Origin of the sequence: Rhodococcus sp. NPDC076796, assembly GCF_040702765.1 — a bacterium.
GTDB lineage: Bacteria > Actinomycetota > Actinomycetes > Mycobacteriales > Mycobacteriaceae > Rhodococcoides.
Map to the genome: position 1 here is coordinate 346029 of NZ_JBFBMS010000003.1, position 57165 is coordinate 403193.

The following is a 57165-nucleotide window of genomic DNA, read 5'->3' on the forward strand; positions in this document are numbered from 1 at the left end:
CCTTGCCGCGCGAGGATGCGTTCGCGCGGGACGTCGCCGGGTTGCGCGGCGCGGTGGGCTTCTTCGGCGTGGTGACGGTGCGCGCGGTACGGCCGCCACCGGATTTACGGGCGGTGCCGGACGCACGCGAGGAGCCGGATCCGCTGGATCCGGCCCTGGCGGTGGAGGTGCTGGTCTTTCCTGCCATGCCCCCAGGCTAGTCGCAACAGCCCCGTCGAAACCATCCGCAACACCAGTAACAGCGGAGGTGAATGTGTCAGAAGCTCAGATCGAGCGCCTTCACGGCAGCGACATCGTCTGCCGAACCCTCGTACAGCACCTCGATCTGATCACGTCCGAACGCGTAGAGCAGCAGTTCCGACGGCTCCCCCACCACGGTCACGCCGGGGCCCGACCCGCCCTTGAACGTGGCATGTCGGCCATCGGGAGTGCGCACGTGGACCGGCACGGGTGAGGAGCGGTGACCGCCCCGACCCACCAGACGAACCTGCGGCCAGAGCCGGGTCTCCACCGCGGTGGGTAACGCTCGCCGAGTCCAACTCTCGCCTGCCCGGCGCAGGTCCTCGTGATGAACGAACATCTCACCGAGGTTGATCAACGGATCCAGCAGTGCGAACGGCGACCACATGGGCGGTCCGGTCCGTACGTCTTCCACCACGGTCGCGAACGGCTTGTTCGCCACGGATCGCTGGACCCGCTCCGTGTACCCCGCGAGCGGAGAGAGAAATATGCCCGGCGACGCGTCCAGGCGTCGCTCCCGGACGACGAGGTGCGCCGCCAGATCGGCTGCTGTCCACTCACCGCACAGCGTCGGCGCATCGGGACCCACGTCGAGAAGGGTCTGGACCAGTTGAGAACGTTCATCCTGGGCAAGGCTCACGGAGTCCACGGTACGTCCCGAGCGAACCGACGGCATCCCGCCGGCCTCACACTCCCCGATGTTCGATGCAACCGACCCGTCGGTAGCCTCCCAACAGTGCCGGTATCGGAAATTCTCGTCATCCTGCTCGCCGGACTCGGAGCCGGAGCGATCAACGCCGTCGTCGGTTCCGGGACGCTGATCACGTTTCCGACCTTGGTCGCATTCGGCTATCCCCCGGTGGTCGCCACCATGTCCAATGCCGTGGGACTGGTCGCGGGAAGCGTGTCGGGCACGTGGGGCTATCGCCGGGAACTGCGCGGGCAGTGGCATCGCCTGCGGTGGCAATTGCCCGCCTCGTTCTTCGGAGCGCTCGGTGGTGCCTGGCTGCTGCTGCATCTGCCCGAAACCGTGTTCGCCGCAGTGGTTCCGGTGTTGCTCATCGGCGCGCTGATTCTCGTTGTCGCACAACCGCGAATTCAGGCCTGGGCCAAGCGACGATCGGAAGCCGCGGGCAAGGCCGCGAACCACATCAGCCGTACCCGGATGGCACTGGTCACCGGCGGCACCCTGCTGGTCGGCATCTACGGCGGCTATTTCACTGCCGCACAGGGCATTCTGCTCATCGGGGTGATGGGGGCACTGCTCCCCGAAACCATGCAGCGGATGAACGCAGCCAAGAATCTGTTGTCGCTGGTCGTCAATGTCGTTGCAGCAGTGACGTACACGATCTTTCGATTCGACGACATCAGCTGGCAGGCCGCCGGACTGATCGCGGTCGGCTCCCTGATCGGTGGAGCGGTCGGAGCGCGCTACGGCCGCCGGCTCTCGCCGGCGGCCCTGCGTGGTGCCATCGTCGTTCTCGGTCTGATCGGACTCTGGCGACTGCTCGTCTGAACTCTAGGACTGCGGTTGCGGCTTGACCGCGATGATCGTCGGAACGATCATGGGCTTGCGGCGATACTTGTCCGCCACCCACCGACCGACCACACGGCGCACGGCCTGCGCGATGCGATGCGTATCGGACACGCCGTCGGACGCCAGACGCTGCAACTCCGACTCGACGAGTTGACCGGCCTCCTTGAGTGCGGCCGGATCGTCGGAGAATCCTCGACCGGACACCTCGGGTGCGGTCACCGCGCGTCCGGTGGCCGAATCGACGGCAACGCTGATCGCGATGAATCCGCCCTCGCCCAGTACCAGTCGATCGGACAGCGTCGAATCGCCGACGTCACCGACCGAGAGGCCGTCGACGTACACGTGCCCCACGGGCACCTGTCCGACGATCTCGGCGAGACCGTCGACCATGTCGACCACCACGCCGTCCTCCGCCAACACCACACGTTCCTCGGGGACACCCGTCGCCTTGGCCAGCGCCGCGTTGGCCCGCAGGTGACGCCACTCGCCGTGCACCGGCATGGCATTGGTGGGCCGTACTGCGTTGTAGAGGTACAGCAGCTCACCCGCCGAAGCGTGGCCCGAGACGTGAACCTTCGCATTCTGCTGCGTCACGACGGTCGCGCCACGCTTGGCGAGGCCGTTGACCACAGCGAACACCGAGTTCTCGTTGCCGGGGATGAGCGAGGAAGCCAGCACCACGAGATCGTTCGCCTTGACGTTGATCTGGCGATGCTCGCCGCGGGCCATGCGGGACAGCGCCGAGAGCGGCTCGCCCTGCGAACCGGTGGAGATGAGCACCAACCGGTCGTCGGGAAGCGTTGCGGCAGTGTCGACAGTGACCTCGAGGCCGTCGGGCACACGCAGGTAGCCGAGATCCTGAGCGATCTGCATGTTGCGGACCATCGACCGGCCGACGAACGCCACCCGGCGGTTGTACCGCTCGGCGACGTCGATGACCTGCTGGATGCGGTGCACATGACTGGCGAACGAGGCGACGATGACGCGCTGCTTCGCCTTGCCGATGACGGTGTCCAGCACTCCGCCGATCTCACGTTCCGGCGTGACGAATCCGGGCACCTCGGCATTGGTGGAGTCGACCAGAAACAGGTCGACGCCCTCGTCGCCGAGCCGCGAGAAGCCGGCCAGGTCGGTCAGGCGACCATCCAGCGGCAGCTGATCGAGCTTGATGTCACCCGTGTGCAGTACCAGACCTGCATCGGTCCTGATGGCGATGGCAAGCGCATCGGGAATCGAGTGGTTCACCGCGAAGTACTCGCAGTCGAACGGGCCGTGCTGCGTGTGCTGGCCCTCGATGACCTCGACGAGGTTCGGACGCAACCGATGCTCACGGCACTTGGCCGCGACCAGAGCGAGGGTGAACTTGGATCCGACGACGGGGAGGTCAGGACGCAGACGCAGCAGGAACGGCACTGCTCCGATGTGGTCCTCGTGACCGTGCGTCAGGACCACGGCCTCGACGTCGGCCATGCGGTTCTCGATGTGGCGGAAGTCGGGCAGGATCAGGTCGACGCCGGGCTGCTGGTCCTCGGGAAAGAGCACGCCGCAGTCGATGATGAGCATTTTGCCCTGGTGCTCGAACACCGTCATGTTGCGACCGATTTCGCCGATACCACCGAGTGCGACAACTCGCAGGCCCTTGAACGGGGCCTTCGGAGGTGTGCCGAGGCGCTCCGTCGGATCGAATTCACGCCGCTTGTCGGGACGCTGAGTGCGCGCCGAGTTCTGCACCATCGGCTTGCCCTGCCGGGCTCCTGCCGGTTGGCCCTGCTTCGGGGCCGGACGCTCGGAGGGAGGTCCGGCGTTTCGGGTTGCGCGTCCGCGCGATCTGTTCGGTCGTGTCATACAAGAACTCCTGCCGCCCGCAGCTCTGCTGCAAGCAATTCGATGTGGTCGATGCTCGGTGGCACCTGGGGAAGTCGTGGTTCGCCGACATCGAGTCCGATGAGGCGCAGGCCGGCCTTCGATGCGCTGACGCCACCGAGGCGCGCGACCGAACGAATGACCGGGATGAGGCTGACGTTGATGGCCTGTGCGCGTGCGATGTCGCCCATCATGAAGGCGGTGTGCAGCTCACGGAGACGAGCCGGAACGAGGTGGCCGATGACGCTGACGAAACCGGTCGCACCGACCGAGAGCCAGGGCAGGTTCAGCGGGTCGTCGCCGGAGTAGAACTGCAATCCGGTCGACGCAATCAGTTCGGCTCCGGCGTTCAGATCGCCCTTGGCGTCCTTGACCGCGAGGATCCGTGGATGCTCGGCGAGCCGACGCAACGTCTCGGTTTCGATGGGAACGACCGACCGCGGCGGAATGTCGTAGAGCATCACGGGCAGGTCGGTGGCGTTGGCGACCGCGGTGAAGTGCGCGTACAAACCGGCCTGCGGTGGCCGGGAGTAGTAGGGGGTGACGACCAGGAGACCGTGTGCGCCTGCGCGGGCGGCGTCACGAGCGAGTTCGACGCTGTGCGCGGTGTCGTTGCTGCCTGCCCCGGCGATGATGCGAGCTCGATGGCCCACTGCGGCGATCACTGCGCGGAGCAGTTCGAGCTTCTCGTTCTCGGTGGTGGTCGGCGATTCGCCCGTCGTGCCGGCCAGAACCAATCCGTCGTTGCCCTGCTCGACGAGGTGATGTGCCAGCCGAACGCCCGCATCGATATCCAACTTACCGTCCGCTGTGAACGGGGTCACCATGGCGGTGAGCACCGTACCGAACACAGGCGCAACGGAAGGAGTGGCGTCACCGTAGGTCATGGCAGCAGATTACCCGGTGCTTTACCGACTCTCGCGCAGCGGGACTCCCCGCCGACACCGTGCGCGTATACCCGGTCTCCTGCGCCACCGAACCTCGTCGTCAGACCTCGGTCACGAACGGGCTGCGGGCGACTTCCGTGCCGTCCGGCAGCGTCGAGATCTCGAAGTCGCCGAACACGTCCGGAGCCACTCCCACGAGCTTACGCAGACATTCGACGGCAACACGTCGAATCTCCACGTCCGCATGCTCCGAGGCACGCATCGACACGAAATGCCGCCATGCGCGATAGTTTCCGCTCACCACCACCCGCGTCTCGGTCGCATTCGGCAACACCGACCGAGCCGCCTGCCGCGCCTGCTTACCGCGCAACGCGGCGTTGGTGACCGATTCCAGCTTTCCCTCGAGCGCACCGAGCAGTTCGGTGTACGCCGCCCGGCTCGCCTCGGTCGCCGACGCGAACAGCGCCTCGAGCTCGGGATCGCCTTCGACAGCCGGTGGCAGAACCACGTTGGCGTCGTGCTCGGGAACGAATCGCTGCGAGAGCTGCGAGTAGGAGAAGTGCCGGTGCCGAATCAACTCGTGCGTGCACGATCGCGAGATTCCGGTGATGTAGAAACTCACGCTCGCGTGCTCGAGAACCGAGAGGTGTCCGACGTCGAGCAGATGACGCAGATACGACGCATTGGTCGCGGTTCGGGGATTGGGCTTGGACCAGCTCTGATAGCAGGCACGTCCGGCGAACTCGACCAACGCCTGCCCGCCGTCGGCGTCGGTTTCCCAGGGAATGTCGACGGGCGGCACGAACTCGGTTCGGGAGACCAGTTGCACTCTCAGCGCAACCGTCCGCGGCACAGCTCTACCTTCGTTTTCTGCTGACACCGCACAACCCTAAACGCGGTACTGACACCCGGCGAACGATGACGTCACAGTGCTGCCACCTGACGCCACCAGGGCTGCTTGACCGACGTCACCCATGGCGTCACACTGACGTCATGGAACTGGACAAGTACACCGCGTCGCTGCGCACGGATCTACTCGCGGCGGCTGCCCTGGGAGACGAGCACACCCGCCAGACGGCCGAAGCGCTCGGCAAGACGGCGGAGGCTTCGGCCAGATTGATGCTGCTCACGGCGCTGTCGGACTTCGCAGCAGAGGTATCGAACGATCTGGACGGTCATACGGTCACCGTTCGTCTCGACGGAACGCAGGCGCACGCCGATGTTCGACGCGACAGCCCGGTGCCCGGTCTGCACGACGGCGATCCGGCGGAGCCCGTCACCGAGGACTACCCGACCATGGACGACGTGTCCGGTGAGGTCAGACGGGTGACGCTGCGACTGGTCGAACAGATCAAGGAACGCGCCGAGGACGCTGCGAACAACAGCGGGGTGTCGCTCAATTCGTGGTTGTCCCAGGCAGTTCAGGGCGCACTGCGCGATCAGATGCGCAAGGATCGCGGCTGGAACAACTGAGCTCCGGGTTCGAGCGAGCGCTGGGCCCTACTTCTTCTCGCGCCACTCCCGCTCGAACGGCAACCGCCACGCGTGTGGGGCGATGAGTTGATGGATGGCGTTGGGACCCCACGACCCCGGTGCGTACAGACGAACCGGTGGCGGATCGGCGAGCAGCGGCTCGGACACCTTCCACAGCCGCTCGATGCCCTCGGCCGTGGTGAACAGCGTGTGGTCGCCGTACATGGCATCGAGAATGAGCCGCTCGTACGCTTCGAGGACGTCGCCGACCCGCTCGGTTTCCTGGATGGCGAACTGCATGCTGAGTTTGTCCAGGCGCATACCGGGTCCCGGACGCTTGCCGTAGAACGACAGTGACACCTTCGAGGCGTCCGCGAGGTCGAAGGTCAGGTGGTCGGGACCTTGCGCGCCCACACCCGAGCCGGCCGGGAACATGCTCTTCGGTGGTTCCCTGAAGGCGATCGAGATGATCCGTTGTCCCTCTGCAAGGCGTTTTCCGCTGCGCAGGTAGAAGGGCACTCCGGCCCAGCGCCAATTGTCGATCTCGCACTTGAGTGCCACGAAGGTGTCGGTGTCGGAATCGGCAGCCACCCCCTCCTCCGAGCGATATCCCGTGTACTGGCCTCGCACAACGTTTTTCGGATCCAGCGGCATCATGGATCGGAAGACCTTGTTCTTCTCCTCGCTGATGGCGCGGGGTTCGAGCGCCGTCGGCGGTTCCATGGCCATGAATGCCAGCACCTGGAACAGGTGGGTGACCACCATGTCCTTGTACGCGCCGGTGGATTCGTAGAATCCGGCTCGACCGTCGAGGGCGAGCTTTTCCGGGATGTCGATCTGGACGTGATCGATGAAATTACGGTTCCAGATCGGCTCGAACAACCCGTTGGCGAAGCGGAAGGCCAGGATGTTCTGAGCGGGTTCCTTACCGAGAAAATGGTCGATGCGGAAGATCTGATCCTCGTCGAACGTTTCGTGAACCCGAGCATTCAGCGCGATCGCACTCTCGAGGTCGGTGCCGAACGGCTTCTCCATGATGATCCGGGAGCGCTTCACCAGATCGGCCGACGCGAGCGTATCCACCACTGCCAGAGCAGCTCTCGGCGGAACGGACAGGTAGTGCAGCCGTTTCGCGCTTCCTCCGAGTTCGATCTCGGCCTCGGCCACGGCCTCCCCCAGCGCCGCCGGTCCTGCCTTCTGTGACACGTACGTCAGTCGCGAGGCGAAACGACTCCATTGCTCGTCACCCACTTTGCGGCTCGAGTAGGCGTTGATCGATTCGCGAGCGAGAGCGCGGAATTCGTCGGTCGACATCTCTTCGAGCGAGGTTCCGACGACGCGGATGTTCGGCGCGAGATCGGAGAGCGCCAGATGCATCATCCCGGACAGGAGTTTTCGCTTGGCCAGGTCTCCTGTCGCCCCGAACAGGACGACGACCTGGGGTGGGAGTTCCGTGGCAGTGTCCGTCCGGCGTGAAGTCACGGTTCGATAGTGACACCGATCCTGCCCGAGTGCACTTCGGCAGGAGTCGACTCACCGACGGACTCACCGCAATGCGGCGACGAGGTCTCCCCGGTCCCCCACCACCACGCGTTCGAGTTCGAGCCAATCCGCCATCTCCCGCAGTACCTCTCGTAGTCGAGGCGCGATGTCGCGCGCGTCGCGGTCGCCTTCGACGTAGGCCGCGATCACGTGCAGTTCGGACTGAGCTCGCACTGCCTTGAGATCGAGTCGAGCCACCAGGTGACCGTCGAGCAGGAAGGGAAACACGTAGTAGCCGTGAACTCGCTTGTGCTGTGGGGTGTATATCTCGATTCGGTAGTGGAAGTCGAAGATTCGCTGCACCCGCGGCCGATAGAAGATCATCGGATCGAACGGGCACAGCAGTGCGGCCGCGGTGGCCGTTCGGGGCGTTCTGGCCTCGCGGTGCAGGTATGCCGGTGCGTTCCAGCCTCGAACGGTCACCTGTTCGAGTACACCGTCCTCGACGAGTTCGGCGATCGCCGCCTTGGCCTGCTTCTGCGAGAGCCGGTAGTAGTCCCTCAGGTCCGGCTCGGTACCGACTCCCAGTGCCCGAGAGGACTTTTCGATCAGTGCACGTACCGCGTCCGATTCGTCGACACGCCTGTCGAAAACGTCATGCGGGATCACCCGTTCGCTGAGCTCGTACCGGCGCACGAACCCCGTGCGTGCCGGCACGGTCACCACGCCGGCCGCGAACAGCTGTTCGCAGACGACCTTGACATCGCTACGGTCCCACCACGGACCCTTGCGACCGGGAGTGTCCACCTCGAGGTGCTTCTCGATCTCACCCGCGCTGGCCGCGCCGTTGTCGCCGATCACCGCGAGGACGTCGTCGACGAGCGTGGGCTCCCGATCGAGAATGTGGGCAGCTCCGCCCCACCGCCCGTGTCGATACAGCTCCATTCGCCACCGCATCAGCGCCCAGTCCTCCACGGGCAGTAGTGCGGCCTCGTGGGCCCAGTACTCCACCAATCGACGAGGCCGACGCGCAGTATCGGTCCATGCGGCGTCGTCGACGATCGTGCGGTCGTAGGCACCGACGCGGCTGAACACCGGCGCGTAGTGCGCGCGCACCACCACCGACACCGAGTCGATCTGCAGCAACCCGGTGGCGTCGATGGCTGCGTGAACGGCGGCCTTGCTCGCCGGACGAGTACGCGAACGCCTCGACGCCAGCCCCTGGGCGGCCAGGGCGGTGCGACGGGCGGCGGCGGCACTCATCTCCTGCATCGGGCCAGCCTGTCACGGCCCACCGACACATCGACTCAGGTGCTGAACAGATTCGCCGCCTTGAGGATCAATTCGTACAGTCCGTAGGCGAACGGCACGGTAACCCACGCCCATGCGACCACCATCGTGACCTGCTTCTGTCCGCCGCTCATGCCTTTGCTCCCGTGGTTGCTGCGGAACCCGCATGATCGGATTCGTGGTACTTCGACGCGACCGGCTTGATCGCTTCGTTGGCCAGGAAGCCGACCACCAGCAGGGCGATCATCACGTAGAACGCCGGTAGGTATCGGCCGGTGGTGCCGGGCACTCCGGCGTCGGCGATGGCGTTGACGATCAGTGGCCCCAGCACGCCGGCCACCGACCAGGCGGTGAGCAGTCGTCCGTGGATCGCGCCCACCTGATAGGTACCGAAGAGGTCCTTGAGATAGGCCGGAACCGTCGCGAAACCCGCACCGTAGAACGAGAGAATCAGCAGGGCCGAGACCATGAACAAGATTTTGTTGGTGTTGGTGAACAACGCGATGTAGAGGTACAGCAGTGCGCCGACGCCGAGGTACATCCGGTAGATGTTCTTGCGTCCCACCACATCGGATACCGAAGACCAGACGAACCGTCCGATCATGTTGGTCAGCGAGAGAAACGCGACGAAGCCGGCGGCCGCGGCGGCGAGAGATTCGGGCGAGGTCGCGTCGGGAAAGAAGTCCTGATAGATGCCCGATCCACGTTCGAGGATGCCGATTCCGGCAGTGACGTTGAAGCACAACACGACCCACAGCAGCCAGAACTGGGGAGTCTTCACTGCGTTCGCGGCCGAGACGTTGTGCGTCGAGATCATCGACGACGACGCGGGCGGGGTCCACCCGGCCGGCGTCCATCCCTCGGCGGGCACTCTGATCAGCACGACACCGAGGGCCATGAACACCGCGTATCCGACGCCCAGGGTGAGGAACGTCTTGGCGATGGAACCTTCGGTGAAGCCGCCGAAGTTCACCATCAGCTGGCTGGTGAGCGGAGACGCGATGAGTGCGCCACCGCCGAATCCCATGATGGCGATACCGGTGGCCATGCCCGGCCGGTCGGGGAACCACTTCATCAAGGTCGAGACGGGTGAGATGTAGCCGATTCCGAGGCCGATACCGCCGACGAATCCGTAGCCGAAGATCACCAGCCAGAACTGTCCGAGGGCCATGCCGAGCGCGGACAGCAGCAGGCCCGAGACGAAGAAGACCAACGAGACTGCCATGGCCCACCGTGGACCGTTCTTCTCGACGCGGGTCCCGAAGATCGCCGCGGACAGGCCGAGCATCACGATGGCGAGCTGGAACGGAATGGCGGTGACGGTGCCGCTGAACCCGAGTGCGTCGGGCTGCGAGATGGCGTTCTTGAACACGCTCCAGGCGTAGGCGGATCCGATCGCGAGGTGAATCGACAGCGCGGCCGGGGGTATCAGCCAGCGGCTCCACTCGGGTGTCGCGACGATGGCGGAGCGATCGAGAATGCGGAGGGTCATCGAAATCCCTTGGAATAGAAAGTGGTACAAACTTGCACGAGCCCTAGCAGTCAAACACGGGCACCACCTCGGCTGCTCACAATCAAGAATAGTTTCTGTGCCGAACTCACTATTCGGGCCGGGTATCTTCGAGGAAGTGGATATCGAGCGGTGGCGCAGCAGATTGCCGGTGAGACGAGCCTCCGACGGCGAGGTGATCGGGTGGACCGTTGCGCACGACACGAGTGCGCAGGACGAATACGACGACGGCTATCTGGTCGATGCCGTCAATCCCGCCGGAATCGCCGTCGCGCAGTGCGTTCCGATCGAGACTGCGATCGCCCACCTCGAGGATCGCGGTCTGGCATCGCTGTCGGCTCCACATTGGACGAAGGCACCCCTGCCGCTGGAGTCCGAGACCGATCTGACTGCACCGCAGGAAGACTGGCCGTGGCGGCGGGTGCTGATGACGCAACTCGACGACAACCGAGTGTGGATTCGGCCCGCGTATCCGAGTTGGCCGGAGCGCCTGCTCGAGCTTCCGCTACCGATCCCGGCCGACGACATCCTTCGTCCGGACTCCCCCGAGAACTCCGACTGAGGTCAGTAGCGTCCCAGGACGGACCTCATGGCGTCGGCCAGCTGGGTCAGCCCGGGTTCCTCGACGGGGAGATGCCCACACCCGTCGAGCATCACGATCTCGGTGTCGGCCCGAATGCGTTCCAGGAAGCGGATACTGACGCTCGGCGGCGTCCACCGGTCGTCGCCGGGGTGGGTCAGGAGTACCGGCGGACCGTCGTAGTTCTCGGGTCGGGTGTGCGAGTAGCCGAAGAAGCTCGCGAGGAAGCCGATCGGAACACGCACCCCGCCGCCTCTGGGGTCACGTGCGCACACGCCGGACAGCTCCGCGTTCAGGCTCATGTTCGCCATGTCGGCCATCCACCGGACCGGAATACGTACTCTGCCTGCGACAGCGGCGAGCATCCGAAGCAGCTGTGGAGCCGGCCCACCGAGCAGGTCGAATCGCGCCGCCGCCCGGCGAGCGCTCGGATTGGCCGGATCGAGCAGGCAGGTCGCGATCACCCTGTCCACCAGCCCCGTTCGGTGCGCCACCTCGTACGCGAGCATGCCTCCCATGCTTGCGCCCAGCAGTACGAGAGGACGGCCGTCGCGAGACCTCTCGGCGGCCACGAGCTCGCACAGCAGGTCGATCCAGTCGCGGTAGCGAACGGACGCGGGGTCCGAGACGACAGTGTCTCCGTAAAGAGGCAGATCGGGGCACATCACCTCGAAGCCCTCTCGGGCGGCGATGGCGGCGTACGGCCACAACAGACCGGAGTAGCCCCCGGCACCGTGCAAGGCCATGACGCGGACCCTGGACTCGGGCCGCGCAGCGCGGGCGATGTGAACGCGCTGCTCGCCCCACATCCAGTACGTCGACTCGGGCTTCTCCCCTGCTAGCGGCCGATACTGCTCGGGCAGGAACCGGGCATAGCGGTCGACGTCCATCGACACACGGTAGCCGTCAGATCGACAGCCCCGCCGCGACGGTTCCGCCGAGTTCGTAGCAGCGTTCGCGTGCGGGCTTGCCGCTCTCCGCGATGTGCACGGTGCCGAAGACCTTCTCGAGGCCCCACCCCGAGGCGATCTTCTCGATGGCCCGTCCGGCACCCACGGTGTCGTCGTTGCCGTGAACCCAAGCGGCGTAGGGCTTTCCGGCAACGGCACCGAGGCACGGGTAGTACACGATGTCGAAGAAGTGCTTCAGAGCCCCGCTCATGTAGCCGAAATTCGCCGGTGTGCCGAAGAGAAAGCCGTCGGCACCGAGGACATCCGGAACGGTCGCGCCGAGAGCAGGCACACTGCGCACGTCCACGCCGGTGATCTCGGGGTCGTGTGCGCCGTCGAGAACAGCCTCGAGCAGCTCACGAGTGAGCGGGCTCGGGGTGTGATGAACGACCAACAGGGTGCGCGGCATAGAAGGTCAGTTCTCGTTCCGTTCGAGTGCCACGGCGCGCTTCATCGTCTCGCGCGCCCGGCCGCGGTCACCGGCGTAATCGTAGGCACGAGCCAGACGGTACGAGTTGCGCCAGTTGTCCGGGTCCTTCTCCCACTCGGTCTTGATTTGTTGGAACAACTCGTCTGCCGCATCGCGTTCGATCCGTCCCGACGGCCTGCGCGGAAGATCGGCGACGTCGAGTTCGAGGCCTTCCTCATGGATGCGCGACGCCAGCCTCTGATGGTCGAAACCGGCTTTGAGGGTGGCCCAGACGATCCACAACCCGAGTATCGGCAGCAGCAGGACCCCGATCCCCAGCGCGATGCTCGCCACGCCACCGTTCTGAATCAGCGTCACACCGCGCTGGCCGAGCAGGAAGAAGTAGAAGCCGAGGATCAGCACCATCACCGTGATGATGGCGACGACCTTTGTCGTTTTGTTCACTGTCGATCAGCTCACAGGTCCAGCAGCGGGTCGAGGCCGACGGTCAACCCCGGTCGTCCGGCGATCTCGCGGACTCCGAGAAGGACTCCGGGTGCGAAGGACGTTCGATCGAGCGAATCGTGCCGAATGCTCAGCGTCTCCCCCTGCGTGCCGAGCAGAACCTCTTGATGCGCAACGAGTCCCGCGAGCCGGATCGAGTGCACACGCACTCCGTCCACGTCGGCACCACGTGCGCCGTCGAGTTCGGTCGTCGTCGCATCGGGGCTCGGCGGAGTGCCTGCGGCGGCGCGTGCCTCGGCGATCAACGCGGCAGTGCGATAGGCCGTGCCCGACGGCGCATCGGCCTTGTTGGGGTGGTGCAGTTCGATCACCTCGACGGAGTCGAAGAACCGCGCTGCCTGCTGCGCGAATCGCATGGACAGCACCGCGCCGATGGCGAAGTTGGGCGCGATCAGCACACCCGTCTGCGGCGAACCTGCCAACCATTCGTGAACCTGCTCGAGGCGCCGGTCGTCGAATCCGGTGGTGCCGACCACTGCATGGATGCCCTGCTCGATCAGGAACTGCAGGTTGTCCATCACCACGTCGGGATGGGTGAAATCCACTACTACCTGGGCGTTCGCGTCGACGAAGTTCGCCAGCGGATCGCCCTGGTCGACGGTCGCCACGAGCTCGAGATCGTCTGCTGCCTCGACGGCGGCACAGATGGCCTGACCGACCTTGCCGCGTGACCCCAGTACCCCTACTCGAACAGGTGCCGTTGCACTCACGTCGTACCCACACTCGTTTCGTCGTCTTGTCGGTCTACCGACCTCAGAGCCTACTTCTCCACGATCCGCCCCGGCAGCTACGGTCGTCCGGTGACATCCAGCGTCCTGTTCGCCGACCGAGTCGATCTCGTCCGCGGCGGCCGATACCTGCTCAGCGATGCCACGATGCGGGTCGAGGAGGGTGAGCACTGGGTGTTGCTCGGTGCGAACGGCGCGGGCAAATCGACCCTGCTCAGCTTGCTCGGCGCGCTGATTCATCCCACGCACGGTTCCGTGCACGTTCTCGGTCATCGCCTCGGCCGGGTGGACATGCGCGAATTGCGGACGCACATCGGCCACGTCGATCCGCGGTTGAAGATCGAGGCTCCGCTGACGCTGTTCCAGGTCGTGTTGACCGGACTGACCAACACTCCCGACCTGATTCCGAGATGGTCGGCCACCGAGGACCAGATTGCCCGTGCTCACCGGCTGATCGATTCCCTCGGCGTCGCCCATCGCACCGAGGCATCGTGGCACACACTCTCCCAGGGCGAGCGAGGCCGAGCGTTCATCGCCCGCGCCCTACTTCCCGACCCTGCAGTGCTACTGCTCGACGAGCCTGCCACCGGCCTCGATCTCGCTGCCCGCGAACAACTTCTGAGCGCTCTCGACTCGCTGCGGGCCGAGCATCCGAGCCTCGCCAGCATTCTGGTGACCCATCACCTCGAGGAAATCCCTACCTCGACCACCCACGCCCTGCTCATCCGTGACGGAAGAGTGCAGATGCAGGGAGCCGTCGACGCGGTGCTGACCACAGACAATGTCAGTGCGTGCTTCGACCATCCCATCGAGATCTCGAAGCAACGCGGCCGGTGGGTCGCCACCGCGTCCCACCGCTGATGCTCAATCGAAGACGATGACCTGACGGATCGCGTTGCCGTCGGCCAATTCGTCCATGCCGCGGTTGATCTCGTCCAACGTGATTCTCGACGAGATCAGCTTTTCGACGGGAAGCCTTCCCTCACGCCACATCTGGGCGTAGGTCGGGATGTCGCGTGCCGGCACAGCGGAGCCCAGGTAGCTGCCGATGATCGTGCGCGCCTCCGCCACCAGACCCAGCGGCGAGATGGACGAGCGGGCGTCGGGTGAAGGAAGACCGACGGTGATGGTCTTGCCGCCGGGAGCCGTTGCAGCGACGGCGGTTTCGAAGGCTCGGGCGTTACCTGCCGCCTCGATCACGATATCTGCTTTGATTCCCTTCTCGGCGAGCTCGGCCGGTGAATAGACCTGCGTTGCGCCCAGATCGGTTGCGGTGGAGAGTTTGTCCGGAACCCCGTCGACTCCGATCACCTCACCGGCACCCACCGATACGGCCGTCAGAACGGCTGCCATGCCGACTCCGCCGAGGCCCACCACCATCACCGATTGACCGGGTTTCGGAGTTCCGGCGTTGAGCACCGCGCCGCCGCCGGTCAGTACCGCACAGCCGAGAACTGCTGCGATGTCGGCCGGGATGTCGTCCTCGACCGGAACCACGGACTTTCGGCTCACCACAGCGTGGGTGGCAAATCCGGAGACCCCGAGGTGATGCTTGACCTCTGCCCCGTCACGGTGCAACTTGATGCCGCCGCCGAGCAGTGTCCCCGCATTGTTCGACGCACTGCCGGTGACGCAGGGCATCTGGCCGTCGGTGGCGCACCCTGCACACTCACCGCAGCGCGGCAGGAACGTCATGACGACGCGAGTGCCGACCTCGATGTCGTCGACGCCCGGTCCGACTTCTTCGACTCGACCTGCGGCCTCGTGGCCGAGCAGCATCGGGACCGGACGAACTCGATTGCCGTCGACCACCGACAGGTCCGAGTGGCACAACCCTGCGGCTTCGATTCTGATCAGCAGTTCGCCCTCGCCCGGTGAGCCGAGCTCGAGGTCCGAGACGGTGATGGGATGCGAGTCCGCGAAGGGACGAGTTCGGCCGATTTCTTCGAGTACTGCGCCGCGAATCTTCATCCCGCCAGACTATGCGGCTCCGCCGCATGTGCGTGGAACTTCGTAGTGGGCTACGAGTTTCCGCGCACATGGGCCGCAGGCCCTCACAGCGGCAGACGCGGCCTGAGCAGGTGCGCAACCAGCGCCGTCCACCCGGTTTGGTGCGTTGCCCCGAGTCCCTCGCCGGTGTCTCCGTCGAAGTACTCGTTGAAGCTCGGGTGCTCGGACCACAACGGGTCGGCACTGGACTCGATGCGATTACCGTCCGCAGGCCTCTTGCCGTCCACCGGCCGGAACAGTCCGGCGAGACCGTTGTCGATCAGATCGGCGGCGTCGGTGAGGGTGCGATGGTTGCCCGAGCCCGTGGGAATTTCGATGGTGAACGAGTCGCCGTAGTACCGGCCATACGCGCGCAGCTTGTCGGCCAGCAATACGTTCACCGGGAACCACACCGGACCGCGCCAGTTGGAGTTGCCGCCGAACATTCCGGTACGCGACTCCCCCGGCTCGTATTCGATGGACAGGCTTCGGCCGTCCACGTCGAACGTGACCGGCTCGCGGTACGAGGCCGAGAGCGATCGAATCCCGAACTGCGACAAGAACTCCTCGGAGTCGAACATGCGGGCCAGGATGCGCTTGAGCCGCTCGGGCTGGACGAGCGTGAGCAGCATGCGCACCTCGCCGCCCTCACGCCGAGCCAGCAGCGGGCTCACCATCTCCGGTCGCCTGCGTTGAATCCAGCGCAGGCGGGCGGTGAGGTCGGGACATTCTTCCTCGACCCACGGCGGAATCTCGGTGGCACCGAGAATCGGGAGCAGTCCCACCATCGACCGCACCCGCATCGGGACCGCATCGCCCTCGGGCTGAACCAGGACGTCGTAGAAGAACCCGTCCTCCTCGTGCCACAGCGAAATATGCTGCGAACCGAACGAATTGACCGCCTTCGCGATCGAGAGGAAGTGCGAGAAGAACTTGGTGGCGACGTCGTCCCAGGCGCTGTCGTGCCGCGCGAGTTCGAGAGCGATCTTGAACATCTGCTGGCAGTAGAACGCCATCCAGCTCGTCGCGTCGGACTGCTCGAGCCGGAAGCCGGGAGGCAGCGGTGCAGACCTGTTGAACAGACCGATGTTGTCCATGCCGAGGAATCCACCCTCGAAGATGTTCGAGCCCTCGGAGTCCTTGCGGTTGACCCACCACGCGAAGTTGAGCAGCAGCTTGGTGAACACCCGCACCAGGAATTCGCGATCGCGGTAGCCGTCGATGCGATAGACGTGCCACGCCGCCCACGCGTGCACGGGTGGGTTGACGTCACCGAACTCCCACTCGTACGCGGGCAGTTGCCCGTTGGGGTGCATGGCCCATTCCCGGCACATGAGCACCAACTGCTCCTTGGCGAAATCGGCGTCGACGTGCGCCAACGGAATCGCGTGGAAGGCCAGGTCCCAGGCCGCGAACCACGGATACTCCCACTCGTCGGGCATCGAGATCACATCGGCCAACGCCAGGTGACGCCAGTGTGCGTTGCGACCGCCCGGGTCCTGCCTCGAGTCCGGTGCGGGAGCTCCGACCTTGTCGCCCTCGATCCATTCCTCGACGTCGTATCGATAGAGCTGCTTGGTCCACAGCAAACCGGCGTACGCGCGTCGCGCCACGTGCCGGTCGACGTCGGTGAGATCGGCACCGATCACGGCCCCGTAGAACTCGTCGGCCTCGGCCTGGCGATCGACGTTGACGGCATCGAATCCGGTACCGAACGTCTGCTCGTCCGGGCGGTTGGGCGAGAGCCGCAGTCGGACCGATTCCGTTGCGCCGGGCGCGATGTCGTCGAAGCGATACCAGAACGCAGCCTTCGTTCCGGTCTGCTCGGGGTTGACCGCGTCGAGCTCCCCGTCGACGACGCGGCGGCCGATGCCGTCCTTGGGGTAGGCCGAGATGTTCTCCTGGCCCCACAGGGCTTCGGCATTGGTTTCGTTGTCGCAGAACAGAACTGCCGGCGTTCCTTCGGCACTGAGGTAGTAGCGACCGAGAAATCCGTGGTCGACGGCGATGGCTTCGAGTCCACCTGCCATGAGGTCCGGCGGGCTCAGCTGCGCCAGTGTTCCGCCCCGGTCGTCGCGTCCCCACGACCAGGTGTTGCGCAACCACAGGTGCGGCAGTAGGTCGACCGACGCCGCCTCGGGGCCGTGGTTGGTGATGGAGATGGTGATGCAGATGTCGTCGGGTGAGGCCTTGGCGTACGTGACCTGGACGTCGAAGAATCTGTTCTCGTCGAGGATGCCGGTGTCGGCCAGCTCGTATTCGCGGTCGTCACGCCCGCGTCGGGCATTCTCTTCTCGCAGGTGGGCGTACGGATACTCCGCGTGCGGATAGCGGTAGAGCCATTGCATCCAGCTGTGCGTCGGTGTTCCGTCGACGGCCCAGAAGTATTCCTTGACGTCCTCGCCGTGGTTGCCCTCTTCGTTGGCGAGACCGAACAACCGTTCCTTGAGGATCGGATCCTTTCGATTCCACAGTGCGAACGAGAAGTTCAGGAACCCGAAGCGGTCGCAGATTCCGCCGATACCGTCCTCGCCCCAGCGGTACGCCCGCTTGTGCGCCTGATCGAACGGGAACGATGCCCAGGCATTGCCGTCCTCCGAGTAGTCCTCGCGCACTGTGCCCCACTGCCGTCCCGCCAGGTACGGACCCCACTGACGCCACGGGCCGCTGACCCCGGGCGATTCTGCCAACCGATGGTGTTCGACGGTGGACGGGGTGGGAACGGTCACGGGATTGGTGGTCACGGCACACAGTCTTGTCGTTCGCGCTCAACGATGCACGCCGACGTTGGCCGCCAGATAGCCGACGCGACGCTGCACCGCGGCGATCTCGCGGATGCCGTCGGTCAGCAGGCTTCGTTCGAGCGGCGATAGATCGGCCATGATCAGCACGTCGCCGGGGCGGTGGCCCGCTGTGATCTGGTCGATCTGATGCGACAGTCGCAAGCGCTGCAGCAAGGCGAACACCTCGGTCAGTGCGGCGACATCGCGTTCGGAGAGCATGCCGTTGCCCGACGCCGCCGCGAGCCGCGCGGGGGTGGAGGACGAGGCGATGCCGACCGACAACCCTCCCCACCGAGCGAGGTTGACGATGGGAGTCAGTGCGTGGGCTTTGAGGTCGAACGTGCCACCGCGCCGAGCCAGCACGTCGCGCAGCGATCGCAGCCGGGCGCGGCCGGCGAGCGCATCACGCAGTTGCAACCGCAACGCATCGGGGTGATCGACCAGGAGTCGACGGTAGGCCTCGGGCACGGTGTGCAGTTCCCTCGGGCCCCACACCACTCTGCCGTCGATCATCAGCGAGGACATGATCAGGCCCGAGTCCTCTGCCGGAGTGGAGCCTGCGGAATGACCAGAGGTTCCTGCTTTGCCGCGTTCACCGAAGGGGTTGCTGAGCCAGTGCGCCGCGGCCCTTTCCCACTGACCGGCCGAGCGGGCGAATCGGGGCGAGCTCGCGACCGCGCCGTTGGTGTCCGACGGTAGCCCGGCCCCGTCGAGGCTCACGTGCACGCGAGCGGCCAGGTCCATCAGCGCCTCGTCGCGGGTTCTCGGCACCGCGTTCGATTTTCCACGCATATCGGGGTCCGCCGTCGCGTCCGCCCAGCTCAGTGCGCTGTCGACGTCGGAGGAGGGCATGGCTTCTCGACGCGCCACGCTGCCGAGAGTGATCCAGGCGAAGTGATCACGCGGCACGTCCGGACGTGCGGTCCACTCGATCTCGACGGCCCGGCGGACGATGCTGTCGACGACGACGGAGAGGATCGCGCTGACCGCCATCGCATCGGTTCCGCCCTGGAACAGATCCACGACCAGACGGGGCACGAGCCTGCCCGCGTCGGCGAGTTCGGCCGGGGTCGATGCCGATGCCACAGCCCGGCGGACGACGAAACTGCGTCGGGTCGATGCGGCATGCAGATCGGAATCCTCGACGACGCCGAGTACTTCACCGCGGTTCGACACCACGGGCATATGTCGCAGGCCTCGCTCGAGCATGTCCATCAGCACGGTGCCGGCCAACCGGTCCGCCGTGACGGTCTCGGCGGGCGAGGTCATGACCTGCTCGATCGGAGTATCGACGCCGATCCCGGCGGCCACCACCCGAATTCGGAGGTCGCGGTCGGTGAAGATGCCGTGGCGCGAACCACGCAGCGGAATCAGAACGTAGGAGCTGCCCTGCTCGGTCATGTGCCGGACGGCGTCTCGAACCGTGGTGCCGACAGGCGTGAACACCGCTGGTGCCGAGAGCAATTCACCGACGGTGCGGCCGGCGCTGCCCTCCACCGGCCCGTCGCGGTGCGCGGTGGCCGAGGTGACGGCGTCGGCCAGGAACGCCAGCCCGGTCGGCGTTGCGAACAACGGTCGAATCAGCTCGCCGGGCAATCGAATCACGATGCTCGGTTCCGTTGCCCGCGCGCGGAATTCGACGGTTGCGCCGGACAGCAGAGCCGAGAACCCGAAGACTCCACCGGGACCGATGGTGTCGATCGGTGCCTCGGTGCGCGAGGTGCCGTCCGGGTGCGTGATCACCACGCGCCCGGTGCGCACCACCCACACGGTGTCCGCATCCGCCGAGACGTCCATCCGCGGAGGGTCCACAACCAATGCCCCACTGCCGTACTCGCGTTCGACGGCTGCTGCGGCCATCTCGGCCAGGACTGCCGGTGGCGCGCCCTGAAACGGCGGATGCGCGCCGAGAAAATCGGCCAGCTCCGGTCTATCCGCCACGGATCAGGTCGGCGCATTTCTCCGCCATGGTCATCACCGTGATGTTGGGATTGACGTACGGCAGCTTCGGCATCGCCGACGCATCGACCACGCGCAGGTGCGCGATGCCCTTGACCCGCAACTCGGGATCCAGCACGGCCATGGTGTCGTCCACCGATCCCATCCGCGCCGTGCCCGCCGGGTGATAGACGGTGTTGTGGGTCTTGTGCACATAGTCGAGCAGGTCGTCGTCGGTGACGGCGTCGGGCCCTGGGGCGAGTTCACGTTCGATCCAGCCGGCCATCGGGCCGTCGGCCGCGATACGACGAGCCAGCTTCAGACCGGCGAGCATCACCGCGTCGTCGTGGCCGTCGGCGTCCGTGAAATAGCGCGGGTCCACTTTGGCACGGTCGCGAAAGTCTCTGCTGCGCAGACGAACAGTGCCACGCGAGCGCCCCTGCGTGACGTTCGGAGTCAGGCAGAATCCGTTGTCGGTGGTCGGGTAGCCCCATCGGAGGGTGTTCATGTCGAACGGCACGCTGCCGTAATGCATCATGATGTCCGGGTAGTTCAGCGAGTCGTCGGTCTGCGCGAACACTCCGATCTCCCACCACTGCGACGAGGTGGTGACCATCGGCTTGCTCGCCTCCCAGAACACCAGCCCTTCGACGTGGTCGTCGAGGTTCTCGCCCACACCGGGCGAGTCCACTCGCACCGTGATTCCCATCTCGCGCAGCTGGGCTGCCGGTCCGATTCCGGAGAGCATCAACAACTTCGGCGTGTCGATGGCCCCGGCGGTCACGATGACCTCGCGCCGCGCGGAGACGGTGTCGTAGCCGGTGAGATCGGGGCGTTGGTACCGCACTCCGGTCGCGGTCAGCGATTCGTCGATCAGAATCTCGCTGATCCAGCAGTCCGTGCGCACCTCCAGGTTCGGGCGCGTACCGATGATCGGGTGCAGGTAGGCGTGTGAGGTCGACATCCGCGAGCCGTCCTCACCCGCATTGATCTGGAACCAGCCGGCACCGTTGAGTACCGTCGTTCCGCGGTTGAATGCGACGGTGGGAAGGCCTGCGGCTGCGGCCGACTCGAGTACCGCGGCACCGCACGGATCGTTCGGTGGCACGTCGCGAATCCGAACCGGTCCGTCGTGTCCACGACCGGTGTCGTTGTTCTCCACTCGCGAAACGAAAGGCAGGATGTCCGACGCGCCCCATCCCGTCGCGCCCGCAGCCGCCCAATCGTCGAGGGTTTCCGCGGGCGGGTGAAAGGCGATGCAGGAGTTGTGCGAGGAGCAGCCACCGAGCACTTTCGCTCGCGCGTGCCGCATGAAGCTGTTGCCGCGCTCCTGCGGTTCGACGGGATAGTCCCAGTCGTAGCCGGAGTCGAGCAGATGCATCCACTCCACCAGTTCGAGAATTGCCTTGTCGCCGACGTCGGTCGGCCCTGCTTCGACGAGGCAGACACTGACGGAGGGGTCCTCGCTCAGCCGTGCAGCGAGGACGCACCCCGCCGTCCCGCCACCTGCGACGACGTAATCGAACTGGGTGTCTGTCACTGCACGCTCCTTCTAGTCGCCCGTGGAGGCATGTGATTGCAGAGTGCCGATGTGCTTGCGTCCCTTGACTGCGTACCACAACAAGCCGACGGCGAGGATGCCACCGATGTAGACGAACGCCCCGAACGTGTTGTACCAGGGGGTGCCGTACACGGCCTCGCGCGGCCAGGCGAGGTTGATCGCCATGCCGGCTCCCCACACCACCGCGAGGATGTTGATCGGCAGGCCCCACTTGCCCATCGTGAAGTAACCGCCGGGCTTCAGGTCCTCCGGTGGCCATTGTCCCTTGATGCGTTTGACCAACAGCGGTCCGGTGACCATGAGGTAGGCGAGGTAGATCATGATGATCGCGATGGAGGTCAGCACCGTGAAGATCTGCGGCTGACCGACGTTGACGACGAGGATCACGATGGCCAGTACGCCGATCGTCACCGCGGGAACGACCGGAGTCTGGGTCTTGGGATGCACCTTGGCCAAGCTCTCGCCGAACGGCAGGGCGTTGTCGCGCGCCATGGCGAACGTCAACCGGATCGCTGCGGTGTGCACTGCCAGCGAGCAGACGAAGACCGCGATGACGATGCAGATGAGGAAGACGGTGCCCAGCGGGCCCCACATCACCGCTTCGACGATGGACTGCAAGCTGCCGTCCGGGCTGCCGAGCGACGGATCGTCCAGATCGGGCGCGGCCATGACGGCGAACACCAGGATGGCTCCACCGATGACGAACGACGCGAGGATCGCGCGCAGGATGGCCTTCGGGGCGGTACGGCGGGGTTCGACGGTTTCCTCGCCGAGCGAGCTCGCAGTGTCGAACCCGTACATCACGTAGCCCGACGCCAACGACGCCACCAGGAAGGCTCCGAGGTAGCCGCCGCTCTCACCGGCGCCGTAGCCGTTGGTGGAGAAGAACACCTCGGGTCCGCGAGTGATGTTGGCCGCGAGCAGAATTGCGATCAACACGGCCGCGATGAGCTCGATGAACACTCCTGAGCTGTTGATCATCGCCATCAGCCGGACCCCGAGCGCATTGATCGTGGTGGTGATGGCGATCAGGATCGCACCGAGCAGCACCGCATTGGCTGCGAAATCGCTGGCACCGGAACCGTCGCCGATGATCTGGAATCCGCTCCAGATCCGGGGCAGGTTCAGCTGCAATGCCAGCGCGACGGCGGAGAGCGTCACGATCGAGGCCGTCAGCATCAACCAACCCGCGGACCATCCGACGATTCTGCGGCCCAACAGCTTGGCCCAGTTGTACACCGATCCCGCTACCGGATACTTCGCGGCCAGTTCCATGAAGCACAGTGCCACGCAGAGCTGACCGAGGAAGACCGCAGGCCACGACCACAGATAGGCCGGTCCGGCTGCGCCGAATCCGAAGTAGAAGAGCTGAAACGTGCCGGTGAGAATGGAGATGTAGCTGACGCCAGCGGCGAAGCTGGCGAATTTGCCGAGACTTCGATCGAGTGACTCCTTGTAGCCGAAGTCGTCCATTCCGCTCGAACTGTCGTTCAGTAATGCCATGCGCCTGGCCTTTCCGATCTCTTCGCTATCGGGTGCCGAACCACCCCGCCGCCGTGGGTGAGGTGTTGTGCCAAATATGCTTCGCCTCTTGATATTCGGACATTCCGGACGGTCCCAGCTCGCGGCCGTTGCCGGACTGCTTGAAGCCGCCCCATTCTGCGGCCGCGGTGTAGACGCCGAAGTCGTTGAGCCACACCGTGCCATGGCGAAGCCCACGAACCATTCTTTCCCCTCGTGCGGCGTCGGATGTCCGAACTCCCGCGGCGAGACCGTAATTCGTATCGTTGCCCAACAGGAGTGCTTCGGCCTCGGTGTCGAACCGCTCCACAGTGAGTATGGGCCCGAATGTCTCCTCCTGCACGATATTCATGGACCGATCGCAGTGGTCGAAGATCGTCGGCAGGAAATAGCTACCCTCCTCCAGAGCCGAATTGTCCGGTTTCGTTCCGCCGATCACCAGCGTCGCGCCCTCGTCGATCCCGCCCGCGACGAAGGCTTCGATCTTCTCGCGCTGCGCCTGCGACACCAGTGGTCCGGTCTCGCTCGCCGGGTCCATCCCCGGTCCGATGACGATGGTCTTGGCGCGTTCGGCCACGGCTGCCACGAAGCGGTCGGCGACCGATTCTTCGATGATGAGTCGGGTGCCGGCCGAACACACCTGACCCGAATGCAGAAAGACTCCGGTCAGAACGTTGTCGACCGAGTCGGCGAATGCCTGGTCGTCGGCCACCGCGTCGGCGAACACGATGTGTGGATTCTTGCCACCGAGTTCGACGGCCACCTTGGTGACGTTCTCGGCCGCCGCGGCCAAGATGTGCCTGCCTGTCGCCAGTCCGCCAGTGAACGAAATGAAGTCGACGTCGCGGTTCCTGGTGAGTGCGTCCCCCAGAACCGCACCGCTGCCCTGCAGCAGGTTGACCACACCGGCCGGCACTCCGGCTTCTTCCACCAGCTTGGTGAACGCGATGGTGCTCAGCGGAGTCACCTCGCTCGGCTTGAGCACCATCGTGCAGCCGGCCGCCAAGGCAGGAGCGATCTTCCACGAGATCTGCAGCAGCGGGTAGTTCCACGGTGCGATCATGACGCAGACGCCGATCGGCTCGTGCACCACGCGGCTGAGGATTTCGGGTCGGTCCACGTCGATCAGCCGATCGGCCTGCACCACAGCAAGATCGGCGTAGAAGCGAAAGACCGACGTGACGTCGTCGATGTCGATTTCACTCTCGCCGAACGTCTTTCCGGTATCGAGAGTTTCGATACGCGCGAGCTCGGCTTTGTCTCTCTGGAGCAGATCCGCGATTCGGTTCAGCAGATCGCTGCGCTCGCCCACCGTCACCGAGCGCCACGGCCCGTCGTCGAACGCCACCCGCGCCGAGGCCACCGCCCGCAGAGCGTCGTCCGGCGTGGCCTCGTCCACGACGGCAACCGTGCTGCCGTCCGCTGGGTTGACGATGTCTCGGGTTCCGCCGTCACCGGATCCCTGCCACTGCCCGTCGACGAACAACGACGGCCGTAGCGAGGTCGGGTCGAACACTGCGTCGGAGTCGGTCACCGAAACACCTTCTTCCGTATGGGGGGTCGGGTCGTGTGTCTACGCTATGCCCTCAACGGCCGATGACTCCATCGATCTGTTCGCGGATGATGTCCGCGTGTCCGTTGTGTCGGGCGTATTCACTGATCATGTGCACGTAGACCATCCGCAGAGACATCGGCCCACCTCGGGAGTCCACCAGATCGTCCAACGAGTGTCGGGCCGCAATCTCGTCCGAGGCACCGCACTCGGCGGAGAATCGCGCGAAGTCGGATTCTGCCCCGGCCTCGGTGGCTCCCAGAAAGTCCGAGTCCTTGCCCAACGCCGCGTCATACATCGAGTCGAACGACATCGAGCCCAATCGCTCTCGGAACCAGATGCGTTCGACCTTGGCGAGATGACGAACGAGTCCGAGTAACGAGAGCGTCGAGGGCTGGAACGGACGTCGTGCCAACTGCTCCGAGTTCGCGCCTGCGCAGATGTTGAGCAGCGTCGCTCGATGCCACTGCAGCATTCCTTCGAGAATCGGCCGCTCGTCGCCGATGAGTGGACCGTCGACCGGTTCCGGAGTGGGCGCTGTCCATGTCTTTCGCCGATCGGTCATGCTGCGATTGTCGAACATGCGACGGCACTGTGCAGCGTCGCGCATTACGGTGGGATTCATGACTATCGAAGATGTGGGCGGCAGACGAACGGTGACGGCGGACGAGCTTCTTCTCCTGGTGGGTGATCATCTGCTCATCGAGGAAGGCGTTGCGACCGGGTTCATCGAAAGCGCGGGCCAGGTTGCCGAGAGCGTGGCGGTGACGGTGACCGATGGCGTCGACGGAACCACGACGACCGAGCGAGTTTTCCTTCCCGATGCCGAGGTCACCATCGAACCCGCCGATCGCGGACGCGCCCCCGTCTCTCTGTGACGGCAGGAGAGTCCCTGCTCAGAAGTACATTCGTGTAACTCGAACAACTCTGCTCACACCAGTCACATTGGCACCGAACTGAGCTAGGGTGGCGGAAACCCGTCATCGTTCGGAAGGACGTCAGTAGTGCGACAAGGCCGAGTACATCCGACCGTTCGCGCTGCTGTCGTGACCTGTGCCGCCGCCCTCGCTGTCGGTTTCGGCTCGATTACGGCGGTGGCCGAGCCCGCGGCGTCGGCCCCGGCAACCGCCGCCGAGTCGCTCCGCTCGGCCGACGCAGAGCAGTACAACGGCGCGCAGGATGCGCTGGTGAAGGGTCGCTACGACGCCGGTTTCGCTGCACTCGACGCACTCGCAACCGCCGCCCCGGACGACGCCAATGTGGCAGCGCTGCAGACGTTCTACGCCAACGCAACCGCCGATGCCGCTGCTGTGGCGGAGCATGGGGCGCGCCTACGCGGCCTCTCTCCCACCCTGGCCGATGCAGTCGATCGAGCCATCGCCGTCATCGACGAAGTCGCCACGGAGACAATCGACTTCGCGCCGACCACCGACGGACCGCGCACCGCGATCGTGGTGCTCGGGCTGGGGCTCGACGGTGACGGCAACATGACACCCGAGTTGGTGGCACGACTACGCTCGGCCGTCGCCGCGGCGGAGCGCTCCCCCGAGTCCCCCATCATCGTCACCGGCGGGAATCCGCAGAGCGGCATCACCGAGGCCGACGCCATGCAGCGCTGGCTCGTCGAGCAAGGTATCGCGGCCGACCGCATTCACACCGAACCGACCGCGAATTCGACGGTGCAGAACGCACAGCGCACCACCGCACTTGCAGCTGAGATCGGCATCGAGAACATGGTGCTGGCGACTACTCCGAGCCACCTACGGCGTGCGATATCGGACTTCGAGATCGCCGGCTCCGACGTGATCGGCGCTGCGACCACCAATGTCGACGATGTCCCGGATCTGCCCGCACTCGCTCCGACAGCGCGGTTGGGTATGACCGTGGATGCAACCAAGATTCTCGGAATACCGCGCACCTACTGACGCGACCACCCGCGCAGCACGGACTCCGTTCCCGCGTCGAACATCGCCCGACGGGTCTCGTCGTCATCGGAGGTCGAGGGCATTGCCAACTCCAGCGACACCAACCCGTGCACGATCGCCCAGAACGAGTGGCTGATCAGCTCGACCGAAGCCCCGCTCATCGTTCCCGCCGCGACGGCGCTCGATACGGCCGCGCGGAGCGGATCCATGGCCGCGTCCGCGCGCTGCGCCTCGTCTGCCACATCGATCGAACCGAGCACCCCGCCGAACATCACCGCGTACAGATGCGGGTTACGTAGTGCCCAGTCTCGGTACGCGATGGCCAGTTCACGCAGATCGACCTCGGGGTCGCCGCTGACCGGGACCCGGCGCTGGGAGTCCCCGAAGCTCGCGAACGACGTGGCGAACAGTGCCACGAGCAACTCGGCGCGTCCTCCGAACAGTGAATAGATCGCCGTTGTCGAGGTGCTCTGTGCGGCCGCGAGTTTACGCAGCGACAACGAGTCGACGCCCTGGTTCGCAACGGTTTCCGCCGCGGCCTCAAGTAGCCGGGTCCGCAACTCCGCGTCGTGAATTCTAGGTCTCGCCACTTGCGAAACTTATCACAACGGTGTTTTATAACAGTGTCACATAACGCTTGCCCCACGAACAGACGGGAACACGTCATGCCACCCATCATCGACGGACGCCGCACGGTCGAATCCGAACGCGACACCGTCACGGTCTTCCTCATCGGAATGCGTATCAACAATCCGGTGGCCGTTCGCTCCTGGCTACCCGCGGTGCGCGCGATGCCGCGGATGCTCGGCCATCTCGAGCAGGATCCAGACTCCGGGCTGCTCGGGTACCACTCGTGGCTGGGACGCACCACCATGTTGGTCAGCTACTGGCGCACTGCCGAGGACCTGACGAGATTCGCCTCCGATCCCGACGCACCACATGCACCCGCCTGGCGCGCCTTCAACCGGTCGGTGGCCGCAACTCGCCACGTCGGCGTGTGGCACGAAACCTATACCGCGACAGCGCAGAACAGTGAGGCGATCTACGTCAACATGCCTACGTTCGGCCTCGCGGGCGCCATCGGTGGACTCCCGGTCGGTACGGGCTCGCAGACGTGGAAGCAGCGAATGAAGTCCGCGAAGTAAGAGTTACAGGAAGTTCGCGGCACGCGCAGCGAGGTCGAGAACGGGCTGCGGGAAGACTCCGAGAGCCACGGTGACCACCACCGAGAGCGCGATCGCGCACGACACCGACGCTGTCGGGCGCACGATAGTTGCGGTCCTGGCTCCCGGATCGGTGAAGAACATCAGCACGATCACCCGTACGTAGAAGAACGCTGCAATCGCGCTGCACACCACTCCCACCACGACCAGTGCCGCTCCCCCGGCTCCCGAGGCAGCGCTGAACACCGCGAACTTACCGATGAACCCACTGGTGAGCGGAATGCCCGCGAACGAGAGCAGGAACAATCCGAACACCGCGGCCACCAGCGGTGATCGACGACCGATTCCCGCCCACCGTTCCAGATCGCTCACCTCACCGCGTTCGTCGCGCGCCAACCCGATGATCGCGAACCCTCCCAGAGTGCTGAAGGCATACGCCAACAGATAGAACATCGTGGCCGACACACCGGAATCACCCACATCACCGGAATCACCCAACGCGGTCACTCCGGTGAGGATGAATCCGGTGTGCGCAACGGACGAGTACGCCAGCATCCGCTTGACATCCGTCTGCGTCACCGCGACAACGGAACCCAGCACCATCGTCGCGATGGCGACGACCCACAGCATCGGTCGCCAACTCGATTCGAGACCGGGTAGCGCCATCCCGAAGATGCGAAGAATCGCACCGAACGCCGCAACCTTGGTCACCGTGGCCATCAGAGCCGTCACCGGCGTGGGGGCACCCTGGTAGACGTCGGGAATCCACGAATGAAAGGGCACAGCCCCGACCTTGAACAGCAAACCCACTGCGAGCAAGGCGGTTCCGATCAGCGCGAGCGATCTGCCCTGACCGTCCACCGCGATGGCGTCGGCGATGCCGTCCAACCGAACGGTTCCGGCGTAGCCGTACAGGAACGCGACCCCGAACAGGAAGAACGCGGACGAGAACGCGCCCAGCAGAAAGTATTTGAGAGCCGCTTCCTGAGAGAGCAATCGCCGCCGTCGGGCCAGTCCGCACAGCAGATACAGCGGTAACGACAGCACTTCGAGCGCCACGAACATCGTCAGCAGATCCGCGGACGCCGGAAACAGCAACATGCCACCGATCGCGAACATCGCCAGAGGAAACACCTCGGTCTGGGCGACGCCTGCGTCGATGGCCTCCTTCTCCGCCACGCTGCCCGGCGTGGTCGATGCCTGCGGAGTGAACGAATCGATGCGGCGTTCGGCACCGGACCCGGTGACTGCGACGGTGCGCTCCGCCAGCAGAGCGATTGCCGGAATCGACACCAGCACAATGGTTCCCTGCAGAAAAAGGGTGGGACCGTCGATCGCGACCGCCCCGGACATCGCCGACGCCTCGGTGCCTGCCAGACCGAGGATCGCCGCCAGCGCCGCCACCAGTCCCGCCAGAGCGAGACCCAGATGCGTGATCCGACGGGCGCGCAGCGGCACGAACGCCTCGACGAGAACACCGAGAACTGCGACCGAGAATACGATCAGCATCGGTGCCAGCAGACCGTACTGCACCTCGGGTGTGGTCATCTCTGACCTCCTGAACTGTCGACGATCGTGGATTGCACTGCCGGAGTGATGACATCGAGTGCCGGTTTCGGATACACCCCGAGCACGATCAGCAACGCGATCAACGGCACCACCACGGCCAGCTCGCGTCGAACGAGATCGGGCACCGTCTCGTTGCCCTCCCGGACCGGCCCGGTCATGACGCGCTGGTAGAGCCACAGTATGTAGATCGCCGACAGCACGAGGGCTCCGGCGGCGACGATCGCGGCGACTCCGTATCGACCGAACGTGCCGACCAGCACGAGGAATTCGCTCACGAACGGGGCCAGGCCGGGTAGCGAGAGGGTGGCAAGCCCCGAGATCAAGAACGTTCCGGCAAGCACCGGTGCCACCTTCTGCACACCGCCGTAGTCGGCGATCGCTCGTGACCCTCGACGCGACACGAGGAAACCCGCGATCAAGAACAGTGCGGCCGTGGAGATTCCGTGGTTGACCATGTACAGCGTGGCACCGGCCTGACTCTGACCGCTCATGGCGAAGATGCCGAGGATGATGAATCCGAAGTGCGAAATCGACGTGTAGGCAATCAGTCTCATCATGTCGGTCTGGCCGATCGCCAGTATCGCGCCGTAGACGATGCCGATGACCGCGAGAGTGATGATCCACGGGGCGAACGTCTGCGACGAGCCAGGGAACAGTTCGAGACAGAACCGCAGCATCGCGAACGTGCCGACCTTGTCCACCACCGACATCATCAGCACCGCAGTCGCGGGTGTGGATTGGACTGCGGCGTCGGGTAGCCACGAATGGAACGGCCACAACGGTGCCTTGATCGCGAAAGCGAACATGAAGCCGAGGAACAGCGCGTTCAGCACCATCGGATCCACACCGAGTCCGCCCGATGCCGCCGCGTCGGCGATCGCGCGCAGATCGAATGTCCCGCCGTCGAAAGGCCCGTCGGGTCGCGCGGTCACCACGTACAGGCCGATGACGGCCGCCAACATGACCAGACCGCCGAACAGGTTGTACAACAGGAACTTCACCGCGGCGCGCGTTCGATGGACTCCCCCGAAGCCACCGATCAGGAAGTACATCGGGATCAACATCGCCTCGAAGAAGATGTAGAACAACAACACGTCCAACGCGGTGAACGACACCAGCACCATCGACTCGACCACCAGGATCAACGCCATGTACGTGTGCGACACACGACGGGAGCCGTAGTTCGCGACGCGAGTGCCGTCGTACCAGCCTGCGACGAGCAGCAAGGGCGTGAGAACGGTGGTGAGCAACACCAGGACGAGGCCGATTCCGTCCAGGCCGAGGGTGTACCGCGCACCGAATGCCGCTATCCACGAATGGTCTTCGACGAACTGGTACCGATCACCACCGGAGTCGAACGACACCGCCAAGGCGACCGACACGGCCAAGGTCCCGGCAGCGAAACCCACTGCGACACTGCGCGCGACGGTCGGGCGAGCGGCGGGCACCAGGGCGACGACGATCGCGCCGAGCATCGGGAGCACCCACAGAACGGTCAACCAGGGAGTCGTCACAGAGCCACCACCATCAGGACCACGAGAACAGCTCCCGCGAACATCGCCAACGCATACGACCGCACATATCCCGTCTGCAGCCGCCCGGACCGCGTCGATGCGCCACCGATCGAGCTACCCACCCCGTCCACGACGGCATCGATACCGTTGTCGGCGTGCACCATTGCGCGCGTGAGTGTCTGTCCTGGACGCATGAATGCCGCCTCGTTGACGGCATCTCCGTAGAGATCGGCACGTGCAGCTCGGGTCAGGGCCGACACATCCTCGGGTGGCGTCGGCGGAACCTCACCGACGATGTACTTGCGGTAGGCGAGGGTCGCGCCGATCAGCACGACCACCAGGACGGCGACGGTGACCACCCAGGCCGGAATCGCGTGCTCCTCGTGTGCCGAACCCACCACGGGTTCGAGCCATGCCTCGAGGCGTCCGCCCACCGCGAGAAAGGCACCCGACGCCACCGAGCCGACGGCCAACACGATCATCGGTGCGGTCATCGTCGCCGACGCCTCGTGCGGATGTGCCTGCGCGGACCAGCGTTTCGGACCGAAGAACGTCAACAGCATCACCCGAGTCATGTAGAAGGCCGTCAGGCCTGCACCGAGCAAAGTCACGCAGCCGAGAACCGGGCCTGCCACTCCCTCGGCGGCGAAGGCGACCTCGATGATCGGATCCTTGGCGAAGAAGCCGGAGAACGGTGGCAGCCCGATGATGGCGAGATAGCCGAGGCCGAACGTGACGAACGTGATCGGCATCGCGGCGCGGAGTCCACCGAACCGTCGCATGTCGGTCTCGTCGTTCATCGCGTGCATCACCGAGCCTGCGCCCAGGAACAAGCCCGCCTTGAAGAAGCCGTGAGAGATCAACAGCACGATGGCGTAGGCGTACCCGGAGGGGCCGAGCCCGGCCGCGAGCACCATGTACCCGATCTGACTCATCGTCGACGCCGCGAGCGCCTTCTTGATGTCGTCCTTCGCACAACCGATGACGGCACCGAACAGCAAGGTGACCGCCCCGACTGTGACGGTGGCCGCGCGGGCAGCGGGCGACGCCTCGAACACCGGTCCCGAGCGCACGATGAGATACACCCCGGCCGTGACCATCGTGGCCGCGTGAATCAATGCCGACACCGGTGTCGGGCCCTCCATGGCGTCGCCGAGCCACGACTGCAGCGGCACCTGCGCCGACTTTCCGCACGCCGCCAACAGCAGCATCAGCGCCATGGCGGTGGCCACCGATTCGCTGGCCTCGCCGATTCCGGCGAACACGTCGTCGTACTGGACGGAGCCGAAGTTGACGAACATGATCATCAGCGCAACGGCCAAGCCGATATCGCCGACTCGGTTGACCACGAACGCTTTTCGGGCAGCCGACGCGGCCGACGGCTTGTGTTGCCAGAAGCCGATGAGCAGATACGACGCCAGACCCACACCCTCCCACCCCAGATAGAGGCCGAGGAAGTTGTCGGCCAGAACCAGCAGCAGCATGGCTGCCAGAAACAGGTTGAGGTACGCGAAGAAGCGCCGCCGCTCGGCGTCGTGGCTCATGTAGCCGATGGAGTACACGTGAATGAGCGACCCGACACCGGTGATCAGCAGGACGAAGCAGATCGACAATTGATCTGCGCGCAAGCCGAACTCGACCTGCAATTCGTCGACCGGAACCCACCGGAACAGGGTCTGGTTGAGACCTCGGCCCGACTCGGCGCGGCCGAGCATCGAGCCGAACACCACCGCGGCCACGACGAACGAGGACGCTGCCGCCGCAGTGGCGACGAGATGCCCCCAGCGGTCGGTGCGTCTGCCACCGAGCAGCAGGAACGCTGCCCCGAACGCAGGCAGAGCCGGAAGAAGCCACAGCATCGACATCATTTCTGCGCCCCCGTCAATTCTTCATCAGGGAGTTCTCGTCCATCGAAATCGACCGACGAGATCGGAAGATGGCCATGATGATGGCCAGGCCCACCACCACCTCGGCGGCGGCGACCACCATGGTGAAGAACGCGAACAACTGTCCGTCGAGATTGCCGTGCATGCGGGAGAACGTCACGAACGCGAGATTGACTGCGTTGAGCATCAATTCGATACACATGAACACGATGATGGCGTTGCGTCTGACGATGACACCCGCCGCTCCGATCGTGAACAGCAGAACGGACAGATAGAGATAGTTCTCCGGATTCATCGCTCGTCACCCCCGTCCACCTTGTACTGGCTCCGAGGATCGGCGAACATGGCGTTGACGGAGGACTCGGATTCGGTTCCGTCGGGCAACAAGGCGCGGCGATCGACCCCGTTGTGTCTGGCGTACACCCCAGGGCTCGGCAGCGGTGTCACCCTCGAGCCGTCGCGGAATCGATCCTGTGCCATTTCTCGCTGACCCTTGATCGGTCCAAGAGCTTCCCGGTGCGCCAGAATCATCGCTCCGATGGTGGCAGTGATCAGCAGCGCCCCGGTCAACTCGAACGCCCACACGTACTCGACGAAGATCAGCTCTGCCAGGCCCTCGACGTTTCCGGCGGAGTTGACGGCGTCGAGACCGGCGAAGTCGAGCCGACCGGCATTTGCCGCGTCGCGCAGCAGTACCCCGATGATCAACAGTCCGAAGCCGATTCCGATGACGACGGCCGCGATGCGGTGACCGCGAAGGGTTTCGGTCAGCGACTCCGACGTGTCGACTCCGACGAGCATCAGAACGAACAGGAACAGCATCATGACCGCGCCGGTGTAGACGACGATCTGCACGACACCGAGGAACAACGCCCCCTGCGCCATGTAGAAGGTCGCCAATACCACCATCGTGGCAGCGAGGAACAACGCCGAGTAGACGGCTTTGGTGCTCATCACCACCCCGAGTGCACCGATGACGGCAACGACACCCAGGGTCCAGAACTGCACGGCCTCACCGGTGGACGTCGCATCGAGGGCGAGCTGCACTGTGGCAGTCATCGAACCGAACCGTCCTCGGTTTCGGTCGTGCTCTCATCCCCGGTGACGGTGCCGCGGTAGTAGTCCTCGGCCGAACGCCCCGGTGCCATCGCGTGCGGTGGTGCCACCATCTCCGGTTGCAGAGGGGCCAACAGAGATTCCTTCTCGTAGATCAGATCGGCTCTGTTGTCACCGGCGAGCTCGTACTCGTTGGTCATCGTCAGAGCCCTTGTGGGACAAGCCTCCACACACAATCCACACCCGATGCACCGCAGGTAGTTGATCTGGTAGACCCCGCCGTAGCGTTCACCCGGGGAGAACCTCTCGGTCTCGGTGTTGTCGGCTCCTTCGACGTAGATGGCGTCGGCCGGGCAGGCCCACGCGCAGAGCTCGCAGCCGATGCACTTCTCGAGACCGTCGGCGTACCGATTGAGCTGATGACGACCGTGGTAGCGAACCTCGGTGGGCTTCTTCTCCTCCGGATACAGCTCCGTCTCGGCCTTCTTGAACATCGTGGCGAAGGTGACCCCGAAACCGGCTATGGGACCGAGAAATTCAGGCATCGGCGTTCTCCTTCGGTGACCTGGCGGCGGATGAGCGCACACCGGCGTGCCGGCTCGGGAAATTCGAGCCCTGCGTGGGAATGGGAGGTATCGGGAATCCGCCTGCCGCAGCATCGAACTGGGCGACGGGTAGAGGAGGTCGCACGTTCCGTTCCCGGGCACGCCTGCGCACCATCAGCAGCAGTGCACCCAGCACGGCCACCGCGAAGATCATCGACACACCGAACGTGACCAGAGGTACGTCGTACCGATCGGCCCCGAGTACCCGCACCGTCGCGATCACCATCACCCAGATCAGGGCAACCGGAATCAGAATCTTCCAGCCGAAGTTCATGAACTGGTCGTAGCGCAGCCTCGGCAGCGTCGAACGCAGCCAGATGAACACGAACAGGAACACCCACACCTTGAGGGTGAACCACAGCACCGGCCACCAGCCCGAATTGGCACCGCTCCACAGAGTCAGCGGAATCGGAGCCCGCCAGCCGCCGAGGAACAGCGTGGTCGCGAGTGCCGACACGGTGACCATGTTGATGTACTCGGCGAGCATGAACATGGCGAAACGAAGAGACGAGTACTCGGTGTGGAATCCGCCCACCAACTCACCCTCCGCCTCGGGCAGATCGAACGGAGCGCGGTTGGTTTCGCCGACCATCGCCGTCACGTACACCAGGAACGACGGCAGCAGCAGAAACACATACCAGGTGTTCTGTTGCGCAGCAACGATTCCTGACGTCGACATGGTGCCCGCGTACAGGAAGACCGCCGCGAACGACAGGCCCATCGCGACCTCGTAGGAAATCACCTGCGCCGTCGAACGCAAAGCGCCGAGCAGCGGGTACGTCGAGCCCGACGCCCACCCTGCCAACACGATCCCGTACACCCCCACCGACGTGACCGCGAGAATGTACAGAACCCCCACGGGCAGGTCGGTCATCTGCAGCGGCGTCGTCGTACCGAACACCGACACCTCGGGACCGAACGGAATCACCGCGAAGGCCATGAACGCAGGCACCACCGAAATGATCGGAGCCAGAATGTAAATCGGCTTGTCGACGCCGGTCGGAGTGATCCCCTCTTTCAGCGCCAGCTTGATGCCGTCCATCAGCGACTGCAACAGACCCCACGGACCCACCCGGTTGGGCCCCACCCGCATCTGCATCCACGCCATGATCTTGCGTTCGGCATAGATCGCCACCAGCGGCGTGAGCACCAGGAACACGAAGACAGCCAAGGCCTTCCCGACAACCAACCACCATGGATCGGTGCCGAACATCGACAGATCGGTCGGCGCGTCCACGATCATGACTGGCCTCCCTCCGGTCGTTCCGCAGGCTCCACTCCTGCACCCTCGGGTCGTTCCGCAGAATCCCGACGAATGCTCACCACCGCGCCCGACTGCACCCCCAGCGAGCGATACACCGCCGAGCCGGGCGAGTTCATCGGTACCCACACCACGGAGTCGGGCAGGTCGGTGATCGTCAGCGGCAACGTGATCGAGCCCCGGTCCGTCACCACACTCACCAGGTCACCGGTCTCCGCTCCGATGGCCGAGGCCGTCGAAGCCGACAACCGAACCGTGGGCGCGCGACCGGTCGCGGCGAGATTGTCCTCACCGTCCTGCATCCGTCCCGCATCGAGAAGCATCCGCCACGTGGCCAGAATCGCGTCCCCGGATCCGAGGGCCGGAACCTCCGCTCGGGTTGCCACCCGGGCCACCGCGGTGCGCGGGCCGTCCCACACACCGAGGCGAGCCAACTGAGCGCGTGCCGCTGCCGCGTCGGGCACGGCGAGTTCGACGCCCATCTGTGCGGCGATCGCGTCGAGGATTCGTTGATCCGGCATCACCGCTCCGGCACCGAGCGCAGTGTCGAAGGCGCGCGGTCGACCTTCCCAGTCGACGAAAGTTCCCGGCTTGTCGACCACCGGCGCCACCGGGAACACCACGTCGGCCCGCTCGGTGACCGCACTGCGCCGTAGTTCGAGGCTCACCACGAACGCCGATCGGTTCAGTGCATCGAGTGCAGCCCGGGGGTCTGGCAGATCGTCGAGATCGATTCCGGCAGTGACCAGGACACGATTCGGTCCGGCGTCGGCCAGGATCGCGGCGGTGTCGCGGCCCGCCTCCGCCGGCAGCTCGGGCACTCCCCACTCCGCGGCGACCTCGGCGCGCGCCGCCGCATCGGCCACGGGACGCCCACCGGGCAGGACGTTCGGCAGCGCCCCTGCGTCGAGGGCACCGCGTTCGCCGGCGCGTCGCGGAATCCAGGCCAGGCTCGCCCCGGTGTCGTCCGCCAGTTTCGAAGCCGCCGCCAGACCTCCGGGAACGGAGCCGAGCCGCTCGCCCACGAGCACGATCGCACCGGGCTCACGGAGGAGTTGGGCAATCGATTCGGTGCCACGATCGCCGACGTGCAATGCATCGAGCCACCCCGGTTCGTCACCGGGAATCGACTGCAGCAGAACGCCGTCGAGCTTTCGTAGGCCCCGGGTGGAGAACGGCGCGATCGACGCCACCACCACCGCGCTCGTGCGGTGCGCCTTCCGAAGCCTCAGGAACACCAGTGGTGATTCTTCCTCGGGCTCGAAACCGACGAGCAACACCACCGGTGCGTTCTCGAGGTCGGTGTAGGTGACCCCCAGCCCGGTCGCTGCTATTCGACCGGCCAGGAAGTCCGCCTCCTCGGCGCTGTGGCTGCGATTGCGGAAGTCGATATCGTTGGTGTGCAGTACTGTTCGAGCAAACTTGGCGTAGGCGTAGGCGTCTTCGAGCGTGGATCGTCCGCCCACGAGTACCGCAGCCTGCCCGACCGACTCGGCCAACCCCGCCGCCGCGGCGGCCAGCGCCGCCGACCACGACGTCTCGATCAACTCCCCCGATTCGTCGCGGATCATCGGCGCGGTGATGCGATCGGGTTCGGTGGCGTACTTGAACGCCCACCGTCCCTTGTCGCAGTTCCATTCCTCGTTGACCTGCGGGTCGTCCCCCGCCAGTCGGCGAAGGACCTTGCCGCGTCGATGGTCCGTGCGTTGAGCGCAGCCTCCTGCGCAGTGCTCGCACACGCTCGGTGACGAGGTGAGATCGTAGGGGCGAGCCCGGAAGCGATACTCGGTGTTGGTCAGCGCTCCCACCGGACAGATCTGAACGGTGTTGCCCGAGAAGTAGGAGTCGAACGGCTCATTGCCGAAGATTCCCACCTGTTGAATCGCACCACGCTCCAGTAAGTCGATGGACGGGTCGCCGGCCACTTGATCTGCGAAACGAGTGCACCGCGCGCACAGGACGCACCGTTCCCGGTCCAGCAAGACCTCCGCCGACAGCGGAATCGGCTTGGGGTACGTACGTTTCGTTTCGACGAATCTGGACTCTGCTCGACCCGCAGCCATCGCCTGGTTCTGCAGCGGGCACTCGCCGCCTTTGTCGCACACCGGGCAGTCCAGCGGATGATTGATCAGCAGGAGTTCCATGACGCCTCGCTGCGCCTTCTCCGCCGACTCCGATGTCACCTGAGTGCGCACGATCATGCCCTCGGCCACGGTCGTCGTGCAGGACGCCAACGGCTTGCGTTGCCCCTCGACATCGACCAGACATTGCCGGCACGCCCCCACCGGATCGAGTAGCGGGTGATCGCAGAAGCGCGGAATCTGCACGCCCATCAGCTCGGCGGCGCGAATCACCAACGTGCCCTTCGGAACACTGATCTCGTGGTCGTCGATGGTCAGTGTCACCATCTCCACGTGGGTGACCGCGGAGCCACCATGTGCAGCTGCGGTCATGACGTCAGCTCCTCTGCCATCAGGGTCGATCGGTGTGGATCGAAGGGGCATCCCTGTTCGGTGACGTGTCGGATGTATTCGTCGCGGAAGTACTTCAGCGAGGACACGATGGGGCTTGCGGCTCCGTCGCCCAAGGCGCAGAACGACTTTCCGGCGATGCCGTCCGCGATGTCGAGCAGTGTGGTGAGGTCCGCTTCGGTGCCGGTTCCGCCGTCGAGGCGGCGCAGTATCTGCACCAGCCAATAGGTTCCTTCTCGGCACGGGGTGCACTTGCCGCAGGATTCGTGTGCGTAGAACTCCGTCCAGCGCAATACCGCTCGCACCACGCACGTCGTGTCGTCGAAGATCTGCAATGCCTTGGTACCCAGCATCGATCCGGCGGCGCCGACGCCTTCGTAGTCGAGTGGCACGTCGAGGTGATCGCCGGTGAACATCGGTGTCGACGATCCTCCCGGTGTCCAGAATTTCAGTTCGTGACCGGGCCGGACGCCGCCCGCGTAGTCCAGCAGTTCCCGCAGGGTGATGCCCAGCGGGGCCTCGTACTGGCCGGGGCGACACACGTGGCCGGAGATCGAGTAGAGGGTGAAGCCGGGTGACTTCTCGCTGCCCATCGACCGGAACCATTCGATTCCGTTGCGCAGGATCACCGGAACGCTGGCGATCGATTCGACGTTGTTGACCACTGTCGGGCGCGCGTACAGGCCTGCGACCGCGGGGAACGGTGGACGCAGCCGGGGTTGTCCGCGCCGACCCTCCAACGAGTCGAGCAGAGCCGTCTCCTCGCCGCAGATGTACGCGCCTGCACCGGCATGGATCACCAGTTCGAGATCGAATCCCGTTCCGAGAACGCCCTTGCCCAGGTATCCGGCCGCGTATGCCTCGGCGACCGCGGCCTGCAGTCTCCGCAGCACCGGTACCACTTCACCGCGGACGTACACGAAGGCGTGCGATGCCCGAATTGCGTACGCCGCAATGATGATTCCCTCGATCAGCGTGTGTGGGCTCGCCATCATCAATGGCATGTCCTTGCAGGTACCCGGCTCCGACTCGTCGGCGTTGACCACCAGATAGTGAGCTTTCCCGTCACCCTGTGGAATGAAGCTCCACTTCGTTCCGGTCGGGAATCCCGCACCGCCACGGCCTCGCAGCCCGGAATCCTTGACGAAGGCGATGACGTCGTCCGGGTCCATGGCCAGGGCCTTCTCCAGCCCTCGATATCCCTCGTGACTGCGGTAGGTGTCGAGGGTCCACGAGTTCTTCTCGTCCCAGAATTCGCTCAGCACCGGTGTCAGGGCCATGTCACTTCCCCTTCGTCGGCGGATCGGTTTCGGTGGTGTTCGGCTGCGGTGGAACGGTGGCCGAGGGAGCCGGAGCGGGTTTCTCGCGCACCGTCTCCGCCACTGCTTCGGCACCGAGATCGGGGTGATCGTCCGGGGAGCCGGCGTCGGCCTGGGGAGCCGACATCGAGTGCTCTCGCGCGTACCGGAGGCCGGCGAGAGTGGCTTCACCTGCGCTGCCGGAGGATTCGAGTGCCCCGGGTCGGTCGTCGGCGAATCCGGCCAGAATTCGCTCGGTCTCGCGGAACGTGCACAGCGGTGCGCCGCGGGTCGGGGTCACCTGCGCACCGGAGCGAAGCGCGTCGACCAGTTCCCGCGCCGACGCCGGAGTTCTGTTGTCGAAGAATTCCCAGTTGACCATCATCACCGGCGCGAAGTCGCACGCGGCGTTGCACTCGATGTGTTCGAGGGTGATGGCACCGTCGGCCGTGGTTCCGCCGTGGTCGATATCGAGGTGGTCCCGCAGGGCATCCATAATGGCGTCGCCGCCCATGACGGCACACAGGGTGTTGGTGCACACTCCGACGCGATAGTTGCCGGTGAGCTCGCGGCGATACATCGAGTAGAACGTCGCGACTGCGGTCACCTCTGCTCCGGTGAGATCGAGTACGTCGGAGCAGAATTCGATTCCGGCAGGCGTGAGGTATCCGTCCTCGGATTGCACCAGGTGCAGCAACGGCAGCAGCGCCGATCGGGCCTGAGGATAGCGGGCGAGCACGATGTCGGCGTCGGCACGCAGGCGGGCCCGGACGTCGGCGGGATAGGACGCGCGTGCGTCGGGGCCGACCAGTTGTACGGCTTCCTCGGGACGGGCTCCGAGTTGGACGAGCACCGGCTCCGAGCGTGGCGCGGTCATCGGTCCACCCCGCCCATCACCGGATCGATACTGGCGACGGCCGCGATGACGTCGGAGATCATGCCGCCCTCACACATCGCGGCAACCGCCTGCAGGTTGGTGAACGAGGGGTCTCTGAAATGCACTCGGTACGGCCGAGTGCCGCCGTCGCTGACGATGTGCACGCCCAGTTCGCCTCGCGGCGATTCCACGGTGGACAGCACTTGGCCTGCCGGCACTCGCATTCCCTCGGTCACCAATTTGAAGTGGTGGATCAACGATTCCATCGAGGTGTCCATGATGGTGCGCACGTGGTCCTGAGAATTGCCGAGACCGTCGGGTCCGGAGACCAGGTCGGCCGGCCAGGCGATCTTCTTGTCGTCGATGACCACCGGTCCGGGCCGCAGGCGATCGAGGGTCTGCTCGACGATCTTGAGCGATTCCTTCATCTCTTCGACGCGAATCAGATAGCGCCCGTAGCAGTCGCATCCGGTGTCGGTGACGACATCGAACTCGTAGTTCTCGTAGCCGCAGTAGGGATCGGACCGGCGCAGATCGTAGGGAAGTCCGGTCGAGCGAAGCACCGGACCGGTGACGCCGAGGGCCATGCACCCCGTCAGGTCCAGGTAGCCGACGTTCTCGGTTCTGGCCTTCCAGATCGGGTTGTCGTTGAGCATGAGTTCGAGATCGCGTAGCCGTCCGGGAAGAACCCGCAGTAGCTCGCGGACCTTGTCGAGCGCATCGGCGGGCAGATCCTGAGACAACCCGCCGGGACGAATGTAGGCGTGGTTCATCCGAAGTCCGGTGATGGCCTCGAAGACGTCGAGAATCAGTTCGCGTTCCCGGAAACCGAACAGCATCGCCGTCACGGCACCCAATTCCATTCCGCCCGTGGCCAATGCCACGAGGTGCGAGGAGATCCGATTGAGCTCCATCAGCATCACCCGGACGACCGTCGCGCGCTCGGGAATGTCGTCGGTGATGTCGAGTAGCTTCTCCACCCCGAGGCAGTACGCGGTCTCGTTGAAGAAGGGAGAGAGATAGTCCATCCGTGTGACGAACGTGACGCCCTGAGTCCAGTTGCGATATTCGAGATTCTTCTCGATACCGGTGTGCAGGTAGCCGATTCCACACCGAGCCTCGGTGACGGTCTCGCCTTCGATCTCGAGTATCAATCGCAACACACCATGGGTGGACGGGTGTTGCGGACCCATGTTGACCACGATGCGTTCCGTGGTCGATCCGCGCGCCAGTTCGACCACATCGTCCCAGTCCTGGCCCGACACTGCATAGATGGTTTCGTCCGTTGCGCTCATCAGTTGTACGACCTGCGCTCGTTGGGAGGCGCGACCCGAGCGCCCTTGTACTCGATGGGAATTCCGCCCAGGGGATAGTCCTTGCGTTGCGGGTGGCCGACCCAATCGTCGGGCATCTCGATCCGCGTCAGTGCGGGATGACCGTCGAAGACGATGCCGAAGAAGTCGTAGACCTCGCGCTCGTGCCAGTCGTTGGTCGGATACACCGCGCACAGCGAGGGTGTGTGCGGATCTGCATCGGGCACAGCCACTTCGAGTCGCAGACGGCGTCCGTGGGTGATGGACACCAGATGGTAGACCGCGCGCAATTCCCGGCCGACCTGATCCGGGTAGTGCACACCCGATGCCCCCGTGCACAATTCGAATCTCAGCTCCTCGTCGTCACGGAGAGCACGGGCCACGGCGGGCACGTGCTCCCGCGAGAGATGCAGCGTCAGTTCACCGCGAAAGATCACCGCACGCTCGACGGCGTCCTCGAACGGCACGGCCGCGTCACCGGTGTCGAGAACAGCGGCCAATCGATCGACCAGGGCGTCGAAGTAGCTGCCGTAGGGCCGGACAGCCGTGTCCGCAGATGCCACCGGCGGCTGCAGCCGGCCGTAGCCCGAGGTGTCGCCACTCCCCCGGACACCGAACATCCCGCGGGATCCGTGCGCCGTCATCGCAGCAGCCCCTTCAAGTCGATGGTCGGAGTGGACGCCAGCGCCGCAGCCTCGGCGGCCGCACGCACCTGGTCGCGATTGACACCCAGCGGCATCTCCTGAATCTTTTTGTGCAACTCCAGGATTGCGTTGAGCAGCATCTCGGGCCGAGGTGGGCAGCCGGGTAGGTAGATGTCGACGGGAACGATGTGATCGACACCCTGAACCACCGCGTAGTTGTTGAACATTCCGCCCGAGGACGCGCAGACTCCCATGGCCAGGACCCATTTCGGTTCCGCCATCTGGTCGTACACCTGCCGCAGTACGGGCCCCATCTTCTGGCTGACACGGCCTGCCACGATCATCAGGTCCGCTTGGCGCGGAGACGCACGGAACGCCTCCATGCCGAATCGCGCGAGATCGAACCGACCGGAGGTGGTGGCCATCATCTCGATCGCGCAGCACGCGAGACCGAAGGTCGCGGGCCACAACGAACCCTTGCGTGCGTAGCCGGCCAACCCTTCGACGGTGGTCAGCAGAAATCCGCTGGGTAGCTTCTCTTCGAGTCCCATCGATCACGCTCTTTCGCATCCGCTCGAGGTGTAAACAGTGCACCGTGCCGTCGCCGATCAGTGTTCGGACGTCAGTCCCATCCGAGCCCGCCTCGCCGCCACTCGTAGACGTAGGCCACCGACACGTTGACGACGAACAGTGCCATGGCAACCAGCCCGAAAGCGCCCAGGACGTCCAGGTGGACGGCCCACGGATAGAGGAAGACGATCTCGATGTCGAAAATGATGAACAGCATGGCAGTCAGATAGAACTTCACCGGAAATCGTTGGCCCGTAGGCGCATGCATCGTGGGCTCGATGCCGCACTCGTACGCGTCGAACTTCGCTCGGTTGTACCGCGCCGGCCCCACCATGGTTCCGACCATCACCGAGAACACCGCAAACACGACCGCAATGGCACCGAGAACGAGTATCGGAACGTAGGCGTTCATCCCGGCATCTGCTCCCTCGATCGACTACCGCGCCGGCGCGTAGTAAATGCGACGGCCGTACCAATGTGACCTGAACCACACAGTATGGGTTCGGTGTCGATCTCGCGGGATTTCGAGGAGTCCAGTTTCGTAATCCGTTGACGCGCAGGGGGCACCCGATCTCGGCACTGTGACTCAGATCACTCATCGACCCCATGCGATCCGGTCCTACGAAAACGACAAATCTCCCGACGATCCCGGCCGAACGCGGCCGCCGATATGCAACAGGAGAAATGATGAAGTCGATTTCCGTCTCGGCGCTCGCCGCCGAGGGACTGGGAACTGCCCTGCTCGTGATCTTCGGCGTCGGCACCGCCGTCATCGCGGGCGACACTGTCGGAACCCCGGGCATCGCCCTGGCATTCGGGCTCACACTGCTCGCCCTCGTCTACGCGATCGGCCCGATCTCGGGATGCCACATCAACCCGGCCGTGACGATCGGAGCCCTGACAGCGCGCGCCATCACCCCGATCAAGGCTGTGTTCTACATCGCCGCCCAGGCCGTCGGTGCAGTGCTCGGCGCGCTGATCGTACTGTTCGTCGCGTCCGGCCGACCCGGATACGACATGTCCTCGGACGGTCTGGGCACCAATGGATTCGGCAGCTCCTCGCCCGGAGAATACGGGCTGGCGTCGGTCGCGGTGTTCGAGATGATCGCGACCGGCCTGCTCGTCCTCGTCGTACTGGCCACCACGGCCCCCACCGTTCACCCCGTCGTGGCGGCCGGCATCCCGATCGGCCTGACCCTGACCGTGGTTCACCTGCTGGGCATCGGAATCGACTCGACCTCGGTCAACCCTGCTCGCTCCTTCGGCCCAGCCCTCCTCGCCGGCGGCCCTGCCCTGTCACAACTGTGGGTGTTCGTGGTGTTCCCCGTGCTCGGAGCTGTCATCGCCGGCTCGATCCACCGGTTCGTGCTGACGGTGCCCGCATCGGAAAAGACGGTCTGATCTACCGCGATCGAGAGACCGGAACACCGACGCGTCCCGAGTGCTGCCTCAGTAGATCGACCACTGCGCGCCCGAGCCGGATCGGATCCAGCGGGTGCGGAACAGCAGCCTCGGCGCGCGACCATTCGGCCAACCAGGCGTCGTCCGGACGTCCGATCAGCACCAACACCGGTGGGCAGTCGAGGATCTCGTCCTTCAACTGCTTCGCCAGACCCAGACCGCCGACAGGCGAGGACTCGCCGTCGAGGATCGCCAACGCGACACCGCCTGCATCCATGTGCTCGATAACGACGGCCGCCGTGGCGATGTCGACGTACTCGATGTCACCGAGTGAGGGATCCGGTCGAGTTCCCACCGCAGACCGCACCTGGGCACGGGTCGCCGCATTGCTGCTGTACACGAGCACGCGCACGCCACCGGATGGACTCTCTCCCGCTGTGGCGTCGGACACACCTCGATGCTACCGCGCGGTCCCCGGCAAACGGATCGAAACAGCCACGGCCGAAGTGCATTCGACGTTCCAGCGCCGGTCAGGACTCGACGGTGACGATCACCGCGGCGGGTTCTTCGGTGGTGGCCACCGTGAACTCGGGTCGATCGGTGGCAACTCCGACGAAGGCCTGCGAGATTCCGCCGGGATCGGCCAGAAAATCGACCGAGACGACGGCGGAATCCGCATCGCTTCGGATCCGTTCGGGCCCGGCGTACAGAGAGAAGGTGTCGTCGGAGTCCGTCGACGTACCCGACAGATCGACCTGCAACACGGATCTGCCCGACACTGCCATCGGTTCACTCGTGGCGTAGCGAACGGCCTCGTCGACGTACCGCACCGTGTAGGACACCGGCCCGTTGCCCGCCAACCGGAATTCGACCGTCGACGACGCCCCCAACACCACGTCGGTGACACCGACCGGCGACGCACTGGGGAATCGCGCGCCATCGAGACTCGGAGGAAGCTCTGTCACCGCGGGCGGCAGCGCTTCGACGGTCGGCCCGGGATTGGACATGGGATCACCGACGACCAGTGATCCCGTGACCGTGGTGTAGTTCGTGCCGGCCGAGATCTCCTCGACCGACACGCTGGCGTCCTCGCCGGAACAGCCGGCGAGAAGACCGAGCGCCAGTGATCCGACGACCCAGAGCGCGAGTGGAGCCCTGCGGTGGCCGTCGTACATCGCCATACCGTACTGAAGAAACCGATCGGTTCGGTAGTGCTGTCCCGACGCAATTCGGTCACGATTGCACAGCCCTCGGATCCTGCTAGCGTCGGAGGGTATGGAGCCGAAGAGCTATTCGTCCGGTGAGCGTGTGTTCGGTCCACCCAACGGGACGTTCGACGCGGACTGGGCTGCGACTGCACTGCGCTCGAACCGCCCCGAGTTGGACCATCCCACCTCGGTGCGCCTGGTCGAACAGGCCTGGGAGCTACTCCGAACGCAGGGGCTGCGCGGGGAACGACTCACAGCCGCACTGGACCTCGAGCCCGGTCTCGCTGCTGCAGTGTCCGCGGTCGCCACCGAGACCGCCGAGCTGTACCTGGACCCTCGGTAGCTCAGGGTCTCAGCTCGGACCGAATTGCTGGACTGCGAAACCGGCCACGAGCACCGCTGTACCGCCGATTTCGCCGACGATCAACGACACCATGAACAGATGCGTCCCCGGAACGGGATCCACGAACTGGTTCTCGGTGTCCCGACGAAACCCGTGCACCGTGTAGCTCACGACGGCAGCGACGAAGAACAACAGCACCACCGATGCGGCGATCAGATCCACCGCGACCGACCACGCGCTGAACTGCGCCAACACAGCAAGCACCAGGGCGGCGAACGAGTACATCAATGCTGCCCGATGGGCGATGTCGACATAGCGATGCGCAGTGCCATCCGGCGACGTCGACATCTGGTGATATTTGACGACCCCCAACCCCAGTGCCCACAACAGCAGAAGACCGGCCACGAGGACGATCACCTTGGTGTCCGGTTCCAACTGCATGCCTTCCTCTCCCACTCGATCCCGCGCCGAACGTATCACCGGACTTGCTACCGTTCGGCCATGCCGGCCGATCCCGAACTGTCCCAGAACGCGTACGGACTCCGCTTCGACTGGGGTCTGTGCGGTGCCGATGCCATCGCCGACGGCGCAGACATCGCCGTCGTCGTGGATGTCCTCTCTTTCACGACCACTCTCACGGTCGCTGTCGACGCGGGCATCGACGTCATCCCCAGTCAGTGGCGCGACGACCGGGCCACGCAGTTGGCCGAGCAGTTCGACGCAGTCCTCGCAGTGGGCCGGTCGGCCGCCACACCAGGCCGAATCAGCTTGTGCCCGGCCACCGTACGGGCCGCGCCTGCCCCGGCTCGGCTGGTGCTGCCGTCACCGAACGGGTCCACCATCGCCCACGAGCTCGCGAGTACGGCCCCGCTGTGTGTGGGAGCGTCGCTGAGAAACGCATCCGCGGTAGCGCAGTGGATCTGGGCGAGAAACCGGAGTGCGGTGACAGCCGTCATAGCGGCCGGGGAACGGTGGCCGGACGGATCGCTTCGGCCTGCCGTCGAGGACCTGTGGGGGGCCGGTGCGGTCATCGCCGCCCTGCTCGATGCCGGAGCTTCCGATGTCTCCCCGGAGGCGAGAACGGCCGCTGCCGCGTGGCGAGCCGTCGAGCACGACGTGGGGTCCGAGCTGCGGCAATGCGGCTCCGGTCGCGAATTGGCCGGGATGGGACACCCGGAGGACGTGGACATTGCGGCCGAGGTCGACTCGAGTTCCTGCGTTCCGATTTTGCGCGACGGCGTATTCGTCGACGCGACTCGGTCGTGAATCGACGCGCGCTCGAAAACGACCCACGATGCCGACCCGACACGGCCGATCGTGTCCGATATTTGGATCGGAACCCCGAATCACGGATCATACGGTGGTGAGTACGGAACGAGTCGCCCCGAAGACCACCGTCGTTGTGCCGACGTACAACGAACGTGAGAACCTCCCCAAGCTCGTCGAGCTACTGGCCGGGTTGCAGGTGGAAGGGCTCGGCGTGTTGGTGGTCGACGACAATTCGCCCGACGGCACCGGCGACGTCGCCGACAAATTGGCGATCGACGGCCCCATCGACGTCAGCGTTCTGCACCGCACCGAGAAGAACGGTCTCGGACGCGCATACGTCGCAGGAATGACGCGAGCGCTCGACGAGGGTGCGGACATCGTCATTCAGATGGACGCCGACCTCTCGCACCCCACAGAGGTGATCCCGGCGATGATCGACAAACTGAACACCACCGACGCGGCCGTGGTCCTCGGGTCGCGATACGTACCCGGCGGAGCGGTCGCCGCCGATTGGCCCTGGCACCGCAAGGCCCTGTCCGCATGGGCGAATTTCTACGTCAACACGATCCTGCGCCTCGGAGTCAAGGATGCAACAGCGGGATTCAAGGCGTGGCACGCGCGCACCCTGCGCACCATCGACGTGGCATCGGTCCAGAGCAACGGGTACGCGTTCCAGGTGGAGATGAACTACCGAACCGTCAAGCACGGCCTCACTCTCGCCGAGGTGCCGATCACGTTCGAGGAGCGCAGCGAGGGCGAATCCAAGATGAGCCTGTCGGTTCAACTCGAGTCGGCACTGGTGCCCTGGAAGTTGTTGCTGCGCAAGAAGAAGCTCTGACCGAAGCCTCACGGCGTGAAGCGTCGGAATCCGCCTTCGGCTCCGATGACCTGACCGGTGATCGAGCCCGAATCGGGCGAGAGCAGCATCGCCACGACTGCCGCAGCCTCCTCGGGTGAGTTCCACCGACCGCGCGGCATGTGGCGTCCGACGAATTCGTCCAGATCGGCACTCGCCCAGCCGGTGTCGGTAGGACCGGGATTGATCGTGTTGACGGTGATGCCGCGGTCGATCACCGAATCGGCCAGAGTAGGGGTGATCGACGCGATGGCACCCTTGCTCACGGCATAGGGAATCTCGGTCGGCATGGGCCCCTGGTCCTGGCCGGACGTGAACAGCACGACGCGTCCGCCGTCAGGGTGTGCGACGTACCGTTGCGCAAATTCCTGCACCAGAAGCAACGACGCTCGCACGTTCACCGCCCAGGTCAGGTCGAGCGACTCCGCGGTCATCGAATCCAGATCACCCAGCTGCGACCGCGCATGGTTGATCACCAGAGAATCGATGGTGCCGAGCCTGGATTCGGCAGCATCGAACAGGGCGGCAGGTGCTTCCGGATCGGAGAGATCGATGTCGAGGTGCCCGAGCCCACCTGGTGCGGTGGACAACTCGGTGAGCACCTGTACCGCTCCCGGTGTGCTTGCTCCCCACGGTTCGCTCACGTCGTAGGCATCGCACGATTGCGCGAAGACCCGGGCGCGCTCGTCCTGCAGCAACCTGCGGGTGATGGCGTACCCGATTCCGCGGCGCCGACCCACACCGGTGACAAGGACGGTACGACCATCGCTGTTCATGCTGCATTGTCGACCGTACGGGCATGCACGTCAACGTCGAATGCGCGGTCGATGCTGTCGCGCCGGAGAATCCACAGTTCACAGCCCTGCGACTGTGGACCTCCGTGCACGGAATAGCAGCGCTCAACTCCACCCGCGCATTCGAGCCGATCACCGACCGTTCGGCGGTGCCGGAGTTGACCCGCCGCGCAGTGCGCGACGTGATCGCCGAGGCTACCGAACCAAGGACTTGACCGACGCCGGAAGCTGGCGAACGTTCTTGTAGGGGCCGACGACCGCGGCACCGAAAGGACGGTCGAGCAACACGGCGGCGACCTCGCGTACCTCGTCGTTGCCGACGCTGTCGATCCGCGCCAACGTGTCGGTGATGTCGCGGTGATTGCCGTAGTTCAGTTCACTACGACCGATTCGGTTCATCCGAGAGCCCGAATCTTCGAGTCCCAGAACCAATCCGCCCCGCAACGAACCCTTGGCCCGCGCACACTCGGCGTCGGTGATGCCCTCGGACGCAACCTTGGCCAGCACTTCTCTGATCACCGTGGTCACTTCGCCCAAGTTCTCCGGCTGACAGCCGGCGTAGACGGAGAAGGCACCACTGTCGGCAAACGTGTCCACCGACGAGTACACCGAGTACGCCAGACCACGCTCTTCCCTGATCTCCTGGAACAGACGAGAACTGAGCCCACCGCCCACTGCCGAGTTCAGCACCGACAACGCCCAGCGATGCCCTTCGTGTCGGCCGAACGCACGCACGCCGAGGCACAGATGCGCTTGCTCGCTGTCACGAGTGGTCAGGCTCAACGTGGGAGCGTTGCGCAATCGCGCTGTGCCGGACCTTCTTTCGGCCGGCCGTACGCCCTTGACCAGGTGGCCGGAGAACGCTCGGCGCACGAGCGAGACGATCTGCTTGTGATCGACGTTCCCCGCAACCGCAACGACCATGCGCTGCGGGGTGTAGCGGCGAACGTGGAACGAGTGCAATTGCGCACGGGTCATCGACTCGATGGATTCGACGGAACCGATGATCGGGCGTCCGATCGGATGATCGCCGAACATCGCTTCCAGGAAGGCATCTCCCAGCAGATCCTCTGGATCGTCGTCGCGCATGGAGATCTCTTCGAGGACCACCTGCCGCTCGACGTCCACGTCTGCGGATCGGCACCGGCCACGCAGCACCACATCGCTGACCAGATCGATGGCAAGCGCCACGTCCTCGTCGAGCACGTGCGCATAGAAGCAGGTGCTCTCCTTCGAGGTGAACGCATTCAACTCTCCCCCGACACCGTCCATCACCTGGGCGATCTCGAGCGCACTGCGCGTGGGAGTCGACTTGAACAGCAGATGCTCGAGGAAGTGTGCTGCACCGGCAACACTGGGTTGCTCGTCCCGTGAACCGACTCCGACCCACACACCGACCGAGGCCGAGCGAACGCCTGGCACGAACTCCGTGACCACCCGAAGACCGCCGGGCAGTGTGGTGCGTTGCACGCCGGTGTCGATGCCGGCGCTCTCTGGAACGGCCGAACGGTACGTCCCGAGGGGACGTACCGTTCGGCTCGGTTGCTTCTTACTCAGCGCTGACCTCGGCGGGTGCCTCGGGAGCATCGGCGGGAGCAGCAGCGTTGTCGTCTTCGACGGGAACGAGGCTGATCTTGCCGCGGTTGTCGATATCGGCGATCTCGACGCGCAACTTGGATCCGACGCTCACGACGTCCTCGACCTTGTTGATGCGCTTGCCGTTACCGAGCTTGGAGATGTGCACCAGTCCGTCGCGGCCCGGGAGCAGCGAGACGAATGCACCGAAAGCCGTTGTCTTGACGACGGTTCCGAGGAATCGCTCGCCGACCTTCGGCAGCTGCGGGTTGGCGATGGCGTTGATCATGTCGATCGCGGCCTGTGCGGACGGGCCGTCCGCTGCACCGACGTAGACAGTGCCGTCATCTTCGATCGAGATGTTGGCACCGGTCTGCTCGGTGATGGAGTTGATCATCTTGCCCTTGGGCCCGATGACCTCGCCGATCTTGTCGACCGGCACCTTGATCGCGGTGACGCGAGGTGCGTACGGGCTCATCTCGTCCGGGGTGTCGATGGCCTCGGCCATGACCTCGAGGATGGTCGTACGCGCATCCTTGGCCTGCGACAGCGCGCCGGCGAGCACCTTGGAGGGGATGCCGTCGAGCTTGGTGTCGAGCTGCAGTGCGGTGACGAAGTCCTTGGTTCCGGCGACCTTGAAGTCCATGTCGCCGAACGCATCCTCGGCACCGAGGATGTCGGTGAGAGCGACGTAGCGGGTTTCGCCGTCGACCTCGTCGGACACGAGGCCCATGGCGATTCCGGCGACCGGGGCACGCAGTGGCACACCGGCATTGAGCAGCGACAGGGTCGATGCGCAGACCGAGCCCATCGAGGTCGAGCCGTTGGAGCTCAGTGCCTCGGAGACCTGGCGGATGGCGTACGGGAACTCTGCCTGGCTGGGCAGAACCGGCAGCAGAGCGCGCTCGGCGAGTGCGCCGTGACCGATTTCGCGACGCTTGGGCGAACCGACGCGTCCGGTCTCACCGGTGGAGTACGGCGGGAAGTTGTAATGGTGCATGTAGCGCTTGGACGTCTCGGGCCCGAGCGAGTCGACCTGCTGCGCCATCTTGACCATGTCGAGGGTGGTGACGCCCAGGATCTGGGTCTCGCCGCGCTCGAACAGAGCCGATCCGTGGGTACGCGGGATGATCGCGACCTCGGCGGACAGCGACCGGATGTCGGTGATGCCGCGGCCGTCGATGCGGAAGTGATCGGTGAGGATGCGCTGGCGAACCGACTTCTTGGTCAGTGCGCGGAATGCGGCACCGATCTCCTTTTCGCGGCCGGCGAAGCTGTCTCCGACCGATGTGAGGACCTGAGCCTTGACCTCGTCGAGCTTGCTCTCACGCTCGGCCTTGCCCGCAATGGTCAGTGCCTCGTTCAGCGGGATCTTCGCGGCATTCTCGACGGCCTCGAAGACGTCCGTCTGGTACGCCGGGAAGACCGGGTAGTCGCCGGTGGGCTTGGCTGCCTTGGACGCGAGCTCCTGCTGCGCGGTGCACAGTGCCGCGATGAAGGGCTTCGATGCTTCGAGGCCCTCGGCGACGACAGACTCGTTGGGGGCGGTAGCGCCACCCTCGATGAGCTCGATGACGTTCTCGGTGGCCTCGGCTTCGACCATCATGATCGCGACGTCTGCGTCGGCACCGGAGCCGGAGACGATACGTCCGGCGACGACCATGTTGAACACGGCCTTCTCGAGCTGCTCGTTGGTCGGGAACGCGACCCACTGCTTGTCGATCAGCGCGACGCGAACGCCGCCGATCGGGCCGGAGAACGGCAGGCCGGCGATTTGCGTCGAGGCCGATGCGGCGTTGATCGCGACGACGTCGTACAGATCGGCCGGGTTGAGGCTCATGACCGTGATGACGACCTGGATCTCGTTGCGCAGTCCGTCGACGAACGTCGGACGCAGCGGCCGGTCGATCAGGCGGCAGGTGAGGATGGCGTCGGTGGACGGACGGCCCTCGCGGCGGAAGAACGATCCGGGGATGCGGCCCGCGGCGTACATGCGCTCTTCGACGTCGACCGTCAGCGGGAAGAAATCGAATCCCTCACGGGGGTGCTTGCCTGCGGTCGTTGCCGACAGCAGCATGGTGTCCTCGTCGAGGTACGCGGCGACCGCGCCTGCGGCCTGCTGCGCGAGGCGGCCGGTCTCGAAGCGGATGGTCCGCTTGCCGAACGTGCCGTTGTCGATGATCGCAGTTGCTTCGTAGACGCCTTCTTCGACGTCCAATGTTGTGGTTTCCGACATGTGTTCTGTTCTCGTCCTCTCGTCTTTGCCGTGCCCGCGTGGACACACCACGAGCCCTCCTGGCTGTGGCGGCATACCTGTGCCGTCCATCTCCGAGCTTCTCTCGGGACGCGGCTGCGCGGAGGCGGCCATCGATCGAAGCCCACCGGATCTCGTATCCGAAAGGCCACTACCGAAGACCGTCACCACGGCGTGACAGGCATACACGGCGGTGTGCGGATGCCGTGCATCCGCTTTCTCGTGCTGGCGTAACTGTTCTTGCGGTACAAACACAGAAAGCCAACGAGGAACAGTCTAAGCACTGCCTCGTTGGCTACTGCACTATTGCTGCGAGTCGGGTGCGCACCGGCGCGTCGAACCGTGCATCGGTGACATCCTCGCGTCGGTGAAGATTATCGACGCAGACCCAGACGCTCGATGAGCGAACGGTAGCGGGTGACGTCGACCTTCGCGATGTACTTGAGCAGACGACGACGACGCCCGACCAGCAGCAACAGGCCGCGGCGGGAGTGGTGGTCGTGCTTGTGCGTCTTGAGGTGCTCGGTCAAGTCGACGATGCGCTTGGTGAGCATTGCAACCTGCGCCTCGGGCGAACCCGTGTCGGTGGGGTGCAAGCCGTACTCGCCGAGAACGGCCTTCTTCTGTTCGGTGGTCAATGCCACTGGTACTACTCCTGATCAATGACGTCCGCGTGAAAGGAAGCAACGCGCCCGGTGGTCGAAACCACGGGATCGAAGCCGGTACAGCCGCCACGGACCGCAGCGAGCACCGAGGGGACAGCCTATCAGGCCGTGCTCGCCGCCAGGATCGAGCGGGCTCGCTCGGCGTCGCGCCCCATTTCTTCCACGAGTGCTTCCATCGAATCGAACTTCTCCATACCGCGCAGTCGATCCACGAAGTCGACTGCCACATGCTGCCCGTACAGGTCGGCCTCACCATCGAGCACGAACGCCTCGACGGTCCTGGTACGACCCGAGAACGTGGGATTGGTACCCACCGACACAGCAGCAGGATGCCGCTCCCCCGGAGTGACCGTCCCCATGATCGGGCCCGGCCCGAGCACGGTGAACCACGCCGCGTACACGCCGTCGGCGGGAATGGCCGAGTACATGGGCGGCGCGACATTGGCTGTGGGATAACCCATCTGGCGACCTCGGCCGTCTCCGTGCACCACGACGCCCTCGACGCGGTGTGGTCGCCCGAGCGCGGCAGTTGCCGCGGCGACGTCTCCGGCGTCCACGCACGATCTGATGTACGTCGAGGAGAACGTGACGGCGTGCTCGGCGAGCAGGTTGACTCCGTCGACTGCGAATCCGGACCGTTCGCCGATCTTGCGCAGCATGGGCACGGTGCCGAGCGCCTTCTTCCCGTAGGTGAAGTTCTCACCGACGACGACCTCGGCAACGTGCAGGCGTTCGATCAGGATCTCGTGCACGTATCGCTCGGGGGTGAGCTTCATCAGCTCGGGCGTGAACGGCATCACGCAGAACACGTCGATTCCCAGCTTCTCGGCGAGCTCGGCTCGCCTCGTCAGGGTGGTCAACTGAGCTGGGTGGCTTCCCGGCCGCACGACCTCCATCGGATGAGGGTCGAACGTCATGAGCACGCTGGGAACGCCGCGCTTCTTCGCAGCGGCCACCGCTCGCCCGATCAGTTGTGCGTGTCCGCGATGAACGCCGTCGAAGACGCCGATCGTGAGCACGCACCGACCCCAGTCGGCAGGTACATCGTCGAGACCTCGCCATCTCTGCACACCGCGAAGCCTACGGCCCGACGGCCGCTCGGTCACTCTCGGACAGGCGTGTCGCGCGCGCCAGGTATGGACAAAAAGGTGTCCCCACGGTAAATATTTCGGTGTGCCTAACTTATTTCTTCGCCAGCGTGGATCTCGCGCCCGGCGGATTCTCGCGAGCTGGGCCGTGGTGGGACTACTGGTAGCAGCGTCGACCGGCTGTGCCCGCGCCGTCGGAGAGGACGATCCGACTGTTCTCGACGACGGCAGACCCTTGGTTCTGACGACCTTCACCGTTCTCGCCGACATGGCCGCCAATGTCGCCGGTGACCACCTGCGAGTGGAATCGATCACAAAAGCCGGAGCCGAGATCCACGGCTACGAGCCGACACCCGGAGACCTACGCACCGCGGAGCAGGCCGAGCTGATTCTGGACAACGGGCTCGGGCTGGAGGCCTGGTTCGAGAAATTCGTCGAGCGCATCCCCGCACCCCACGCCGTGGTGAGTGCGAACGTGGACCCGATCTACATCCGCGACGACGCCTACGCGGGCAAAGCGAACCCCCATGCGTGGATGTCCCCCGTCGTGGCCGAGACGTACGTCGAGAACATCGCCGACGCGTTCGTCGCGCTCGACCCCGCAAACACCGACGACTACCGCGCGAACGCAACCGCGTACATCGGACAACTCCGCGAGGTCGGTGCCGAACTGGAGGCAGACCTCTCCGGGCTGCCCGCTCGTCAACGTGCGCTCGTCACCTGTGAGGGCGCATTCGGCTATCTGGCTCGTGACTTCGATCTGCAGGAGGCCTACCTGTGGCCGGTCAACGCCGAGCAGGAAGGAACTCCGAAGCAGGTGGTCCGCACCATCGATTTCGTTCGTGACAACGACGTACCCGCCGTGTTCTGCGAGTCGACCGTCTCGGACAAGGCGCAGCTGCAGGTCGCCGAGGACACAGGCGCTCGGTTCGGCGGACAGCTCTACGTCGATTCACTGAGCGATGCGGCCGGCCCCGTCCCCACGTACCTGGATCTTCTGCGCTACGACGCACGGTTGATCGCCGACGCACTGGTAGGAGAACGATGACCCAGCACACTGGTGCCCCGCACCGCATGGCCCCGCACGAGAACGAGGCGGCGCTGACGGTCGATGCCGTCGATGTCCGATACCGCGACGTCGTGGCCCTGACCGGTGCCAGTCTGACGCTCGCACCCGGCCGGGTGTGCGGGTTGGTCGGCATGAACGGATCGGGCAAGTCGACGCTGTTCAAGGCCGTCATGGGAGTGGTCAAGCCGAACTCCGGCTCGATCACCGTGTTCGGCGGCGACCCGGCTCAGGCGCGCAAGGCAGGCACGGTCAGCTACGTGCCCCAGGCGGAATCCGTCGACTGGACATTCCCGATCAGCGTGCGCGACGTGGTGATGATGGGCCGATACGGGAAGCAGAATTTCTTTCGCACACCCCGAGCAGCCGATCGACTGGCCGTCGACGAGGCTCTGCAGCGCGTCGACCTCGCCGAACTCGCGAACCGACAGATCGGTCAGCTCTCCGGAGGCCAACGCAAACGCGCGTTCGTCGCCCGCGCCATTGCCCAGGAGGCGTCGCTGCTGTTGCTCGACGAGCCCTTCGCCGGAGTGGACAAGAAGACCGAAGCCACCATCACCCGATTGCTGCGCGAACTCGCAGCACACGGAGCCTCGGTTCTCGTGTCCACGCACGATCTTCATGCTCTGCCGGAGCTGTGCGACGAGGCGATCCTGCTGCAGCAACGGGTGCTGATGCACGGTTCTCCGGCCGAGGTGCTGCGCCCGGAGAACCTGGCGTTGGCCTTCGGCATCGACCCGTCGAAGGTCGACCAACTCGGTGCGGGCACCCGGACTCCGGCCACCCCGACGACGGAAGCGAGCTGAACCGTGTACATCGTCGCCTTTCTCGTGGACCCGCTCGAGTACACCTTCATGCAGCGGGCGCTGCTGGTGACCGTCACCGCCTCGATCGTGTGCGCGGTCCTGAGCTGCTGGCTCGTCCTCATCGGGTGGTCACTGATGGGTGACGCGGTCTCGCACGCCGTTCTGCCCGGTGTCGCGCTGTCGTACCTGTTCGGGGCACCGTTCGCGATCGGAGCTTTACTGTTCGCGCTCATCGCTGTCGGTGCCATCGGGGTGGTTCGCAACACCACCATCGTCAAGGAGGACGCCGCCATCGGCGTCGTCTTCACCACCTTGTTCGCGCTCGGCGTCGTCCTGATCTCGAAGTTTCCGAGTCAGATCGACCTCAACCACATCCTGTTCGGCAATCTGCTCGGTGTCTCGCAGGCAGACATGGTCCAGGTGTTCGTGCTCGGCGGTATCGCGTTGGCCGTCATGATCGTCAAGCGTCGGGACTTCACTCTCTTCGCCTTCGACCGCACCCAGGCCCGCGCCGTCGGTATCAACCCGACGGTGATCTCGGCCGTGATGCTGACCCTGCTCGCGTTGACGACCGTCGTCGCACTCCAGGCCGTCGGCGTCATCCTCGTGGTGGCGATGCTCATCACTCCCGGTGCGTCCGCGTATCTGCTCACCCACAGCTTCGGCCGCATGCTGGTGCTGGCCCCGCTGATTTCGGTGGGCTGCGCGCTGGTGGGGATCTACGCCAGCTTCTACCTCGATGTGTCCTCCGGTGGCAGCGTGGTGCTCACCCAAGGACTCGTCTTCGTTCTTGCCTACCTGCTGAGCCCATCGCAGGGCATCGTGATCCGCGCCCTGCGACAACGCCGACAGGTGCCGGTAGCTCCGGCC

General features: G+C 64.9%; 56 protein-coding genes and 1 pseudogene (2 of these 57 running past the window's edge). 15 read left to right on the forward strand and 42 right to left on the reverse strand.

The annotated features are described in order from the left end of the window. Positions 1–187: the 5' portion of a DNA translocase FtsK gene (locus AB0366_RS11820; protein WP_366244097.1), read on the reverse strand. 2501 nt of this gene lie to the left of the window's left edge; only the first 187 of its 2688 coding nucleotides appear in the window; it begins with the start codon at positions 185–187; its stop codon lies beyond the left edge, outside the window. Between the two features lie 69 nt (positions 188–256). Beyond that, positions 257–880 carry a TIGR03085 family metal-binding protein gene (locus AB0366_RS11825; protein ID WP_366244098.1) on the reverse strand — a complete coding sequence of 208 codons (624 nt, stop codon included), beginning with the start codon at positions 878–880 and terminating at the stop codon, positions 257–259. 96 nt (positions 881–976) lie between these two features. Between AB0366_RS11825 and AB0366_RS11830 the strand changes: the two genes are divergently transcribed. Beyond that, complete coding sequence (locus tag AB0366_RS11830; protein WP_037189530.1) at positions 977–1756, forward strand: sulfite exporter TauE/SafE family protein; 780 nt, start codon at positions 977–979, stop codon at positions 1754–1756. A gap of 3 nt (positions 1757–1759) precedes the next feature. On the opposite strand, the gene AB0366_RS11835 is transcribed toward AB0366_RS11830, so the two are convergent. From AB0366_RS11835 to thyX, 3 genes are all read right to left on the reverse strand, one after another. Continuing rightward, positions 1760–3511, reverse strand: a complete 1752-nt coding sequence (locus AB0366_RS11835; protein ID WP_121870066.1) for a ribonuclease J — start codon at positions 3509–3511, stop codon at positions 1760–1762. 107 nt (positions 3512–3618) lie between these two features. After that, on the reverse strand, positions 3619–4527 hold the full coding sequence (gene dapA / locus AB0366_RS11840; protein ID WP_243593269.1) for a 4-hydroxy-tetrahydrodipicolinate synthase: 909 nt from the start codon (positions 4525–4527) through the stop codon (positions 3619–3621). A 100-nt stretch (positions 4528–4627) separates the two neighbouring features. Beyond that, positions 4628–5380 (reverse strand): FAD-dependent thymidylate synthase, encoded by a 753-nt coding sequence (gene thyX / locus AB0366_RS11845; protein WP_366244417.1) that lies wholly within the window; start codon positions 5378–5380, stop codon positions 4628–4630. 140 nt (positions 5381–5520) lie between these two features. Between thyX and AB0366_RS11850 the strand changes: the two genes are divergently transcribed. After that, on the forward strand, positions 5521–6000 hold the full coding sequence (locus AB0366_RS11850) for a hypothetical protein (protein WP_094614464.1): 480 nt from the start codon (positions 5521–5523) through the stop codon (positions 5998–6000). 27 nt (positions 6001–6027) lie between these two features. On the opposite strand, the gene zwf is transcribed toward AB0366_RS11850, so the two are convergent. The 3 genes from zwf to AB0366_RS11865 form a co-directional block, all read right to left on the reverse strand. Further along, a complete protein-coding gene (gene zwf, locus AB0366_RS11855) occupies positions 6028–7482 on the reverse strand; it encodes a glucose-6-phosphate dehydrogenase (RefSeq protein ID WP_121870068.1) in 1455 nt (484 codons plus the stop codon). Between the two features lie 63 nt (positions 7483–7545). Further along, positions 7546–8754 (reverse strand): crosslink repair DNA glycosylase YcaQ family protein, encoded by a 1209-nt coding sequence (locus AB0366_RS11860; protein WP_366244100.1) that lies wholly within the window; start codon positions 8752–8754, stop codon positions 7546–7548. A 148-nt stretch (positions 8755–8902) separates the two neighbouring features. Then, positions 8903–10264, reverse strand: coding sequence for an OFA family MFS transporter (locus AB0366_RS11865; RefSeq protein WP_366244102.1), 1362 nt, complete (start codon positions 10262–10264; stop codon positions 8903–8905). Between the two features lie 97 nt (positions 10265–10361). On the opposite strand from AB0366_RS11865, the gene AB0366_RS11870 reads away from it, so the two are divergent. Beyond that, the gene (locus tag AB0366_RS11870) at positions 10362–10844 is read left to right on the forward strand and encodes a hypothetical protein (RefSeq protein ID WP_366244103.1); all 483 of its coding nucleotides are present in this window, start codon (positions 10362–10364) and stop codon (positions 10842–10844) included. 2 nt (positions 10845–10846) lie between these two features. Here the strand turns inward: AB0366_RS11870 and AB0366_RS11875 are convergent, their stop codons facing one another. Genes AB0366_RS11875 through dapB form a run of 4 tightly spaced genes read right to left on the reverse strand, consistent with a single transcriptional unit; the run spans position 10847 to position 13456 of the window. Then, positions 10847–11752 carry an alpha/beta hydrolase gene (locus tag AB0366_RS11875; RefSeq protein WP_366244104.1) on the reverse strand — a complete coding sequence of 302 codons (906 nt, stop codon included), beginning with the start codon at positions 11750–11752 and terminating at the stop codon, positions 10847–10849. Positions 11753–11768: 16 nt separating this feature from the next. Continuing rightward, positions 11769–12221, reverse strand: coding sequence for an NAD(P)H-dependent oxidoreductase (locus tag AB0366_RS11880; RefSeq protein ID WP_366244105.1), 453 nt, complete (start codon positions 12219–12221; stop codon positions 11769–11771). Between the two features lie 6 nt (positions 12222–12227). Then, positions 12228–12647, reverse strand: a complete 420-nt coding sequence (locus AB0366_RS11885; protein WP_183130407.1) for a hypothetical protein — start codon at positions 12645–12647, stop codon at positions 12228–12230. A 50-nt stretch (positions 12648–12697) separates the two neighbouring features. Then, complete coding sequence (gene dapB, locus AB0366_RS11890; RefSeq protein WP_366244106.1) at positions 12698–13456, reverse strand: 4-hydroxy-tetrahydrodipicolinate reductase; 759 nt, start codon at positions 13454–13456, stop codon at positions 12698–12700. Positions 13457–13546: 90 nt separating this feature from the next. Here dapB and AB0366_RS11895 point away from each other — a divergent pair, with 90 nt between their 5' ends. After that, the gene (locus tag AB0366_RS11895) at positions 13547–14335 is read left to right on the forward strand and encodes an ATP-binding cassette domain-containing protein (RefSeq protein ID WP_366244107.1); all 789 of its coding nucleotides are present in this window, start codon (positions 13547–13549) and stop codon (positions 14333–14335) included. A gap of 3 nt (positions 14336–14338) precedes the next feature. Here the strand turns inward: AB0366_RS11895 and AB0366_RS11900 are convergent, their stop codons facing one another. From AB0366_RS11900 to AB0366_RS11930, 7 genes are all read right to left on the reverse strand, one after another. Further along, positions 14339–15445, reverse strand: a complete 1107-nt coding sequence (locus tag AB0366_RS11900) for an alcohol dehydrogenase catalytic domain-containing protein (RefSeq protein ID WP_366244108.1) — start codon at positions 15443–15445, stop codon at positions 14339–14341. Positions 15446–15528: 83 nt separating this feature from the next. After that, complete coding sequence (locus tag AB0366_RS11905) at positions 15529–18207, reverse strand: glucosidase (RefSeq protein WP_366244109.1); 2679 nt, start codon at positions 18205–18207, stop codon at positions 15529–15531. Between the two features lie 24 nt (positions 18208–18231). After that, positions 18232–20106 carry a putative nucleotidyltransferase substrate binding domain-containing protein gene (locus AB0366_RS11910; RefSeq protein WP_366244418.1) on the reverse strand — a complete coding sequence of 625 codons (1875 nt, stop codon included), beginning with the start codon at positions 20104–20106 and terminating at the stop codon, positions 18232–18234. 70 nt (positions 20107–20176) lie between these two features. Further along, on the reverse strand, positions 20177–21724 hold the full coding sequence (locus tag AB0366_RS11915; protein ID WP_366244110.1) for a GMC family oxidoreductase N-terminal domain-containing protein: 1548 nt from the start codon (positions 21722–21724) through the stop codon (positions 20177–20179). Between the two features lie 12 nt (positions 21725–21736). Further along, positions 21737–23248, reverse strand: coding sequence for an amino acid permease (locus AB0366_RS11920; RefSeq protein WP_121870079.1), 1512 nt, complete (start codon positions 23246–23248; stop codon positions 21737–21739). A gap of 25 nt (positions 23249–23273) precedes the next feature. Beyond that, entirely contained in the window at positions 23274–24800 is a 1527-nt protein-coding gene (locus tag AB0366_RS11925) for an aldehyde dehydrogenase family protein (RefSeq protein WP_366244111.1), read from the reverse strand. Between the two features lie 52 nt (positions 24801–24852). Beyond that, positions 24853–25383, reverse strand: coding sequence for a DinB family protein (locus AB0366_RS11930; RefSeq protein ID WP_366244112.1), 531 nt, complete (start codon positions 25381–25383; stop codon positions 24853–24855). 58 nt (positions 25384–25441) lie between these two features. On the opposite strand from AB0366_RS11930, the gene AB0366_RS11935 reads away from it, so the two are divergent. After that, the gene (locus tag AB0366_RS11935; protein WP_121872464.1) at positions 25442–25696 is read left to right on the forward strand and encodes a hypothetical protein; all 255 of its coding nucleotides are present in this window, start codon (positions 25442–25444) and stop codon (positions 25694–25696) included. 126 nt (positions 25697–25822) lie between these two features. Next, the gene (locus AB0366_RS11940; RefSeq protein ID WP_366244113.1) at positions 25823–26743 is read left to right on the forward strand and encodes a YdcF family protein; all 921 of its coding nucleotides are present in this window, start codon (positions 25823–25825) and stop codon (positions 26741–26743) included. Here AB0366_RS11940 and AB0366_RS11945 read toward each other — a convergent pair. Next, the gene (locus AB0366_RS11945) at positions 26737–27333 is read right to left on the reverse strand and encodes a WHG domain-containing protein (protein ID WP_366244115.1); all 597 of its coding nucleotides are present in this window, start codon (positions 27331–27333) and stop codon (positions 26737–26739) included. The genes AB0366_RS11940 and AB0366_RS11945 overlap by 7 nt on opposite strands. 75 nt (positions 27334–27408) lie before the next feature. Here AB0366_RS11945 and AB0366_RS11950 point away from each other — a divergent pair, with 75 nt between their 5' ends. Beyond that, complete coding sequence (locus AB0366_RS11950) at positions 27409–27888, forward strand: DUF4188 domain-containing protein (protein WP_366244116.1); 480 nt, start codon at positions 27409–27411, stop codon at positions 27886–27888. A gap of 3 nt (positions 27889–27891) precedes the next feature. Here AB0366_RS11950 and nuoN read toward each other — a convergent pair whose 3' ends face one another. The 14 genes and pseudogenes from nuoN to AB0366_RS12020 all read right to left on the reverse strand — a co-directional run bounded on the left by nuoN (position 27892) and on the right by AB0366_RS12020 (position 43382). Continuing rightward, complete coding sequence (gene nuoN / locus AB0366_RS11955; protein WP_366244117.1) at positions 27892–29454, reverse strand: NADH-quinone oxidoreductase subunit NuoN; 1563 nt, start codon at positions 29452–29454, stop codon at positions 27892–27894. Further along, positions 29451–30989, reverse strand: a complete 1539-nt coding sequence (locus tag AB0366_RS11960; protein ID WP_366244118.1) for an NADH-quinone oxidoreductase subunit M — start codon at positions 30987–30989, stop codon at positions 29451–29453. Before AB0366_RS11960 ends, nuoN begins: the two co-directional genes overlap by 4 nt. After that, positions 30986–32857 carry an NADH-quinone oxidoreductase subunit L gene (nuoL, locus tag AB0366_RS11965; RefSeq protein WP_366244119.1) on the reverse strand — a complete coding sequence of 624 codons (1872 nt, stop codon included), beginning with the start codon at positions 32855–32857 and terminating at the stop codon, positions 30986–30988. The genes AB0366_RS11960 and nuoL overlap by 4 nt, the downstream gene beginning before the upstream one ends. Before the next feature lie 13 nt (positions 32858–32870). Then, positions 32871–33170, reverse strand: a complete 300-nt coding sequence (nuoK, locus tag AB0366_RS11970) for an NADH-quinone oxidoreductase subunit NuoK (RefSeq protein ID WP_008717020.1) — start codon at positions 33168–33170, stop codon at positions 32871–32873. Then, positions 33167–33934, reverse strand: a complete 768-nt coding sequence (locus AB0366_RS11975; protein ID WP_366244120.1) for an NADH-quinone oxidoreductase subunit J — start codon at positions 33932–33934, stop codon at positions 33167–33169. The genes nuoK and AB0366_RS11975 overlap by 4 nt, the downstream gene beginning before the upstream one ends. After that, the gene (gene nuoI, locus AB0366_RS11980) at positions 33931–34476 is read right to left on the reverse strand and encodes an NADH-quinone oxidoreductase subunit NuoI (RefSeq protein ID WP_366244121.1); all 546 of its coding nucleotides are present in this window, start codon (positions 34474–34476) and stop codon (positions 33931–33933) included. The genes AB0366_RS11975 and nuoI overlap by 4 nt, the downstream gene beginning before the upstream one ends. Positions 34477–34546: 70 nt before the next feature. Further along, positions 34547–35779: pseudogene (gene nuoH / locus AB0366_RS11985) on the reverse strand (NADH-quinone oxidoreductase subunit NuoH); the annotation flags it as partial. Next, on the reverse strand, positions 35776–38250 hold the full coding sequence (locus AB0366_RS11990; protein ID WP_366244122.1) for an NADH-quinone oxidoreductase subunit G: 2475 nt from the start codon (positions 38248–38250) through the stop codon (positions 35776–35778). The pseudogene nuoH and the gene AB0366_RS11990, both read right to left, overlap by 4 nt. After that, positions 38247–39548 (reverse strand): NADH-quinone oxidoreductase subunit NuoF, encoded by a 1302-nt coding sequence (nuoF, locus tag AB0366_RS11995; protein WP_366244123.1) that lies wholly within the window; start codon positions 39546–39548, stop codon positions 38247–38249. Before nuoF ends, AB0366_RS11990 begins: the two co-directional genes overlap by 4 nt. A gap of 1 nt (position 39549) precedes the next feature. Next, positions 39550–40443, reverse strand: a complete 894-nt coding sequence (gene nuoE / locus AB0366_RS12000; protein WP_366244125.1) for an NADH-quinone oxidoreductase subunit NuoE — start codon at positions 40441–40443, stop codon at positions 39550–39552. Further along, positions 40440–41738, reverse strand: a complete 1299-nt coding sequence (gene nuoD / locus AB0366_RS12005) for an NADH dehydrogenase (quinone) subunit D (protein ID WP_366244126.1) — start codon at positions 41736–41738, stop codon at positions 40440–40442. The genes nuoE and nuoD overlap by 4 nt, the downstream gene beginning before the upstream one ends. Next, positions 41738–42400, reverse strand: coding sequence for an NADH-quinone oxidoreductase subunit C (locus AB0366_RS12010; RefSeq protein ID WP_366244127.1), 663 nt, complete (start codon positions 42398–42400; stop codon positions 41738–41740). The genes nuoD and AB0366_RS12010 overlap by 1 nt, the downstream gene beginning before the upstream one ends. After that, entirely contained in the window at positions 42397–42951 is a 555-nt protein-coding gene (locus AB0366_RS12015; RefSeq protein ID WP_121870092.1) for an NADH-quinone oxidoreductase subunit B family protein, read from the reverse strand. The genes AB0366_RS12010 and AB0366_RS12015 overlap by 4 nt, the downstream gene beginning before the upstream one ends. 71 nt (positions 42952–43022) lie before the next feature. Next, positions 43023–43382, reverse strand: a complete 360-nt coding sequence (locus AB0366_RS12020) for an NADH-quinone oxidoreductase subunit A (RefSeq protein WP_032397854.1) — start codon at positions 43380–43382, stop codon at positions 43023–43025. A gap of 275 nt (positions 43383–43657) precedes the next feature. Here AB0366_RS12020 and AB0366_RS12025 point away from each other — a divergent pair, with 275 nt between their 5' ends. Beyond that, complete coding sequence (locus AB0366_RS12025) at positions 43658–44371, forward strand: aquaporin (protein WP_366244128.1); 714 nt, start codon at positions 43658–43660, stop codon at positions 44369–44371. A gap of 1 nt (position 44372) precedes the next feature. On the opposite strand, the gene AB0366_RS12030 is transcribed toward AB0366_RS12025, so the two are convergent. Both AB0366_RS12030 and AB0366_RS12035 read right to left on the reverse strand, forming a co-directional pair. Beyond that, positions 44373–44822, reverse strand: a complete 450-nt coding sequence (locus tag AB0366_RS12030) for a hypothetical protein (protein ID WP_366244129.1) — start codon at positions 44820–44822, stop codon at positions 44373–44375. Between the two features lie 79 nt (positions 44823–44901). Beyond that, the gene (locus tag AB0366_RS12035; protein ID WP_366244130.1) at positions 44902–45546 is read right to left on the reverse strand and encodes a hypothetical protein; all 645 of its coding nucleotides are present in this window, start codon (positions 45544–45546) and stop codon (positions 44902–44904) included. Between the two features lie 100 nt (positions 45547–45646). Here AB0366_RS12035 and AB0366_RS12040 point away from each other — a divergent pair, with 100 nt between their 5' ends. After that, positions 45647–45922, forward strand: a complete 276-nt coding sequence (locus tag AB0366_RS12040; RefSeq protein WP_057477670.1) for a hypothetical protein — start codon at positions 45647–45649, stop codon at positions 45920–45922. Positions 45923–45931: 9 nt separating this feature from the next. Here AB0366_RS12040 and AB0366_RS12045 read toward each other — a convergent pair whose 3' ends face one another. Further along, on the reverse strand, positions 45932–46363 hold the full coding sequence (locus tag AB0366_RS12045) for a hypothetical protein (protein WP_366244131.1): 432 nt from the start codon (positions 46361–46363) through the stop codon (positions 45932–45934). Positions 46364–46423: 60 nt separating this feature from the next. Between AB0366_RS12045 and AB0366_RS12050 the strand changes: the two genes are divergently transcribed. Further along, a complete protein-coding gene (locus AB0366_RS12050; RefSeq protein WP_366244132.1) occupies positions 46424–47188 on the forward strand; it encodes a 2-phosphosulfolactate phosphatase in 765 nt (254 codons plus the stop codon). Positions 47189–47285: 97 nt separating this feature from the next. Next, positions 47286–48029: a polyprenol monophosphomannose synthase gene (locus tag AB0366_RS12055; RefSeq protein ID WP_128645957.1), complete on the forward strand. Its 744-nt coding sequence runs from the start codon at positions 47286–47288 to the stop codon at positions 48027–48029. Between the two features lie 8 nt (positions 48030–48037). On the opposite strand, the gene AB0366_RS12060 is transcribed toward AB0366_RS12055, so the two are convergent. Beyond that, on the reverse strand, positions 48038–48823 hold the full coding sequence (locus tag AB0366_RS12060) for an SDR family oxidoreductase (RefSeq protein ID WP_366244134.1): 786 nt from the start codon (positions 48821–48823) through the stop codon (positions 48038–48040). A 23-nt stretch (positions 48824–48846) separates the two neighbouring features. Between AB0366_RS12060 and AB0366_RS12065 the strand changes: the two genes are divergently transcribed. Beyond that, on the forward strand, positions 48847–49056 hold the full coding sequence (locus tag AB0366_RS12065; RefSeq protein ID WP_366244135.1) for a hypothetical protein: 210 nt from the start codon (positions 48847–48849) through the stop codon (positions 49054–49056). On the opposite strand, the gene AB0366_RS12070 is transcribed toward AB0366_RS12065, so the two are convergent. The 4 genes from AB0366_RS12070 to AB0366_RS12085 all read right to left on the reverse strand — a co-directional run bounded on the left by AB0366_RS12070 (position 49037) and on the right by AB0366_RS12085 (position 54405). Continuing rightward, positions 49037–50398: a pitrilysin family protein gene (locus AB0366_RS12070; RefSeq protein ID WP_366244419.1), complete on the reverse strand. Its 1362-nt coding sequence runs from the start codon at positions 50396–50398 to the stop codon at positions 49037–49039. The genes AB0366_RS12065 and AB0366_RS12070 overlap by 20 nt on opposite strands. Continuing rightward, positions 50391–52652: a polyribonucleotide nucleotidyltransferase gene (locus AB0366_RS12075; RefSeq protein ID WP_366244137.1), complete on the reverse strand. Its 2262-nt coding sequence runs from the start codon at positions 52650–52652 to the stop codon at positions 50391–50393. The genes AB0366_RS12070 and AB0366_RS12075 overlap by 8 nt, the downstream gene beginning before the upstream one ends. Before the next feature lie 392 nt (positions 52653–53044). Continuing rightward, positions 53045–53314 carry a 30S ribosomal protein S15 gene (rpsO, locus tag AB0366_RS12080; protein ID WP_032397847.1) on the reverse strand — a complete coding sequence of 90 codons (270 nt, stop codon included), beginning with the start codon at positions 53312–53314 and terminating at the stop codon, positions 53045–53047. 122 nt (positions 53315–53436) lie between these two features. Beyond that, on the reverse strand, positions 53437–54405 hold the full coding sequence (locus AB0366_RS12085) for a bifunctional riboflavin kinase/FAD synthetase (protein ID WP_366244138.1): 969 nt from the start codon (positions 54403–54405) through the stop codon (positions 53437–53439). Between the two features lie 178 nt (positions 54406–54583). Between AB0366_RS12085 and AB0366_RS12090 the strand changes: the two genes are divergently transcribed. The 3 genes in view from AB0366_RS12090 to AB0366_RS12100 are tightly spaced (at most 26 nt apart) and all read left to right on the forward strand, a layout consistent with a single transcriptional unit that may run on beyond the window. Next, complete coding sequence (locus AB0366_RS12090; RefSeq protein WP_366244420.1) at positions 54584–55471, forward strand: metal ABC transporter substrate-binding protein; 888 nt, start codon at positions 54584–54586, stop codon at positions 55469–55471. 26 nt (positions 55472–55497) lie between these two features. After that, positions 55498–56295 carry a metal ABC transporter ATP-binding protein gene (locus tag AB0366_RS12095; RefSeq protein ID WP_366244421.1) on the forward strand — a complete coding sequence of 266 codons (798 nt, stop codon included), beginning with the start codon at positions 55498–55500 and terminating at the stop codon, positions 56293–56295. A gap of 3 nt (positions 56296–56298) precedes the next feature. Next, a protein-coding gene (locus AB0366_RS12100) for a metal ABC transporter permease (RefSeq protein ID WP_366244139.1) crosses the window boundary here: on the forward strand, positions 56299–57165 show its 5' portion. Its footprint extends 6 nt past the window's final position; 867 of the gene's 873 nt are visible here — the first part of the coding sequence; the start codon lies at positions 56299–56301; its stop codon lies off the right edge, out of view.

Excerpts from the sequence above, each read along its gene's own strand:
- nuoF (WP_366244123.1), bottom strand. The coding sequence starts at position 39,548 with ATGGCCCTGACACCGGTGCTGAGCGAATTCTGGGACGAGAAGAACTCG.
- AB0366_RS11930 (WP_366244112.1), bottom strand. The coding sequence starts at position 25,383 with ATGACCGATCGGCGAAAGACATGGACAGCGCCCACTCCGGAACCGGTC.
- nuoI (WP_366244121.1), bottom strand. The coding sequence starts at position 34,476 with ATGCCTGAATTTCTCGGTCCCATAGCCGGTTTCGGGGTCACCTTCGCC.
- nuoD (WP_366244126.1), bottom strand. The coding sequence starts at position 41,738 with ATGAGCGCAACGGACGAAACCATCTATGCAGTGTCGGGCCAGGACTGG.
- AB0366_RS12050 (WP_366244132.1), top strand. The coding sequence starts at position 46,424 with ATGCCGGCCGATCCCGAACTGTCCCAGAACGCGTACGGACTCCGCTTC.
- AB0366_RS11900 (WP_366244108.1), bottom strand. The coding sequence starts at position 15,445 with ATGAAGATTCGCGGCGCAGTACTCGAAGAAATCGGCCGAACTCGTCCC.
- dapA (WP_243593269.1), bottom strand. The coding sequence starts at position 4,527 with ATGACCTACGGTGACGCCACTCCTTCCGTTGCGCCTGTGTTCGGTACG.
- AB0366_RS11865 (WP_366244102.1), bottom strand. The coding sequence starts at position 10,264 with ATGACCCTCCGCATTCTCGATCGCTCCGCCATCGTCGCGACACCCGAG.
- AB0366_RS11835 (WP_121870066.1), bottom strand. The coding sequence starts at position 3,511 with ATGGTGCAGAACTCGGCGCGCACTCAGCGTCCCGACAAGCGGCGTGAA.
- AB0366_RS12035 (WP_366244130.1), bottom strand. The coding sequence starts at position 45,546 with ATGTACGACGGCCACCGCAGGGCTCCACTCGCGCTCTGGGTCGTCGGA.
- nuoK (WP_008717020.1), bottom strand. The coding sequence starts at position 33,170 with ATGAATCCGGAGAACTATCTCTATCTGTCCGTTCTGCTGTTCACGATC.
- AB0366_RS12010 (WP_366244127.1), bottom strand. The coding sequence starts at position 42,400 with ATGACGGCGCACGGATCCCGCGGGATGTTCGGTGTCCGGGGGAGTGGC.
- AB0366_RS11850 (WP_094614464.1), top strand. The coding sequence starts at position 5,521 with ATGGAACTGGACAAGTACACCGCGTCGCTGCGCACGGATCTACTCGCG.
- AB0366_RS12015 (WP_121870092.1), bottom strand. The coding sequence starts at position 42,951 with ATGGGACTCGAAGAGAAGCTACCCAGCGGATTTCTGCTGACCACCGTC.
- AB0366_RS12020 (WP_032397854.1), bottom strand. The coding sequence starts at position 43,382 with ATGAACGCCTACGTTCCGATACTCGTTCTCGGTGCCATTGCGGTCGTG.
- AB0366_RS11950 (WP_366244116.1), top strand. The coding sequence starts at position 27,409 with ATGCCACCCATCATCGACGGACGCCGCACGGTCGAATCCGAACGCGAC.
- AB0366_RS12095 (WP_366244421.1), top strand. The coding sequence starts at position 55,498 with ATGGCCCCGCACGAGAACGAGGCGGCGCTGACGGTCGATGCCGTCGAT.
- AB0366_RS12045 (WP_366244131.1), bottom strand. The coding sequence starts at position 46,363 with ATGCAGTTGGAACCGGACACCAAGGTGATCGTCCTCGTGGCCGGTCTT.
- AB0366_RS11990 (WP_366244122.1), bottom strand. The coding sequence starts at position 38,250 with ATGACCGCAGCTGCACATGGTGGCTCCGCGGTCACCCACGTGGAGATG.
- AB0366_RS12075 (WP_366244137.1), bottom strand. The coding sequence starts at position 52,652 with ATGTCGGAAACCACAACATTGGACGTCGAAGAAGGCGTCTACGAAGCA.
- nuoN (WP_366244117.1), bottom strand. The coding sequence starts at position 29,454 with ATGACCACACCCGAGGTGCAGTACGGTCTGCTGGCACCGATGCTGATC.
- AB0366_RS12040 (WP_057477670.1), top strand. The coding sequence starts at position 45,647 with ATGGAGCCGAAGAGCTATTCGTCCGGTGAGCGTGTGTTCGGTCCACCC.
- nuoL (WP_366244119.1), bottom strand. The coding sequence starts at position 32,857 with ATGATGTCGATGCTGTGGCTTCTTCCGGCTCTGCCTGCGTTCGGGGCA.
- AB0366_RS12065 (WP_366244135.1), top strand. The coding sequence starts at position 48,847 with ATGCACGTCAACGTCGAATGCGCGGTCGATGCTGTCGCGCCGGAGAAT.
- AB0366_RS11860 (WP_366244100.1), bottom strand. The coding sequence starts at position 8,754 with ATGCAGGAGATGAGTGCCGCCGCCGCCCGTCGCACCGCCCTGGCCGCC.
- AB0366_RS11935 (WP_121872464.1), top strand. The coding sequence starts at position 25,442 with ATGACTATCGAAGATGTGGGCGGCAGACGAACGGTGACGGCGGACGAG.
- nuoE (WP_366244125.1), bottom strand. The coding sequence starts at position 40,443 with ATGACCGCGCCACGCTCGGAGCCGGTGCTCGTCCAACTCGGAGCCCGT.
- AB0366_RS12060 (WP_366244134.1), bottom strand. The coding sequence starts at position 48,823 with ATGAACAGCGATGGTCGTACCGTCCTTGTCACCGGTGTGGGTCGGCGC.
- AB0366_RS11880 (WP_366244105.1), bottom strand. The coding sequence starts at position 12,221 with ATGCCGCGCACCCTGTTGGTCGTTCATCACACCCCGAGCCCGCTCACT.
- AB0366_RS11875 (WP_366244104.1), bottom strand. The coding sequence starts at position 11,752 with ATGGACGTCGACCGCTATGCCCGGTTCCTGCCCGAGCAGTATCGGCCG.
- AB0366_RS11885 (WP_183130407.1), bottom strand. The coding sequence starts at position 12,647 with ATGGTGCTGATCCTCGGCTTCTACTTCTTCCTGCTCGGCCAGCGCGGT.
- AB0366_RS12025 (WP_366244128.1), top strand. The coding sequence starts at position 43,658 with ATGAAGTCGATTTCCGTCTCGGCGCTCGCCGCCGAGGGACTGGGAACT.
- AB0366_RS11975 (WP_366244120.1), bottom strand. The coding sequence starts at position 33,934 with ATGACTGCCACAGTGCAGCTCGCCCTCGATGCGACGTCCACCGGTGAG.
- AB0366_RS11910 (WP_366244418.1), bottom strand. The coding sequence starts at position 20,106 with ATGGCCGCAGCAGCCGTCGAACGCGAGTACGGCAGTGGGGCATTGGTT.
- AB0366_RS11920 (WP_121870079.1), bottom strand. The coding sequence starts at position 23,248 with ATGGCATTACTGAACGACAGTTCGAGCGGAATGGACGACTTCGGCTAC.